Origin of the sequence: Pyruvatibacter mobilis (assembly GCF_012848855.1) — a bacterium.
GTDB lineage: Bacteria > Pseudomonadota > Alphaproteobacteria > CGMCC-115125 > CGMCC-115125 > Pyruvatibacter > Pyruvatibacter mobilis.
The window spans coordinates 2,903,288-2,959,422 of sequence record NZ_CP051630.1 but is presented as its reverse complement, the minus strand read 5'-3'; the positions used below and the strand labels follow the sequence as shown (position 1 = coordinate 2,959,422).

The following is a 56,135-nucleotide window of genomic DNA, read 5'->3' as shown; positions in this document are numbered from 1 at the left end:
CGGACATTTCGCTCAAGAAGAGCGAACGCACCCTGACCGTCACCTTTGACGACGGAGCAATGTTCACCCTGCCGGCCGAGTTGCTGCGCGTGGAAAGCCCCTCCGCCGAGGTCCAGGGCCATGGCGCCGGCCAGAAAAAAACCGTGCCCGGCAAGCGCAACGTGGCGATCACCAATGTCGAGCCAGTCGGCACCTACGCCCTGCGCATCATCTTTTCCGATGGACACGATTCAGGCCTGTTCACCTGGGACTACCTCTACGAGTTGGGCCGTGACGCTGACGCCAAGATGCACGCCTACCTGCTCGACCTGAAAGCCAAGGGCTTGAGCCGCGATTGATCGGCGCCGATAGTTTCCCGGTTGCTGCACCGCATAGGGGGACCGTCATGCTGTCACGGATCAAATGGCCGCTCATTGCCCTGGCCGCCTTCGCCATCGGGACACTTGATCCCCTGAGCTGGATCTTCTGGCGGGCCGCTGAATGGCGTCTACCAGCGATCAAGACCGAAAGCCTGTCACAGCCAAGCCCCTTCGAAACGATCCCGCGTGACAAATGGGTGGCCGAAACCGACAACGCCTTCGTCATCCAGGACATCAGCCCGCAAGGCCCGGTCCACCTTCTGGTGATCCCCAAGAAGCGCTACTTCTCGCTGGCAGATGCACCACCGGCAATCCGTGCTGAAATGATCAACCTCGCGGTCCGCATGGCGGAAGAGCACGGCGTGGCACAGTCAGGCTACCGGCTTGTCATCAACACCAACCCGCAGGGCGGCCAAACCGTCTATCACGCGCACATCCACATAATCGGCGGACGGCAAATGGGCTGGCTGGGCTGAAACGTCAGGCTGCCTTGCCGTCCGGGCCGCGGCCCTGCATCAGGCTCGGCAGCTCACCCACCGCCCCCGCCGCCTGGCGCATGAACAGCCGCCGGGCCGGGCCGAAGCGGTTGACGAGGCCGAGCCCGAGGTCACGTGCGAGCCGCAGCGGGCCGATATCATTCGAGAACAGACGATTGAGCCCGTCGGTCATCACGGCCAGCGCCGTGCTGTCGAACCGCCGCCAGCGCTGATACCGGTCCAGCACTGTCAGCGCCCCGATATCAAGGCCCACCTTGCGGGCCTCGATCAGCACATCGGCCAGCGCCGCCACATCGCGCATGCCAAGATTGTAGCCCTGCCCGGCCAGCGGGTGGATGCCATGGGCGGCGTCCCCCACCAGCGCCAGCCGCGGGCGGACATAGTCACGCGACAGCTGCAATGACAGCGGATAGGACCAGCGCGGGCCCTCAGGCGCGCAATGGCCCAGATAGGTGCCGAACCGGTTCTGCGCTTCCGCTGCAAAGCCCGCATCATCCAGCGCCATGATCGCCTTGGCGATATCGGTCTTTTCCGTCCACACCAGCGATGACCGGTTGCCGGTCATCGGCAGCACTGCAAAGGGACCGCCGGGCAGGAAATATTCCTGCGCCACACCCTCATGCGGCTTGTCGTGCACCATGGTGGTGACGATGCCCATCTGGTCGTAGGACCAGCCAATGGTCTTGATGCCGGCAGCCTCGCGCACCGGGCTGCCGCGCCCGTCCGCCGCCACACACAGGCTCGCGGTCAGCACCCGGCCATCGGCAAGCGTCACCGCCACATGGCCCGGCTCATAGGCAACACCGGACACCGCCATCGGGGCGATCAGCTCGATCGCGTCACATGCCTCAACAGCGCCCTGCAGCGCCTCGCGCAGATGGCGGTTCTCGACGAAATGGCCAAGCGGCGCGTCGCCCGTTTCGTCGGCGATCTCGGCGGCGGCGAAATGCAGGAACATCGGCGACGCGCCTTCGCGCACCTTGCCGTCCGTCACCAGGATATCGTTGATCGGCTGCTCGCGTCCCTCAAGCCGCGTCGCTATGCCCAGCGCCTCGAACATCCGCCAGGACGCATAGGCAATCGACGAGTTGCGCCCGTCATAGGCGACACCCACGACCTTCGCCGGGTCCAGCGCGTCGACGACGATCACCTTGAACGGTGTCCCCGCCGCACCGCTGGCCAGCGCCAGCGCCGCCGTAAGCCCCACAAGACCGCCCCCGGCGATCACCACATCTGCATCAAGCCTGCTCATGGGGGGAAAGGTGGCGGAGAGACCCGCATCCGGCAAGCCCAAAGCACCGGCGGCGCGCAATCCCGTGGCGAAATGTCCCGCCAGCCCCTAGGCTGCGCGCCATGAGTGACCCCATCCCCCTATCCGCCCTCGACCTTGCCCGCGCCATCGCCTCAGGCAGGACCGACGCGCGCGATGCCACCGAAGCCTTCATTGCCGAAATCGAGGCCGGCGACCCGGACGCGCATGTCTTCTATGTGCGCACCTTCGCCCGCGCCCGCGCCGAAGCGGCCGCTGCCCATGACCGCGCCACACGCGGGCTGCCCCGCTCGCCCCTTGATGGGGTTCCGCTCTCATGGAAGGACCTGTTCGACAGCGCCGGTGATGAGTGCCGCGCCGGCTCCGCCATGCTGGCGGGCCGCACACCGACCCGCGATGCCCTGGCCCTGCGGCGGCTGGGGGCCGGCGGCACGGTCTGCCTGGGCAAGACCGCGATGACCGAACTGGCCTTTTCGGGCCTCGGCATCAATCCGGTGCTCGGCACCCCGGCCAACCCGCATGATAGGGCGACCGCGCGCGTACCCGGCGGCTCGTCATCCGGCGCAGGCGCAAGCCTCGCCCGCGGCATGTGCGCTGCGGCGATGGGGACCGATACCGGCGGCTCCGTCCGCATTCCCGCGGCATGGAACGGCGTCGTCGGCTTCAAACCGAGCCATGGCACAACACCCCTCGACGGCGTTGTCCCCCTGTGCCCGAGCCTCGATACCATCGGCCCGCTGACCCGCAGCGTCGCCGATGCTGCCGCCATCTGGAGCCTCCTCACAGGCCACGCAGATCCGCTGGCATCTCAGCTGCGACTGTCGGACAGCAGGCTCCTCGTTCCCGACGCGATCGTCTTCGATGAGTGCGACCCCGGCATTGCCGAAACCGTGCAGGCGGCCCTTGCCGCCATCGCCCGTGCAGGCGCCGAAATTACCCACGCAGACCTGCCGGCCCTTGCGCGCATGAACGCCCTCACCTGGGAGCGCGGCCTGTCCCTGCCCGCCGTCGAGGCATGGTCCATCTGGCAGGAGAAGATAACCGCCAGGGGCGAGCTCATGTACCCGCCGGTACGCAAGCGCTTTGAGGGCGGGGCGGCACCCACCGCAGCGGAGGCCTGGACACTCGTCCGTGAACGGAAAATCATCCGCGGGGAGTTCATCGAGGCCATGGCCGGCTTTGATGCCGTTGCCCTGCCCGCCATCCCCATCGACCCGCCGCCAATTGACGCCCTCGCCGACGGCGGCCCCGCCTATGACCGTGCCAACCGGCTTGCCCTGCGCAACACCACCCTCGGCAACCAGCTTGATCTGTGCGCCATCACCCTGCCCTGCGGCACCAGCAGGGCAGGCCTGCCGGTCGGCCTCATGCTGATGGCCCCGAAGGGCCACGATGCCCGCCTGCTGCAGCTGGCCCGGGCCGTCGAGGCAGTCCTGTCCTGAAACGAAAACGGGCGCCGGATTGCTCCGGCGCCCGCTTCTTTTTCCGTGAATGGACGATTATCCGCCGTTCTGGCCTTCCTGTGCGGCCAGCGCTGCCTTCCGGTCCTCGCGGGCCCGGGCAACGATGTAGCCATACATCAGGTCAAACTCTTCGTCCGTGTGCAGGTCCGAGAACTTGGCCATGCCCGAATGGGCAAGAATGCCGTTGGCGACGATGTCCTTGAAATTGGCATGCACGCCTTCGGACATGTAGCGCAGATCCGGTGCCACACCCGGCGACACGGCGAGCGCGCCGTGGCACAGGGCGCAGGTGCCCATAAACAGCTGGCCGCCCTTGCGGATCTCCATGGCCGAGAGCTGCACATCGGTCGGCGGCTCGGGAATGTCGAGATTCTTCTCGATCACTTCCGGGTACTCCGCCTCGCCGCCAAGCTTGAAAACCAGCAGACGGCCCTCATTGCCATAACGCGCCGCCGACGCCGTGCGGGCGTCACCGGCCGTGATGGCCGCGCCACCCCAGCCCAGCAGCACCGCCACAAATTGCTCCCCATCCACCGCATAGGTGATGGGCGGCGCAATGATGCCGGTCTTGGTTTCGATCTCCAGCAGCTGCTCGCCATTGTCAGCGCGATAGGCGCGGAACTTGCCGTCGCCCGTGCCCTGGAACACGAGATTGCCCGCCGTGGTCAGCACGCCGCCGTTCCAGTGATCCGTATGGACCACCGCCCAGGCTTCCTTCTGCTTCACCGGGTCCCAGGCTTTCAGCACGCCGCGGTTATACGGCAGGTCACCTTCCGCCTCGAGCGTCCGGATGATCTCGTCGTAATAGGCATCCCACTTCATGCCGGTGTTCCACCACCGCTCCTGGATCTCATAGCTCTCATACGCGTCCGCGTAGATGCCGAAGGTCTCCATGGCGGGGATGTACACAAGGCCCGTGTCCGGGTTGTAGGCCATCGGGTGCCAGTTGTGCCCGCCGATGGCGCCCGGCAACACGACCTGCGTCTGGTCCTTGTAGTTGGATTCAGGCGTTTCCACCGGACGGCCCGTTTCCATGTCCACATGGGATGCCCAGGTCACCAGCGTATACTTCTCCGCGGAGATGAGTTCGCCCGTCACCCGGTCCAGCACATAGAAGAACCCGTTCTTCGGGGCCTGCATCGCCACCTTGCGCATATCGCCGTCGATTTCCATGTCGGCGAGAATGATGTGCTGCGTGGCCGTGTAGTCCCATGTGTCGCCCGGCGTGGTCTGGTAATGCCACTTGAGCTCACCCGTATCCGGGTTCACAGCCAGGATCGACGACAGGTAGAGATTGTCACCGCCGCCCGGCGAGCGCACATAGCGCGCCCAGGGCGAGCCGTTGCCGACGCCCACATAAAGCGTGTTGAGTTCGGCGTCATAGACCATGGAATCCCAGGTCGTGCCGCCGCCGCCGACTTCCCACCACGGCGGGCCGTCATAGCCTTCGCCCATCGACCAGGTGTCCATCGCGGCTTCCAGGTGCGGGTTCTCAACCGGCTCGTCCGGGTTGCCCGGCACCGTGTAGAAGCGCCACAGCTCTTCGCCGGTATTGGCGTCATAGGCAGTGAAGTAGCCGCGCACGCCCAGCTCCGCGCCGCCATTGCCGATAATGACCTTGCCGTTGATCACGCGCGGTGCGCCGGTGATCGTGTAGGGCGGCGTGTTGTTGACCGTGTCCACCTGCCAGATCGGCGTGCCTGTCTTGGCGTCCAGCGCATGCAGGCGGCCGTCGAAGGAGGCCACATAGACCTTGCCTTCCCACACGGCCACGCCGCGGTTGACCACGTCACAGCAGCCATAGCGGCCCCACTCGCCCGGCACTTTCGGGTCGAACATCCACAGCTCTTCGCCGGTGCGCGCGTCAATCGCATGGGTCACGCCCCAATTGCCGGTCACGAACATGTAGCCGTCCACGACGATCGGCGAGGCCTCAAGACCACGCGTCGTATACATCTCGTAGGACCATGCGAGCCCCAGCTCATCCACATTGTCCGCATTGACCTGGGTGAGCGGCGAGTAGCGCTGCTCGGAGTAGGTGCGGCCGTGCGACAGCCAGTTCTGTGGCTCGCTATCGGCGGCAACGATCCGCGCCTTGGTGATCTGTGTTGCCTCCTCAATTGAGGGAACAGCAGCAGCGGCGGCTGCGTCGGCCCCAGCCTCTTGGGCCCCGGCCTCTTCGGAAGCGGGTGTGTCAGCCGTCTGATCCATCTCGGCCGGCGCGGGCGCTGTCCCCGTCGACCCGCCGGGACCCAGCGCAAGTGCTGACACGATGAAGACCGCGCCAATGGCAAGACCGGCCATGGCTGGGGTCACCGACCCCGGGCCCTTCCAGTAACTCATTCGTTTCCCCTCCCTGGGGTTTTCTTGCGGCGGTCCCGTTGCCCGGGCCTGCCGTTTGGCGTCGCCACCGGCGGCCCGGCGGCGCTTTTCTAGGAAATCAAGACGAAACCTAGCGCGATGATTAGGCCGGGAAAAGCTGAAGCAGACCGCAGTCTAGCCAGTACGCATAAAAAATAGGCATTGAAGCATCAATGCCCAAATAATGTGCATAAACAGGCATCATCTGCCGCTCTTTGAGTCATCGGCGATTCAAAACTGCCCTACGAATCAACAGCTTAGGCATTTTCTGCCGGTTTGGCACGCTTCATGAGTCCTTAACCGCACCTGGGGGGCTGGGACGTGCCTCGAAGCGCGTTTTCTCCGGGACACAAACCACCGGCCAAACAGAAAACGGCCAAACGATGCGAAGGAGGCCCAAGTGAAACTCGTAATGGCAGTCATCAAGCCGTTCAAACTGGACGAAGTCCGCGAGGCACTGACCTCGCTCGGCGTCCAGGGTCTGACGGTGACGGAAGTAAAGGGCTTCGGGCGGCAAAAGGGCCACACCGAAGTCTATCGCGGCGCGGAATACGCCGTGAGCTTCCTGCCGAAACTCAAAGTCGAAGTCGTCATCAAGGACGAGCAGGTCGACCAGGTCGTGGACTCGATCGCGTCCAACGCCAAGACCGGCCAGATCGGCGACGGCAAGATCTTCGTTTACCCGATCGATCAAGTCATGCGCATCCGCACCGGCGAGACCGACGGCGACGCCCTCTAGAAGATTTCGTGTGAGAGGAGAAATCTGAATGGACAACCTGAAGAAATACTGGGGCATCGCCGTTGCGGCAGCCCTGACAGGCGTGATGCTGGTGGACCCGGCACTCGCGCAGGAAGAGGCTCCGCCGTCGACCTCGCCGGAAGAAGCCTATTTCGTATTCAACACGCTGCTGTTCCTGATCGGCGGCTTCCTGGTCATGTGGATGGCGGCCGGTTTCGCCATGCTGGAAGCGGGTCTCGTCCGCTCCAAGAACGTGGCCATGCAGTGCACTAAGAACATTGCCCTCTTCTCCATTGCCGGTCTGATGTACTGGCTGGTGGGCTACAACCTCATGTATGACGGCGTCGACGGTGGCTATCTCGGCTCCTTCACATGGTTCTCGCACCCGGCTCACGATGCCGAGGATCTCACCTACGCAGCAGGCACGTCCGACTGGTTCTTCCAGATGGTGTTCTGCGCAACCACCGCGTCCATCGTGTCCGGTACGGTTGCCGAGCGCATCAAGCTGTGGCCGTTCCTGATCTTCGTGGCGATCCTTACCGGCTTCATCTACCCGATCCAGGCGTCCTGGCAGTGGGGCGGTGGCTGGCTCTCCGAGATGGGTTTCTCGGACTTCGCGGGTTCCACCCTCGTGCACTCCACCGGCGGCTGGGCCGCTCTGGTTGGTGCCATCATCCTCGGCGCCCGCACCGGCAAGTACGGTCCGGACGGCCAGATCAACGCGATCCCGGGTTCGTCCCTGCCGCTCGCCACGCTGGGTACTTTCATCCTGTGGCTCGGCTGGTTCGGCTTCAACGGCGGTTCGCAGCTTGCCCTCGGCACGCTGGGTGACGCCTCTGACGTGAGCCGCATCTTCGCCAACACCAACATCGCCGCTGCTGCAGGCTGTGTTGTGGCGATGATCCTTACCCAGGTCGTCTACAAGAAGGTTGACCTGACCATGGCGCTGAACGGTGCCCTGGCCGGTCTGGTGTCCATCACCGCCGAACCGCTGGCCCCGACCTTCGCCATGGCTGCCATCATCGGCGGCATCGGCGGCGTGATCGTGGTCTTCACGGTGCCGCTCCTTGATCGCCTGCACATCGATGATGTGGTCGGCGCCATCCCGGTCCACCTGCTGGCCGGTATCTGGGGCACCATGGCCGTGCCGCTGACGAACACGGACACGAACTTCGTGACCCAGTTCATCGGTGTGGCCTCCATCGGCGCCTTCGTGGTGGTGGCAAGCCTGGTCTTCTGGCTGGTGCTCCGCTTCACCATCGGCATCCGGGCCACCTCCGAGGAAGAGTTCGACGGTCTCGACCGCGCCGAGCTTGGCCTCGAGGCCTACCCGGAATTCGGCCGCGGGTCTCAGACCATCTAACGCTCTCGCACCGGGCAGCCTTCGGGCCGCCCGGTGCTCCTGTTGTTTTCCCTCGCCCGCTTCTGGCCTGTCTCCCTTGGACGGCCGCGTGAACGGGCAACCTCCCACCTTCAGGGCCTGGCGGATCACCGCCGGGCCCTTTTTTTATTGCCTAAGGAACAGGCGCTCTGCCTAGATTTGCTGCCTCAAAAATAGGCGCACAGCCATTGGGCAGCCTGCCGCCCGCATGGGCGCTCTGGCGTTAACCTGTTGTTAGCCCTAGGCTTTCGCTGCCTGTCATTTGGGCTGGCACAGCACTTGAGTGCGCAAGCCATCTTCAACACCCACGACCTGCCGCAAAACCGGCCATCCAAGGCCCGTATGGCAGCACCCGCCTGGAGGGGAAAGACCCATGGGAGACCTTGATCCGGCCACCGTGTCCACGGTGATGACCGGCGCAGACGTATTCTTTGTGCTGATTGGCGCCATCCTCGTGTTCGCCATGCATGGCGGCTTCGCATTCCTCGAAGTCGGCACCGTGCGCCGCAAGAACCAGGTGAACGCCCTGGTGAAGATCCTGGTGGATTTCTCCATCTCCACCATCGCCTACTTCTTCGTCGGCTTCGCCGTCGCCTATGGCACCACTTTCTTCTTCTCCGCCGCCGTGCTGTCCGGCAATGCGCCGGGTCCGGACGGTGTCGCCTTCGCAGCCTCCGGCCTCGACCTTGTGAAGTTCTTCTTCCTGGCGACCTTCGCCGCCGCCATCCCGGCGATCATCTCCGGCGGCATCGCCGAGCGCGCCAAATTCTGGCCGCAGGCCATGGCCACCGCCATCATCGTCGGCCTCCTTTACCCCTTCTTCGAAGGTCTGATCTGGGGCGGCAATTATGGTCTCCAGGCCTTCTTTGAAAACAATCTCGGCGCCCCCTTCCACGACTTCGCGGGCTCCGTCGTGGTGCATGCGGTCGGCGGCTGGATCGCCCTGGGCGCCATTCTGGTGCTTGGGCCGCGCATCGGCCGCTACCGCCCGGGCCACCCCAACGCACAGGGCATTCCGCCGTCCAACATTCCCTGGCTCGCCATGGGCTCCTGGATGCTGTGCATCGGCTGGTTCGGCTTCAATGTCATGACCGCGGGCTCGCTCGAAGGCGTGTCCGGGCTTGTCGCCCTCAACTCGCTGATGGCCATGGTCGGCGGCGTCGTGGCGGCCCTAATCGCCGGCCGCAATGACCCGGGCTTCGTGCATAACGGTGCGCTGGCCGGTCTCGTCGCTGTCTGCGCCGGATCAGACGTCATGCATCCCATCGGCTCGCTGGTCACCGGCGGTGTCGCAGGCGCTCTCTTCGTCATCACCTTCCAGCTGGCCCAGAACCGCTGGAAGATCGACGACGTGCTGGGTGTCTGGCCGCTGCACGGCCTGTGCGGCGCCTGGGGCGGCATCGCCTGCGGCATCTTCGGGCTCGAGGCCCTCGGCGGCCTTGGCGGTGTCACCTTCGGCGCCCAGCTCGTCGGCACGGCCCTGGGCGCCGCCTATGCGCTCATCGTCGGCTACGCGGTCTATTTGCTGCTCAACGCGGTGATGGGCATCCGCCTCACCGAAGAGGACGAAGCCCGCGGTGCCGACCTCGCAATCCACCAGATCTCCGCCTATCCGGAAGAAGATCTGTCGGCCCGCTAGGCAACCGGCAGGATCGTCCTGCCCCCACACACATCAAGGCTCGGGCGCGCAATCGCCCGGGCCTTTTTCATGGGCCGCTCCCGGCGCACCGGCACGGCAGCCACATCCTTGCGGGCAAAAACACCCGCCCGCCGGTGACAGGCAACAGCCCGCCGCTCAGCCACCGCGCGCTGGAGCCGCAGACCACCGCCCAGCACGCTCCCAGCCGCAAACAGCCCGCCATCCACCGCCAGCGCTTCGGCGATGGTCAGCCCGGCCGCCACGCAGCCGCTGAGGATGAAGATCGACCCGAAAGCTGAGACAAAGACGAGGAGCCCCGCAACATGCATCAGCCAGTCAGCCGGCCCATGCCCCGCGCGCGGGGAAAAAGAGATCGGTGTTGCAGACGGTCGCATGGTCGTGCCTCCCGGATCTGCGGACCCTGCTCCTCACGGAAAGCGAGAGATGCAGCGTGCCCATGCCAGAAGCCTAGAGGTCACCGCCTGCCAGACCGCTGAACACGCCTCCGGCAATTCATTCAAACTGGCGCAAAACCCCTAACGCTGACCGTGCTTCCGGCGTTAACAATGCATTAAGCCTAAGCGCCGAAGCTGCCGGAGACTGCGGGTTTTCAGGAGAGAACCATAGCCGCCGCGCGCGCCGTCATCCGTTAACACCACCCCGCCTTGTACCCGGCAGAAGCCAGAAAGGATTTCATGCAGGCCCAGTATCTTGACCGGTTTGAGGGCCTGCCCGAATCCCCCTTCGCGCGCCTGCGGGCGCTGCTCGATGGCGTGGAGCCCGGCCTTGCGCCCGGCGATGCCCCCATCAATCTATCGCTCGGCGAGCCGCGCCACCCCCAGCCAAGCTTCGTGATGAAGGCCATCACCGAGGCTGCAGCGGGCTTCGGCAAATACCCCCCCGCCCTCGGCACGCCGGACTTCCGCGCAGCCTGCGCAGGCTGGCTGGAGCGCCGCTACGGCCTTGCCGGCGCGATCGACGCCGATGCCATGATCCTGCCCGCCAACGGCACCCGCGAGGCACTCTTCGCCATAGCCCAGGTCGTTGCCCCCCGGCATGACGGCACACGCCCGCTGATCCTGCTGCCCAATCCGTTCTATCAGTGCTATGCCGCAGCCGCCCTCGGCGCCGGCGCCGAGCCTGTCTATCTCAACGCCACCGCCGCCACGCGCCACCTGCCGGACCTCGACGCGCTGACCGAGGAGACACTCGCCCGCGCCTGCGCAATCTATATCTGCTCACCCGCCAACCCCCAGGGCGCCGCCGCTGATGATGCCTACTGGGTCAAGCTCATCACGCTTGCCCGCGCGCACGGCATCACCATCGTGGCCGATGAATGCTACGCGGACATCTACACCGCCACGCCGCCCACCGGCATCCTCGAAGCTGCACACAGGGCGGGCCTGGGCTTCGACGGCATCATCACCTTCCACTCCCTGTCCAAGCGCAACAATCTGCCCGGCCTGCGCTCCGGCTTTTCGGCAGGTGATCCGGCAATAACATCTGCCTACGGACAATTCCGTAATCTCGCGGCTCCCCAGGTACCCCTGCCCGTCATGGCGGCCAGCATCGCTGCCTGGAACGACGACGACGATGCCGCGAAGAACCGCGCGCTCTACAATGCCAAGTTCGACACCGCCGCCCGCATTCTCGGCAACCGCTTTGCTTTCGCCCGGCCTGATGGCGGATTCTTCCTCTGGCTGGACATGAGCGAAGCCGGCGGCGGCGAACAGGCCGCCCTCACCCTGTGGCGTGAGGCCGGTATCCGTGTTCTGCCCGGCGGCTACCTGTCGCGCGATACTGCGGAGGGCAATCCGGGTACGGATTATATCCGCGTGGCCCTCGTGGGTGACGAGGAGGAAACAGCCCGCGCCCTCACCCGGATGACGGAGATATTCTGACCATGCGCCTCGCCGTCACCATCTCGTCTGCCGTCACCACCGCCATCGGCATGATCCCGCCCGCGGTCCGCGACTTCCTGCGCGACCGCACCAACGAAGCGATGGGCATCGCCGCCCTGTTTGCCGCCGGATGGGCCGCCCTGGCCCTGGCTTCCTGGAACCCGGCCGATCCAAGCCTCAACCACGCCACCACCGTTGAGCCGCAAAATTGGCTCGGCACCGATGGCGCACTCGCGGCTGACCTGATGCTGCAGGCGGTGGGCCTCGCAGCCGCTGTTCCCGTAATCATCCTCGCGGTCTGGGGCACCCGCCTGCTGATCCATCTGGAGATCGAGCGCATCGGCCTCAGGCTTCTGGCCGTCATCGGTGCAACCCTCGGCCTGGCCTTCGCCACGTCCCTGTTTGACCTCTCCATCCTATCCGGCGCGGGCGGCGCGGCGGGTGCGCTGCTGCTCTCGGCCACCAATGCCGTCGCCGGGGATGTTGTCGCACCCGTCATCGCGCTGCTTGCCGGTGCCGCCGGGCTGGTACTCGCCGGCTGGGCCATGCCCGTGACCGTGGAGCAGGTGGCCCAGGCAGCGCCCTGGGCCGTGGCCTTGACCCGCGAAGCCGCCTGGCGTGCCCGCCCTCTGACCCATGCTGCCGCAGGTGCCGCCCTCACCGCCGGTGACTGGATCACCAGCCCCTTCCGCCGCCGCGAGGTGGACGACGACGACTATTACGAAGAGCGCCGGCGCGAACCCGTCTTCGGCCAGCGTCAGCGCGAGGACGACACGCCGGTCACTCGGGCCCCCGTGGGCATCGCCGGACCGGATGCGTCAGGCACGGCGCCAAAACGGGTGACCCGCATCACCAAGCCGAAGCGCGAAAGCAAACGCGCCGCAGCCGAACGCCAGCCGACCCTGGACCTCGTCCCCAGCGAAGACTACGAGCTGCCGCCGCTGGGGCTGCTTACCCCGCCCAAGGAAGGCCAGACCGAACTCATCTCCGACGAGGCCCTGCAACAGAATGCGCGCATCCTTGAAGGGGTGCTGGAGGATTTCGGCATTCGTGGCGAGATCATCGAGGTGCGCCCCGGACCCGTCGTCACCATGTATGAGCTGCAGCCCGCGCCGGGCATCAAGTCCAGCCGCGTGATCGGCCTTGCAGACGACATTGCCCGCTCCATGAGCGCCGTGTCCGCTCGCGTAGCCGTTGTGCCGGGCCGCAACGTCATCGGCATCGAGCTGCCCAACGCCAAGCGCGAGACCGTGTTCCTGCGCGAACTCCTGTCCTCCGCTGACTACGAAGCCACGTCCACCAATCTGGGTCTTGCCCTGGGCAAGGACATCTCCGGCGAAGCCGTGATCAGCGACCTCGCCCGCATGCCCCATCTTCTGATTGCCGGTACCACCGGCTCGGGCAAGTCGGTGGGCATCAACACCATGATCCTGTCGCTGCTCTACCGGCTGCCGCCGGACAAGTGCAAGCTGATCCTGATCGATCCGAAGATGCTGGAATTGTCCGTATACGACGGTATTCCGCACCTCCTCTCCCCCGTCGTGACCGATCCGAAGAAGGCCGTGGTGGCGCTCAAATGGGTCGTCCGCGAAATGGAGGACCGCTACAAGACCATGGCCAAGCTCGGTGTGCGCAACATCGAGGGCTACAACAACCGGGTCGCCGAAGCGCTGGAAGACGGCGAGATGCTGACCCGCACCGTGCAGACGGGCTTCGACCCCGAGACCGGCTCCCCCGTCTATGAGGACGAGGAGATGGAGCCCACCCCCATGCCCTTCATCGTGGTGGTGGTCGACGAAATGGCCGACCTGATGATGGTCGCCGGCAAGGAGATCGAAGGCGCCGTCCAGCGCCTGGCACAAATGGCGCGCGCGGCAGGCATCCACATGATCACCGCCACCCAGCGCCCCTCGGTGGATGTCATCACCGGCACCATCAAGGCCAACTTCCCCACCCGCATCTCCTTCCAGGTCACCTCCAAGATCGACAGCCGCACCATTCTGGGCGAACAGGGCGCCGAACAGCTCCTCGGTCAGGGCGACATGCTGTTCATGGCCGGCGGCGGCCGCATCCGCCGCGTGCACGGCCCCTTCGTGTCGGACGACGAGGTCGAACAGGTGGTGCGCTTCCTCAAGGAACAGGGCGCACCGCAATATCTGGAGCAGATCACCGCCGAGCCGGAAGATGGCGGCGACAGCCTGTTCGGCACAGGTGTGGAAGATGGATCAGGCGACGAGCTCTACGACAAGGCCATCGCCGTTGTTGCCTCCGACAAGCGGGCCTCGACCAGCTACATTCAGCGAAAGCTGCAGATCGGCTATAACCGCGCTGCCCGGATCATCGAGCGCATGGAAGAGGAAGGCATCGTCTCCGCCCCCAACCATGCGGGCAAACGCGAAGTGCTGATTGGCGAAATCGGCTCGGGCGATCACGCTTACTGATCCACACCGGCCCGGGTTTCGGCCTTTCGCGGCGCATCCCGTAAGCGAACCGTCATTTTGCCTGAATTGCTGTTCAGGCTAGGTTCAATCCGCCCGCGCGACAGTGGGCCCCCATGAGACCGAGGGGGAGCAGGACCGGGCGGAATGTCCGGCACGCGAGCCGCCAATGGCAGGCGCCATGAAACCACCCCGGTGCCCGCGTGTTGTTCCCGCTCGACCAATCTGACCAAAGAGCCGCTTATGTATCGCTCCCTGTTTGCCGCCGTGACCATCTGCCTTGGCCTTGCCGCGGCGCCGGCGCTGATCGCCCCTGCCGTAGCCCAGATCGTCAGCCGCGAGCCCCTGGTACTCGATGCCGCGCAGAAGGCCGAGGTGGCCCGGGTCAATTCCTATCTCAACAAGCTGCGCTACATGTCCGGCCGCTTCCTGCAGATCAACCCGGACGGCGTGCTGAGCGAGGGGTCGTTCTATCTGGCGCGTCCCGGCCGGGCCCGCTTCGACTATGACGAAGAAGAGCTGGTGGTCGTGGCCCGCGGCCAGAAGCTGATGATCAAGGAAGGCAGCTTCGTCACCAACGAGCTGCCCCTGGACGGGACGCCCCTCAAGGTGCTGCTGGGCCGCGAGGTAGACATCACCCGCGATGCGCGGGTCATCGGCGTCGACAGCCGGGCCGGCACGCTGGCCCTCACCATCGAGGACCCCGAGGCGCCTGAACTCGGCCATGTGACCATGATCTTCACAGGCGCTGATCCGGAATTGCAGCGCTGGATCGTCACCGACAGCCAGGGCCTCCGGACCACGGTGTCACTGACCGAGATCGGCTATCCGGCCACCCTGGACGGCGAGCTATTCGAACTGCACTCGGAAAGCTCAACCCTGCGCGGCCGCCAGAACTAGGGCTGAACAGCGCTCCTGTTAACCACTGAAATGCGCAGAAGTGCTGGATTATCCGGCTGAAACAATCGTGAATGATCATTCATCCACACTTATCCGCGTGCGGAATCCATGAGCGTTTAGCCCAAAATGGGGCAAACAATTCATCTTTGCTTCACGAAATTGAATGAATGGCGTTGAACGGCATGAATTCTGGTCCTACTTCTTGACCATCAGCGGGCACGAGCCACAAGTCCCGGTTGAGCGTTGCCCCCCCGCTCGTTCACCGGAAGGTTCGCTAAGCCCCGCTTAGGCGCTGGTGATCCCCCTCTCGGCGCCAAAAGAGCGCGACACGCGCGGCCCCCGGTTGTCCCCGCAACCGGGGGCTTCTCTTTTGCGCGCTCCACAACACTGCCCTGCCACCCGTCCGCACAAGACCCGCTTGATCAGCCCTCCGGACGATCGGCAAACACCGCTGGACCCGCACCGCCCCCATCTGGCCTTTGCCCTTGCCCCGCGCTAAGAACCGGCCATGATGCCTTCCCTTCCCCACGCGGCACCCCGGCGGACATGACAGCAGATTTCGACGAAGAGGACCTGCCCTCCGGCACCGAGCTGGAAGAGCTGGAAAGCGAATTGCCGGCTCTGGCGCGCATCCGCCGCTTCGCCACGGCCGCCACCCGCGTCGACTGGTTTGCCCATGTGGGAGAGCATCCCGGCCCGCGCACCATGGACATGGCCGAGCACTACGCAGATGCCCTCGGCTTCCCCGATGCACGCGTGGCACTCGTAACCGACTGGGCGGAGGCTGCCGCCGCCGCCGAGACGCTCGATTTCGACGCCGCCGCCTGGGAAATGGAAGAGCAGCTCCGCGCCGCCCTCACCATGGACGCGCTCGACCGTCTCAGCGAGGACGCCTTGCAGGTGGCCCTCACCCATGTCGCCGCCACGGTGCATGAGCCCATCACCACCTCGGTGGACGAAGCCCTGGCCATCTGGGACGAGCGGCCCGATGAACTCCGCGACCTCGCCGTGGGCAGCGCCATCCAGGCCTGCCACCAGGCAGCCCTCGTGCTCGCCGCCGAGGCCGAGGAAGATCACCCCTTCGCCCTTCGGTTCCGGCTGTTTGAAGGCGGCCGCTGGCCGATCGGCATCGCCGGCCTCAGTTTCAACCTGTTTTAGTCTCCGGGACACAGCCCCATGCCCAAATCCGCCACCCTCAAGGTTGCCACCTGGAACATCAATTCCGTCCGCCTGCGGATCAATCACGTGACGCGGCTGCTGGACGAGCACGCACCCGACGTGCTGTGCCTGCAGGAAACCAAGTGCCCGGACGATCTCTTTCCCGAAAAGGCAATCAAGGCTGCGGGGTATGAGCACATCGTCAAGAGTGGCCAGAAGGGCTATCACGGCGTCGCCATCCTCTCCCGCGTGCCGCTGGAAAATGCCTCGGTGAAACGCTTCTGCGGCAAGGAGGATTGCCGCCACATCCAGGCAACAGCCAAGGGCGTGGAGATCCACAATTTCTACGTCCCCGCAGGCGGCGACGAGCCGGACCCTGAGGTGAACGAGAAGTTCGCCCACAAGCTCCAGTTCCTCGACGAGATGGCCGACTGGTTCGGCAAGGCGAAGCAGAAGACGACAACACCCCGCGTGGTGGTCGGCGATCTCAATGTCGCCCCGCTCGAGCACGATGTCTGGTCCCACAAGCAGCTGCTGAAGGTCGTCAGCCATACCCCGGTAGAAGTCGAGCGCTTTGAACAGGTGCTGGCCGCCCATGACTGGATCGACGTGCCCCGGCTCTTCACCCCGGCCGACGAGAAACTCTTCTCCTGGTGGAGCTACCGCTCGAAGGACTGGGCCGCCTCCAATCGCGGCCGCAGGCTGGACCATATCTGGGCAAGCCAGGCCCTGGACGGGGCGGCGAAGAGCGTTCAGACACTGACGGATGCGCGCAGCTGGGAAAAACCCTCTGACCACGCACCCGTCATTGCCGAATTCGCGCTGTAGAGAAAATCAGGCGGCGGTCTCCGCCGCACCATCCTTCTTGCCCGCCTTGTTGCCCGCCTTCTTGTCAGCCGCCCGGTCGTCTTTCTTCTTAAGCGTCACCAGCGTGCAGGTGCTGGAGCCCTTGGCGAGCAGCGTGCCCTCCGCGTCCAGCAATTCGCCCTCGACAAAAACGACGGACTTGCCCCGCCGCAGCACACGCCCGCGGCCCGTAAGCCGCCCCGGCTTGGCGACCGACAGCATCGACACTTTCATTTCCAGCGTCGGGGAAATCTGCCCCCATTCGAGCGTCAGGCCGACAGCGATGGCGAGGATGTCGTCCATCATCGCCGCCACCATGCCGCCATGAATGCCGCCCCACAGATTGCAGAGCTGGTCGGACGCATTGAACGCAAGCTCGACCGTGCCGGCCTCCACATCGCAGTCCACCACCTCAAGCCCCAGATAGGCACTCGCCGGTGCTGGCCGCTTGAAGATCGCCTTGATGTTGGGAGGCCACTCTCCCGTCTCACGCGCGCTTGCCATGGTCGTCTCCTTGATTGATCTCGTTGGTTTCAAAAGCGTGGGCGCAGGCTACCGGCTGCCTGCGCCGGGCTGCGGATTGGACGCCGCGCCCAAAGCTGTGCCCGCTGCCGCAGACGTCGCAGAAGCTGTCTCAGCCCGCAACTGCCGCGCAAGACCGCGCAGATCCTGTCCGAGGGAGCGCAGCATGGCGCGGCCCATTTCCGGGTATTCGCCGATCAGCCGGGCAACCAGCTGCGGGGTGATCAGCAACAGCCGGACGTCTACATGGGCGGTGATCGTGTAGGTGAGCGGCGCGTGGCTCATCGCCCCGGCCGCATTGATCAGAGCCCCGGGCCCGGCTTCCTGCCGCCCGTCCCGGGCCGGGTCGAACCGCACGCGGCCCGCGCTGATGAGAAAGGCCGGCGCATCCACAGCATCAGGCCCGGCAATTCGTACGCCCGCCTCGTAGCGGCGTTCTTCTGCCGAGAAGGCCAGGAGCCGCAATTGCGGCAATTCAACCGCCGCGAAAAGGGGCGAACGGGCCAGCGCCGCCACCAGCTCTTCGAGCGGCAGCGCGGCAGGCCTTCCGTTGGCGGAGATGCTGTCTGTCATGGCCTCATTTTGTGACAAACCGGCCCCGCTGTGGCAAGCAGGAGCCGCCACAGGGCGACCGCCGGAAAGGAATACGACATGGCCGAGCATGAGTGGGATCACCCGGACCCCTTCGTGACCCCCTTCAAGGTGACAGACGCGGACATCGATGATTTCGGCCATGTGAACAACGCCGTCTATGTCCGTTGGATCAATGACGGTGCCTGGGCGCATTCAAAATCCCTCGGCCTTGATTTCGACAGCTACCGCAGGCTCGATGCCGGCGTGGTCGTGGTCCGCCACGAGATCGATTACATCAGCTCCGCCATGCCGGGCGAAACCGCCCTTGTGGCAACCTGGGTATCATCCAATGACCGGCGGCTGCGCCTGAGCCGCCGCTTCCAGATCCGCGACGAGGCGTCAGGCCGCACCCTCGCCCGCGCCCGGACAGGCTTTGCAATCATCAAGCTGTCGACCGGCCGGGCCTGCCGCATGCCGCAGGAATTCGCCGACGGCTATCCCATCATGTGGCCGTGCGACTGAGGTCAGTCCCGCGGCGTCTTGTCCAGCATGATGGCCACCCCCATGGCCAGGCTGCCGAAGGTGACAGACAGGCCCATGAAGAACAGGATGGCAAACAGCCATCCGTCCCTTGAAGCGAAAAGAAGGTCTTTCAGTCCGGCCACATTGGTGGCGATGAGAGCCCCGCCAAAGACCAGCCCGGCGGCGATCCCGGCTGCCATGTGACCCAGCATGAAGCGGATCAGCCGTTCCTCAGGTGACATGCCTTCGCCCATTCCCTGCCTTCCGCAAACCCTGCACCCCTATTGAGTATTAACGCCGGAGAGACCCGCCTCAGTGGTGCGCAAAAGCGCGCATGCGGCGCCATGTCACTACCGGTGCGGAGCCTGGAGGGGCATATACACTCCGCGTTGTGGGGGAGCACACGCAGTGAAGAGTAGCAGCCAGGAGCTCACCTCATGACCAATCCAAATACCCTTCTTCTCATCATGATCAATGCCGTGCTGATGCTGGCGCTCGCCGCCCTGCTCATCAGCCCGATGGTGTTCTTCTTCGCCGCCCTTGCCGGCGCACCGCTGATGCTGTCGATCCTGATCATTATTACACTGACGACCCGCGCCAAGGCGCCCGCAGAGATCAAGGCCTGACACCACAGGCCGCTCGGCATCGCAAAAAGGCGGCACCCCCAAGGGGCGCCGCCTTTTTCATTGCAGAAGGGACATGTGCCTGCTTCGCTGCCTCACGGCACCAGGCGATACCCGCCGGTCTCGGTCACGAGGATTTCCGCGTTGGACGGGTCGGCCTCGATCTTCTGACGCAGGCGATAGATATGGGTCTCAAGCGTGTGGGTGGTGACACCCGCATTGTAACCCCAGACTTCGTGCAGCAACACGTCGCGGCCCACCACCCGGTCACCTGAGCGGTAGAGATATTTGAGGATCGAGGTTTCCTTCTCGGTCAGCCGCACCTTCTTGTTGGCCTCCTCCTCCAGCAGCAGCTTGGCTGCGGGCTTGAAGGTATAGGGACCGATCTTGAAGACGGCGTCCTCGCTCTGCTCATGCTGCCGCAACTGGGCGCGGATCCGCGCCAGCAACACACCAAAGCGGAACGGCTTGGTGACATAGTCATTGGCGCCGGAGTCGAGGCCCAGAATCGTATCGGCATCGGAATCATGCCCGGTAAGCATGACGATCGGGCACTTCACGCCCTGGCTACGCAGCAGACGACAGACTTCACGCCCGTCCATATCCGGCAAGCCCACATCCAGCAGGATGAGGTCCACGTGCGCGTCCTTGGCCAGCTTCACCGCGTCCGCGCCCTTGTCGCAGCTGGTGACTTCGAATTCCTGATGCAGATCGAGCTGCTCGGCCAGCGAGTCGCGCAGGGCGTCGTCATCATCGACCAGCAGGATCTTTCGGATATTGCTCATAAGTGGCCCCCGCCGCTTATCAGGCCGTATACGGACAGTCTCCGTCCCGGCCGGGTGATCACCTGAAAGCCACCCCAACACATCCACGGGGAGGAGCGGCCCTTTCCGTGTGGGTTATGTAGAGGTTGGCCCTGCAACTCCGCCACACACAGTCCTTCACCTACACGTCAACGATGCGTGAGCGAAGCCCTGTGTCCGATCATGCCGCCCACCCGGCAGATTTTGCCTGCCGACGTGCCATGGCGCAACGCTAAGTGGTTGAAATATATGAGATTGCCGGTGGCCCCGGCCTTGCAGACATCTGTCCAAAGGAGAATTAGATGTCCGCAGCCGTCCTCACAGCCGCCTCACCGGAACCAATTGCCGCACCGCTGCCGGAGCGCACCCACCGCTTCGGGCGCGCACTGGATGACCGCATGGCAGCCCAGGGTGACTTCGCCCGTCATGTTGCTGAGCAGACCCGGACGGCATCCGCGGACGGCTCAGGCCCTGACACACCCATAACCACCGCCAGCCTGTCTGACGACGAGGGTGATGGCTTGTCCTTTGATGACTTTCTTGACGTCATCAACCCGCTGCACCACTTGCCTGTCGTCTCCAACATTTATCGTCACCTGACAGATGACGAAATCAGCGCCCCCGCCAAGGTCGCCGGTGGCGCCCTGTTCGGCGGCGTGCTCGGCCTTGCAGGCTCACTTCTTGATGTGGCCATCGAGGAGTTTTCCGGCGACGACATCGGTGGCCATGTCATGACCGCTTTGTTCGGCGACGATGATCCGGCAAAGGGCACAGACACCCTGCTCGCGGAGTCCGGCGATGCACCGCCGCAGGATGAGCCTGCCGCACAGGCCAATGGCGCCTCTGCCCGCGTGGCCGATGAAGTGGCCGCCGTGCAGGCCGCCGCCGCGCGCCAGGCAGCCCTTCAGTCCAAGGCACAGGCATCCAGTGCCGGACCCGCCCGGCCGCCCCAGGCATCAGCGTTGGGCGGGGCACCTGTCCCCAACCTGTCCCCCGCAGCTTTTGACGCCCTGATGGAAAGCTTCGGCACAGCGGCTGAGAGCACCGGGCAGGATCATGCTGCCCGGGACACGTCCTTGCGGCCGGATGCCTGAGGGCTGTGAGGCCAGTGGCACTGCTGCGCGGCCCCCATGCTAGATTGGTCCCATGAGAATTGACGTTCGCCAGCGTGGCCCAAAGCCGCATCATGGTGTCCTGACCATCGGGCAGCTTGTGCTGCCCTGTGCGCTGGGACGCAACGGCATCGTCGTCAACGGCGTGGAAGGAGACGGGGCGACACCCGCAGGCAGCTACCCGCTGCGCCGCATCCTCTACCGCCCCGACAGGCGCGATCATCCGGATACGGAGTTATCCTGCGTCCCCATAGGCCCCCGCGATGGATGGTGCGATGCACCCGGTGATCCAGCCTATAATCGCCCGGTCCGGCTGCCCTATCCGGCAAGCTGCGAAAAGCTGCGCCGCAAGGACCGCCTTTATGACACCATCGTGGTGCTGGGTCACAATGATGACCCGGTCACCCCCGGTCTCGGCAGCGCAATTTTCATGCATGTGGCGCGCGAAGACTTCCGGCCGACGCTCGGCTGCGTGGCACTCAGCCCGGATGACCTCAATCGGGTTCTGGCCCTGGCAGATCGACGGAGCACCATCACCATTCACCCGCCGAAGGGGTAAGAGAGGCGTACTCAGCCGCGGGAACCAAAGATGGCACTGCCGACGCGCACATGGGTCGCGCCCTGCTCGATGGCTGTCTCGAAGTCTCCGCTCATGCCCATGCTCAGGCCGTTCAGCCCGTTCCGGGCCGCGATCTTTGCCAGAAGCGCGAAATGTAGCGCCGGATTCTCATCCGCAGGTGGAATGCACATGAGGCCCCGCACCGGGAGCCCATGCTCCTCGACACAGGACTGGATGAAATCATCCGCGTCCGCCGGAAGCATGCCGGCCTTCTGTGGCTCTTCACCGGTATTGATCTGCAGGAAGACATCCGGGCGCCGGTCCTGCCGGTCCATCTCTTCGGCAAGAACGCGCGCGATCTTGGGCCGGTCCACCGAATGAATGGCGTCAAACAGCGCCACCGCGTCCTTGGCCTTGTTGCTTTGAAGCGGTCCGATCAGATGAACGTGGGCATCAGGACAGTCGTTGCGGAGCGTCGGCCATTTCTGCTGCGCGTCCTGAACCCGGTTCTCGCCGAACACACGCTGGCCTGCTTCCAGAACCGGACGAATGTGCTCTACCGGGAAGGTTTTGCTGACAGCCACAAGCGTAATATCGTTCGCAGACCGCCCGGCACGCAATGCGGCCTTGGCGATTTGTGTACGGACAATGTCCAGCCCGCCTGCGGCGGACGTCTTGGGATCGGTGCTCATGGGGCGAAACACTAAAGCTGCTCTCCATGCGGTGGCAAGCATCGCCGCCCGGCATCGCGCGCACACAGCCGTCAGCCGGAATTGGCCGCCGCTATGGGTGATGACCGACGAGATGGCCCAGGGACTGGCAGCAGATCTGGCCCATCTTATCCCCGCAGGATCGATCCTATGCCTGAGGGACTACGATCATCCGGACCGGGCCGCACTGGCCAAGGATCTGGCCAGGATCTGCCGCAAGCAATCCCTGCGACTACTGATCGGTGGGGACGTCGACCTGGCCCTTGAGGTCAACGCCTTCGGTGTCCATGTGCCCGAAGGCCTATGGCGAGGGCGGAGGGGGCAGATACGGAAGGCACGCGCCGGAGGCTTGCGGGTCACGACGGCTGTCCATTCTTCGGCGGCAGCCCGTGCAGTCATGTCCGGCCCTCTGGTTGCGGACGCTGTGACCCTGTCACCCGTTTTTGAGACGAAAAGCCATCCCGGCGCACACACGCTGGGGCCCCTCGGTCTGTCGAAACTCCTGCAAGAAGTCGCACCGCTGCCCGCCTATGCTCTTGGTGGCATTCACACAGGCAATGCCCGGCACGCCATGGCCTGCGCAGGCAGCTGGCCGAACCTTGTTGGGGTGGCCGGGATCAGATTTCAGCCCTGATCAGGCCTCAGCCGGACATCCCGTCTGGGGTCCGGTCAGGCAAAAGAAAAGGGCGGGTCCGAAGACCCGCCCTTCCCGTAACCAAATGGTGTGAAGCTTAGAACTTCACGCCGAATTCGGTGAAGAGAGCCGAACCTTCGCGGTTGTTGGCATCGCCTTCGCCGTACTTGTAACCGAGAGACACGTTGGCACCACCGCCGAGGGAGTAGGCCACGCCACCGATGATGGCGGTGTCGTCGATTTCCTGCACACCGAGGAGAGCGTTGTTCTCGTCACGGTCGGCAGCGGCGTATTCAACACCGAAGGTCCACGGACCGGTGCCGTAGGTGACGCCGATGTCCCAGGCCTTGTACTCTTCGTTACCGGAGGAAGCGGATTCCTTCTCGCCGTAGGCACCGCCCACGGTGAAGCCGGCGAAGCCGACAGACGCACCAACGGCCCAGTCGTCAACGTCGTTTACGCCAATGCCATTGTCTTCGGCGGTCACGTAAACGAAGGAGGCACCGAGGTCCACACCGTTGAAGCCGTATTCCCAGGTCAGGCCGGCTTCGAAGATGTTTTCGTAGGTGTCGTCGCCAGAGATGGCGTCGGAGTAGGTCTCGTCACCCGACAGCTCGGAACGCTCCGGAGCGAACGACAGGCCGGCCTGGAAGCCAGCGAGACGCGGGGTGAAGTAGATGATCTTCGTCGAGTCGCCGGAGAAATCCGGAACGGTGTTGATGCCACCGTCGAACACGCCGCCGATCGGGTCGAGATCGGTGTCGTTGGCAAAGTGCTCCAGGAACGGAGACGGAGCAACGATCGGCATCTGGTCGCCGACACCGTCCTGGTCACCGAACTGGAATTCACCGAACGCACCTTCAACCCAGATATAGGCTTCGTCGAGGTTATCGAACGTGGCAGCGGCATTGGGTGAACCAGCACCTGACTGGTCGTCGCCACCTTCGAGCTCGAACTTCACACCCACTTCAACGCCATTGTCGAGGGTCGTGGAACCCTTGAAGTGGATTTCCGCTTCGCGGGCGAAGCGGATGGTGCGCTCATCAGTGGCGCCACCGGCACCCAGATCAGCATCGAAAACAGCGGCGATGGCGCCGACGAAGTAACCGCCGACCTTCATCTTGATCTTATCAGCAGCCATGGCAGGCGCGGTCGCGAAAGCGGCGGCCACCAGGGCGGTAGTTCCAAGAAGCTTCTTCATCTGTCCCTCACATTCAAAAAGAGGTGTGCTTACAGAGCACAAGAACATGCCCAAACGGGACGAAGCTCGCCCCCCATGCTCGACTGGGAAACTCTGACATTGCGGGCCCACCGTCAAGCTGTCCGGACGCCTGTTGCGCGCGGAAACGGCCTCCTGTGGCAGAGCCGCCACATTTCCCTAACGGTCCGTTACCAAAATTGGGTCCGGAGGCGTGAAATTCCCGCAAACCCGCCCCTGGACCGATGATCCCACTGTCCCATCAAGTACCACCCAGCACGTTGCAGAAGCACGATCCGACACATCCGCCACCCGGTGTGTTGCACAAAAACCGCAATGGGTGGGCACCCCGCCGTGGCTCCGTCTGAACCTGGCCGACGGGCGGAGACCAAGTAGCCTCAAAGGCCGGGCATGCTTAATGCGCCCGGGCCAACCGGCGCGCCTCTTGCCCCCGCGGTATGCGGCTCGCTATAAGCAAGACACGGGTTTTCCGGTGCCCGCCGGCCCGCCCCTTCACTTAATGTCGGATAGGCAGTCCCTTGAAAAAGCTAGTCTCACTTGCCGTCACCTGTGTCCTGACGCTCGGCATCGCCGCCTGCGCCGGCTCCGAGGGCGAACAGCGCTATCCGACCGAAAAGCCCGGCGGCAAGAGCGACCCCTTTGGCAACAGCCGCGCGGTGACCGAGCCCGGCATTTTCGGCGAAGGCGGCCTGTTCTCGCTGGGCTCCGGCGGTGACGGCGGCAATGGCAACGGCATCGGCGTCAACAGCTTCCTGTGGCGCGCCTCGCTCGACACCACCTCCTTCATGCCGCTCGCCTCAGCGGATCCTTTCGGCGGCGTCATTATCACTGACTGGTACACGGCGCCTGAAGCCCCCGCCGAACGGTTTAAGATGACGATCTACATTCTCGATACGCGGCTACGGGCTGACGGCGTGAAAGTGTCGGTCTTCAAGCAGCAGCAAACCCCGGACGGTACCGGCTGGGCAGATGCGGCCGTGACCCCGGGCACCTCCGCACAGCTTGAGAACGCCATTCTCATCCGCGCCCGCCAATTGCGCATTGATACACTGGCTGCCGAGGAATAAGCCTGCACAGCGTGCGTGCGGCACCTCGAGACATCAGAATTCAGGGCACGGGCGTTTCACTCCCGTGCCCTTTTCGTTTATGCAGCGGGAAACCCCGCCCGCGGACATCCGTGCCGCGGCCCATCGCCCGATGATCGACATCATGACGACCGACACAGACAACCAGCCGATCCCTGACCGCTACAATCCGAAGACCGCCGAGCCGAAATGGCAGAAGGCCTGGGAAGAGCTCAACGTCTTCCGCACGCCGGGCGCCGACGACCCGCGCGAGAAATATTACGTCCTTGAGATGTTCCCCTACCCCTCAGGCCGCATCCACATGGGCCATGTGCGGAACTACGCGATGGGTGATGTGGTCGCGCGGTACAAGCGTGCCCGCGGATACGCCGTACTGCACCCGATGGGCTGGGACGCCTTCGGCATGCCGGCCGAAAACGCCGCCATGGAAAAAGGCGTGCATCCCAAGGGCTGGACCTACGACAACATTGCCACCATGCGCGGGCAGCTGAAGGTGATGGGCCTGTCCCTCGACTGGGAGCGGGAATTCGCCACCTGCGACGCTGATTACTACAAGCACGAGCAGGCCCTGTTCCTCGACTTTCTTGAGGCAGGCATCGTCGAACGCCGCCAATCCACCGTGAACTGGGATCCCGTGGACAACACTGTCCTGGCCAATGAGCAGGTGATTGACGGCAAGGGCTGGCGCTCGGGCGCGCCGGTCGAACGGCGCGAGCTGACCCAGTGGTTCCTCAAGATTTCCGATGTCGCCGACGAGCTGCTGGAAGGTCTCGAGACCCTCGAGCGCTGGCCCGAAAAAGTGCGGCTGATGCAGAAGAACTGGATCGGCAAGTCTCAGGGCGCGCGTGTGTTCTTCCCGCTCTCCGGCGAGGCTGCCGAGGCCGGGGAAACCCTTGAAGTCTTCACCACCCGCCCGGACACGCTGTTCGGCGCTTCCTTCTGCGCGATCTCACCGCAGCACCCGCTGGCCAAGCGGCTGGCGAAAACCTCGTCGGAGGTCGCCGACTTCATAGCGGAATGCGAGAGCCTCGGCACCAGCGAGGAAGCGATCGAGAAGGCCGAAAAGCGCGGGCTGGCCACGGGCCTGACGGCAAAACATCCGTTTGCTGACGATTGGGAGCTGCCTGTCTACATTGCGAATTTCGTGCTGATGGATTACGGCACCGGTGCCATCTTCGCCTGCCCGGCGCACGACCAGCGCGACATGGACTTCGCGCGCAAATACGGTCTACCGGTCAAGGCCGTGGTCGCCCCCAAGGAGAAGGCAGACGATCCAAGCTTCGCAGCGGAGATCGAAGCGGGACAGGACGCCTTCACCGGAGACGGTGTGGCGATCAACTCTGATTTCCTGAACGGCTTGCCGGTGGCGGACGCGAAAGCGCGGGCGATCTCGCGGCTGGAGGATCTGGACCGGGGCGAAGGCACCGTGAATTACCGGCTGCGTGACTGGGGCATCTCCCGTCAGCGCTATTGGGGCTGCCCGATCCCCATCATCCACTGCGATAGCTGTGGCGTGGTGCCGGTGCCCAAGGCTGACCTGCCGGTGGAACTCCCCGAAGACGTGACCTTCGACGTGCCCGGCAATCCGCTGGACAGGCACCCGACCTGGAAAAACGTGCCCTGCCCCAAATGCGGGGCCGATGCCCGGCGCGAGACCGACACTTTCGACACCTTTGTGGATTCGTCCTGGTACTTCGCCCGCTTCACGGCGCCTGACGCTGCAACCCCCACCGACCGCACAGCAGTCGATGAGTGGCTGCCGGTGGACCAGTATATCGGCGGCATCGAGCACGCGATCCTGCACCTGCTCTATTCGCGCTTCTTCACCCGCGCAATGAAGAAGACAGGCCATGTGGGGATCGACGAGCCGTTCGCCGGCCTGTTCACCCAGGGCATGGTGACCCATGAGACGTACAAGTCCGAAGCAGGCGCGTGGCTGTCCCCGGCAGACGTGACGCTTGAAACCGTCGATGGCCGGACAGTGGCCCGCAGCCGGGAAACCGGCACAGCGGTGACCATAGGCAGCGTCGAGAAGATGTCCAAGTCGAAGAAGAACGTCATCGACCCGACCGACATCATTTCCGAATACGGGGCGGACACTGCGCGTTTCTTCATGCTGTCCGACAGCCCGCCCGAGCGCGATGTCGAATGGACTGAATCCGGCGTTGAAGGTGCCTGGCGGTTCACCCAGCGTCTGTGGCGTGCGGTGACCGGCAACAGCGCCCATATGTGTGCGCCCGAAGCCGATGTCCCTGATACCTTTTCCGATCAGGCTCTTAGCCTGCGTAAGGAAACACACAAGACAATCAAGGGTGTGACCGAAGGGATCGAGGCGTTCCGCTTCAACAGCTCCGTGGCCCGGCTTTATGAGTTGGTCAACGCGCTCTCCGGCTTCAAGCCCGCCGAGGGCGACCCCGGCGATGCATTTGCCGTGCGCGAAGCAGCCGAGGCGCTGGTGAAGCTGAGTGCGCCGATGATCCCGCATCTGGCCGAAGAAGCATGGGCGGCAATCGGCAATGACAGCCTGATCGTCAACGAGGCCTGGCCGCAGGCAGACGACAGCCTGCTGGTTGAAGACACCATGACCCTGCCGGTGCAGGTAAACGGCAAGAAGCGCGACGAACTGACCATCGCACGGGACGCCGACAAGACGGCCATCGAACAGGCAGCGCTGGCGCTGGACAAGGTGACCAAGGCCCTTGATGGCAAGCCGGTGCGCAAGGTCATTGTGGTTCCCGGCCGTATCGTCAACATTGTCGGGTAAGGTGAGTTGGGGTCCTTGAGGCCCTGCCCAATCCCGCGCGACAGGAGTGGATGACGCATGAACAAGGCCGTGAAGCTGTTGGCGAGGAGCCTGCTGGCCCTTGGTCTGGTGGCCGGGGTTGCCGCCTGTTCATTCCGCCCGCTTTACGGCAATTCCGCCGAGGGAGCAGCCGCGCGCACGGGCATCCAGTCGGTTGAGGTCGGGCAAATCGATTTCGGCCGTGTCGGCCAGCATGTCCGCAATGAGCTGATTAGCCAGATGACCCCGCGCGGCACGCCGGCGCGTCCGGAGTTCACTCTCAGCGTCGCCCTACAGGATATGGTCGCGGATCTCCTGGTGCAGGAAAACTCGACCGTCCTGCGTCGTAACTACACGCTGACCGCGACATACCAGCTGATCGACAACGAGACCGGGGCTCCGGTCTTCAGCTCCTCGGTGCAACGCAACGCGGCGCTCAACCGCCTTGATTCCGAATATGCGAATGTCATCGCGCTGCGTGATGCCGAGGAACGCGCTGCTGCGGCTGTGGCGACCGTGATCACACAGCGTCTCTCCATCGCCCTGTCGGAACTTGCATCTCCCGAAAAGCGCCGCAAGGCAGCACTCGAGGAGGCCAACCGTATCAAGGCAGCCCCGGCACGCAGCGCCACACCGCCGGAGCCGGTGGATCAGCCGCTGGTCTCTCCGGCGCCTGACGGCACCACGCTCATTGGCGCCGGTGATGATCGTGCAGCTTCCAGCGCCCGGTTCCCGGAGCCCGTTGCCATCGACAGCGCCGACTGACCCGCTGCCATGGCCCGGTTCCGTCCGTGAAACTCAAACCCGCTGAAATAGACCGGTTCATCAAACAGCCGCCGGACACGGTCAGGGCCGCGCTCATTTACGGGCCCGACCTGGGTCTCGTCCGCGAGCGTGGCGGCAAGTTGCTCCGTGCACTGACGGATACGCCTGACGACCCCTTCTCTGTTGCCGATCTGGAGGAAAGTGTCCTCAAGGGGGATCCGGCCCGGCTGGCTGATGAAGCCGGCGCCGTTGCCATGTTCGGCGGCCGGCGCGTTGTCCGCGTGCGGGATGCAGGCGAGGCGGCTGCAAAGGCGCTGAAATCCTATCTTGAGCAACCGGGCGACGGCTTCGTGATCCTCGAAGCAGGTGATCTCACCCCGCGGTCAGCCCTGCGCAAGCTCGTCGAAAGCGCCAAAGATGCTGCCTGCCTGCCCTGCTATGCGGACACTGCCGAGAGCCTGGAAAAGCTTGCCGCCGGGATGTTGCGGGACGCAGGGCTGGACGCGGATCACCCGGTCATTCTCGCCCTTGTGGAGCAGCTAGGCGCCGACCGGCAATTGTCGCGTAACGAGATCGAAAAGCTCATTCTCTACAAGAATGGCGAAAGCCCCGTAACGCTGGATGACATTGCCGCCAGCGTTGGTGGTGCGGATGCGCGCGGCGTCGATGATGCCATCGACAGTGCGGCCGGCGGCGACATGCAGAAGCTGGATGTGAGCTTTGCCAAACTCGTGGAGAGCGGGGTGGCGCCAGAAAGAATGATCCGTGCACTGACGATGCATCTTGAGAGGCTGCACCTGGTTCTCGGTCGTGTCGAGCGCGGCGGGCGGCTGGACGAGATCCTGCGCAGCCTCAGGCCGCCGCTCCACTTTTCTCGTCAGCCGGCCATGCGTCGCCAATGTGCCGTATGGTCACGGCGGCGGCTGGATGGCGCGCTCGCCATGCTGGCCGACGCCGAGGCTCAGTGCCGGGGTGCCGGGCCGCTGTCGGAGGCCATTGTGGCCCGGGCCATGATGAGCATTGCCCGTGCGGCAGCAGCAGGCCGCCGAAGCTGAGAGCAACGGCGGCCTGAATAATGACAGATTGATTGTCGGTTAGACGCTGTCCGGCTAGATTTTGCCGTTTGCAAGGCGCCGGCAGATCTCATCGAGCTGATCGAGCGTCTTGTAAGTGACGACCAGCTTGCCGCCCTTGTCACCCTTGTGCTCGATCGACACGGCAAGGCCGAGCGCGTCGGTAATGTTCCGTTCAAGCGAGCGCGTATCCGCGTCCTTTTCAAGGGCTGTCACCTTGCCGCCCTTCGCCTTGCCGGATGGCTGCTCTTCAAGGCCGGTCTTGCCCAGGGCCTCGGCCTCGCGGACAGACAGCCCCTCGTCGATGATTTTGCGGGCAAGAGCGACCGCATCTTCATGGCCCATGATCGCGCGGGCATGGCCGGCTGTCAGATCACCGGCGGCAACGAACCCGCGCACCTTCTTCGGCAGGCCGAGCAGGCGGAGCGTGTTCGCCACATGCGAGCGGCTCTTGCCGATGAGCTTGGAGACGTCCGCCTGGGTGTATTTGAATTCATCCATCAGGCGCTGATAGCCGTCCGCCTCTTCGATCGCATTGAGATCGGCGCGCTGCACGTTCTCGATGATCGCGATCTCGAGCGTCTCGGCATCGGTCAGGTCACGCACCGTGACCGGCACCCGGTCGAGCTTGGCGGCCTGGGCCGCGCGCCAGCGGCGTTCACCGGCGACAATCTCGAAGGCGTTGGTCGCACCGGACACGGGCCGCACCACGATGGGCTGCAGAATGCCCTTCTCCTTCACCGACTGGGTGAGATCCGCAAGATCCTCCTCGGTGAAGTCCCGGCGCGGCTGGTAGGGGTTGGCGCGGAGGAACTCGATGGGAACCGTGTTCGGGCTGATGGTCGCCGCGGGTCCTGAAGCCGCACCGGCCGGAGTCTCGTCTCCGATCAGCGCTGCAAGTCCGCGTCCCAATCCGCGCCGCTTTCCGTCTTCTGCCGCCATATTCGTATTCCTTTTTGCCTCCGGAGAGGGGTCAATGTGCTTGAACTGTGCCGGGCCGGATCAGGGCTGGCCCTACCCGGCCCTACTTTTCAAGAAGTGTTAGCTGTCCCGGTCAGGGGTCTTAGCGTCATCGGCAGGGCCCGCGCCGGGCTGTCCCTTTCAGGCCGCAGCCTGGCGGATTGTCCGTTCACGCTGGATCAGCTCCGAGGCCAGCTTCATATAGGCCTTCGACCCGGCGCACTTGTAGTCATAGACCAGCGCCGGCTTGCCGAAACTCGGCGCCTCGGAAATGCGCACATTGCGCGGGATCACCGTGCGGTAGACCTTGTCGCCCATATAGTCGCGCACATCCGCCGCCACCTGGTCCGACAGATTGTTCCGCTTATCAAACATTGTCAGGACAATGCCCTGGATTTCCAGGTCGGGGTTCAGGCTGGTCTTCACCCGCTCCACCGTGCGCAGCAGCTGGCTGAGACCTTCAAGAGCGAAGAACTCGCACTGCAACGGCACCAGGATGGCATCGGCTGCAACCATCGCATTGATGGTCAGCAGGTTGAGCGATGGCGGGCAGTCCACCAGCACGTAGGAAAAGGCCCCGCCCGCGTCCGACGAGGTGAAGGCCGCCAGCGCATCCGAGAGCCGGTGCGAGCGGTGGTCGAAATCGGCCAGCTCAAGCTCAGCCCCCAGAAGATCCATGGAGGATGCGACCAGCGACAGTCCCGGCACGGCCGTGTCAATCAGCGCCTCTTCGATGCTGGCCTCGCCGACAAGCACATCATAGGCGGAGACCGGGCGGCTGGTCCGGTCAACCCCGAGACCCGTGGAGGCATTACCCTGCGGATCAAGGTCGACGACCAGCACGCGCTCGCCAACCGCGGCAAGCGCCGTACCCAGATTAATTGCCGTGGTCGTTTTGCCGACGCCGCCCTTCTGATTGGCCAGCACCAGCACGCGCGGCTGACCTTCACGGCCGCCACCGGCACGCAGGGAGGACAGATCGACGGAGTCAGGCTTCGTCATGGACGCATCAATGGGGGTGTTCGGGGCGGACACGGGCAAGCTCCTCCAGCTTGAGTATGACCCCATCCCCCGGGGTGCTACTGGGGATGTGGGAGGTCCTGATCGTCCAATATTTTGCGGCTTCGGTCAATTCCGACGCTACATCTCGTCCCTTTAAAAATAATCCGATGCAGCCCTGTGACCAATAAGGCGCAATCATTTCCATCAGCCGGGGCATCGGTGCTACCGCCCGCGCGGAGATGACATCGGCGGTGTGGCCGAGCGCGGCGACAGCCGCCTCCGCCTTTTCGACCCGCATGGGTATGACCTTTACCGGCGCACCTGTCTCAGCCACCACACTCTGCAGGAAGGCGCATTTCCGCGTATCGCTTTCGATCAGGCATACCTGCGAATCCGGATGAGTTTCCATCAGCATGATGCCCGCCACGAGCCCAGGAAAGCCCGCCCCGCTGCCCACATCCAGCCACAGCCGGACCCTGTCGGGCGCATGAGCTATCAGCTGCGCTGAGTCAGCGAAGTGTCTGACCCACGCATCCTCGAGTGTTGAGGGGGCCACCAGATTTATCCGCGCCTGCCACTTCACCAAAAGATCGCGATAGGTCTCGAGCCGTCCACGTGTTTCACGTGAAACACCGGCTAGACCGGAAACGGATTCAATCTCAGACACTTGCAGACCTTTATCCACAGACAGGCCGGACCAACCGGACGCGCGGCCCCTATTCCGCGGCACTGACCGCGCCCCCGCGACCGCTGCGCAGATACATGAGCAGCGCCGTCACGGCAGATGCGGTCACGCCCTCAACCCTGGCTGCCTGGCCAAGGGTTGCCGGCCGCACCCGGGACAGCCTTTGTCTGCACTCGATCGACAGGCCGGGCACACCCTCATAATCCAGGTCCCGAGGCAGCCTCACATTCTCATCGCGCTCAAAAGCTCGGATGTCATTTGCCTGACGCTCAAGATAAACGGCGTAGCCACCTTCAATCTCCATCTGTTGCGCCACCGCGGGATCCAGGGACCCGAGTTCCGGGAAGACTCCGGCCAGCCAGGCCATATCCACGTCCCTATACCGCAGCATTTCGAATGCCGACCGCCGTACCCCATCCTGATTGACCTTGAGACCCCACTCTGCCGCTTCTCTGGGAAGCATGGACAAGTTCTCCAGAAGCGCCCGTGCCTTGCCGAGATCGGCCTCCTTGCGGGCGAAATGGTCGCGCCGTTCCGGCCCAATGCACCCCAAAGCAAGGCCCAGAGGGGTCAACCGCTGGTCCGCATTGTCGGCGCGAAGGCTCAGGCGGTATTCCGCCCGGCTGGTGAACATCCTGTAGGGTTCACTCACCCCCCGCGTGATCAGGTCATCCACCATAACACCGAGATAGCTCGAGGCCCGGTCAAACGACATCTCAGTCGCACCACCAGCGCGCGATGCTGCATTAAGCCCGGCCAGCAAGCCCTGGGCTGCGGCTTCCTCATATCCGGTCGTGCCATTGATCTGACCCGCCAGATAGAGACCCGGAACAGACTTGACCGCCAGCCCCGCCGACAACTCCCGCGGGTCTACATAATCATACTCGATCGCATAACCCGGCCGGATCATCCGGGCCTCTTCCAGCCCCGGAATGGTCTTCAGGAACGCAAGCTGCACGTCTTCCGGCAGCGACGTTGAAATACCATTCGGATAGACGGTTGGATCATCCAGACCCTCGGGTTCCAGGAAGATCTGATGCCGGTCTTTCTCAGCAAACCGGACCACCTTGTCTTCAATGGACGGGCAGTAGCGCGGGCCTGTACCCTCAATCTGACCGGAATACATCGGCGCCCGGTCAAGATTGCCCCGAATGATCTCATGGGAGGCCTCTGTCGTCCCGGTCACAAAGCAGCTCACCTGCGGCTGGCTAATCACCGAGGTCAGAGACGAGAAAGGCTCGGGAGGATCATCCCCCTTCTGCTCAGGCAGCACATCCCAGCGGATCGTACGTCCATCAAGGCGCGGCGGTGTCCCGGTCTTCAGACGGCCGAGCGCAAGACCGAAACGGTCAAGGGTTTCCGCCAAACCTATCGCGGGTACGTCACCAATGCGCCCGCCGGCGCTTTTGGCCTCACCCATATGGATGACACCTCGGAGGAAGGTCCCCGTCGTCAGCACCACCGATGCGGCATGGAGCTTCCGGCCGTCCCCCAGAACCACCCCTGATACTTCCCGGCCCTGGCAGATCAGGTCCTCTACCGGTGCCTCAACGATGCGGAGATTATCTTGCGCCCCTAACGCTGCCTGCATCGCTTCGCGATACAGTTTCCGGTCCGCCTGGGCACGGGGCCCACGGACCGCCGGCCCCTTCCGCCGGTTCAGGACACGAAACTGAATACCGCCCTGATCCGCCACCCGGCCCATGAGGCCATCCAGCGCGTCGATTTCGCGAACCAGATGTCCCTTGCCGATCCCGCCGATAGCCGGGTTGCAGGACATTTCCCCGATCCGGTCCGCCCGATGTGTCACCAGGAGCGTATCAGCCCCCATGCGCGCCGACGCCGACGCAGCCTCACAGCCGGCGTGGCCGCCGCCAATCACGATGACATCGCAGCGCAATCCATCCGCCGGGTCGATGATATTGAACATGGAGATCATGGACCGGGTGCATATCCCATCTGCAACACAGAGAGAAGGGGTCGCCATGGAGATTATCCACAGCTTTGGACTCCATTTGTTTCACGTGAAACACCGGCAGCCGAAGACCCGTGAATCACGGACGCCGCAGGCAGTCCTCACATGGCCTCAGGAACGGTTAACCGGGTGTTAACACCGCTACTTGCCCAGATCGCAGCTACTTCCCGATACAGAAATCCCGGAAGATGACGTCCAGAATATCGTCGACATCCACCCGGCCCACAAGACGACCAAGCGCCCGCAGCCCCAGCCGTATTTCCTCGCCCGCCAAGGCCGCCTCTCCCCAGGCCTCCTCGCAGGCCCGGTCAAGGCATGCAAGACAGTCGGCCAGAGCCTCCCGCTGCCTGACGCGGCTCACCAGTGTTGACCCATCAGCCCCGCCGGCCAGATCCTGTGCCGCATCTGCCAAAAACCGCTCCAGGTCCTCCATCCCACTGCCCGAGGTCGCCGAGACCACGAGGCCGCAGGGAAAGGACGTGTCGCCCACATCGCCCTTGTTCCCCACCACCACCCGCCGCGCAGCCTGAAGCTCCTCAGGCCAGACCGGTGGTGTTGGATAGGCAAGGTCGACGACCCACACGGCAATGTCTGACGCAGACGCCCGGGCCCGCGCCCGGGATATCCCTTCCCGCTCCACCGGATCATCCGTCTCCCGCAAGCCAGCCGTATCGGCCAGCACCACCGGCACACCACCAAGATCAAGGGTAACTTCCACAATGTCCCGCGTGGTCCCGGATATGTCGGACACGATCGCGGCGTCACGACCCGCCAGCCTATTGAGAAGGCTCGACTTCCCCACATTGGGCGGCCCGAGGATTGCCACCTGCACACCATCGCGCATGAGTTCACCGCGGGACCCGGAGGCGACCACCTCCCGGATTTCCTTGGCGACACCCATCACCATGGACAGCGCCTGATCATCCAGCCCGTCGGGCAGCTCCTCATCACTGAAGTCAATTTCCGCCTCAACCAGCGCTAAAGCGCGCACAAGCCGGTTGCGCCACTCACTGCACCGCGCAGCCAGTGCCCCTTGCGCCTGGGCCAGCGCCAGCCGCCGCTGCCCGGCTGTTTCTGCATCAATAAGGTCCGCCAGCCCTTCCACCTGGGTCAGGTCCATGCGGCCATTGGCAAAAGCCCGGCGGGTGAACTCTCCTGGCTCGGCAAGGCGCAGACCTTCAAGAGTCCCCAGTGCATCGAGAACCCCACCCACCACAGCCCGGCTTCCATGCACATGCAGCTCGGCCATGTCTTCACCGGTCACTGTCGCGGGACCCGGAAGCCACAGCACCAGAGCTTCATCCAGCTGCTCACCATTGCCCGGATCAGCCAGACGCCGCACACTGGCACGCCGCGATGGAGGAACAGCGCGGCCGCTCAGCGTCTCAAGCGCCAACCGCGCCCGATCCCCACTGACGCGGATAACCGCAATACCCGCCCGCCCTTGACCGCTGGACAAGGCAAAAACTGTTTCTTCCATGAGATCGTCGGCGCCGATTAGCTGCGGCGGCTCCGGGACTTGGCAGCCTTCTTTGGCGCCGGTGAATCGCCTTTTGTCGCCCCGGCGCCGTCACCGACCGCCGACTTGGCAACGGACCACAGCACTTTCTGAAGCCGGTCCACACCCTCAAGCCCCACTGGCAAAGCGGTCTTCACCAGCAGCTCAGGATCGATATAGGCCACATTGCGTTTGATCTGGTCGCTGATCTGCGCAACCAGCTCTTCCTGCATCGGCGCAAGATCCGGCAGGCCCAGCATGCGCCGCGCCTCGTCCGGGGTGAGATCGACCTCGATATTGATCTTCATGCCATGCTCCTGCATGCCTAGATGGGGTCCATGCCGCCCCGTTTATCTCAAGGGACACCATGTCACAAAACCTGCTTTGCGAAGAGACCAGCCCCTATCTTCTTCAGCACAAGGACAATCCGGTCCACTGGCGTCCCTGGGGCCCCGACGCCCTCATGGAAGCAAAGGTCGCCAACAAGCCGATCCTGCTGTCCGTCGGCTATGCCGCCTGCCACTGGTGCCACGTCATGGCCCATGAGAGCTTCGAGGATGACGAGGTGGCCGCCGTGATGAACGAGCTCTTCGTCAACATCAAGGTGGACCGGGAAGAGCGGCCAGACATCGACACGATATATATGTCAGCCCTTCACGCCCTAGGAGAACAGGGTGGCTGGCCCCTCACCATGTTTCTTACGCCTGAGGGAGAGCCTTTCTGGGGTGGCACCTATTTCCCGAAGACAGCCACCTATGGACGGCCGGGCTTCGCTGATGTCTGCCGCGAAATCGCGCGCATCTACCATGACGAGGGCGACAAGGTCGCCACCAACAAGAATGCAATCAGGAACGCCCTGCAGGACCAGGCCAAAGCCGGTGCTCAGGGTGAACCTGCTCCGGACGTCCTCGATACAGTCGCTGATCGCCTCGCCGGCCATATCGACCCGGAGCATGGCGGCGTGGGCGGCGCGCCTAAGTTCCCCCAGCCTTTCCTGCTCGAACTTCTCTGGCGCGCCTGGCTGCGTACCGGTGACGACCGCCATCGCGATGCGGTCACCCATACCCTCGCCCGCATGGTCCAGGGCGGTATTTACGATCATCTCGGCGGCGGCATCGCCCGCTACTCGGTGGATGAGCGCTGGCTCGTCCCCCATTTCGAGAAGATGCTCTACGACAACGCCCGTCTCATTGAGCTGCTGAACCTGGTGACCCTCGGCACCGACGACCCCCTGTTTCCGGAACGCCTGCACGAAACAGTCAACTGGGTGCTGCGCGAGATGGTCACCCCAGAAGGCGCGTTCGGAGCAAGCCTTGACGCGGACAGCGAAGGGGAGGAAGGCAAGTTCTATGTGTGGACCGAAGCCGAGATCGACACGAGCCTGAGCGCCTTTTCGTCAGCGGATGTCGCCCGCTTCAAGCAGGCCTACGACGTCACCGCCGCCGGGAACTTCGAAGGCCACACCATTCTCAACAGGCTCGACCAGCCCGACCAACTCGACAGGGACACCGAAGCCCTGTTTGCGCGCATGCGTGAAGTGTTGTTCGAAACCCGCGCGCCCCGCATCCGCCCTGCCTGGGACGACAAGGTTCTGACTGACTGGAACGGCCAGATGATTGCGGCCCTCGCCCGCGCCGGCGCCGCTCAGAACGAACCGACCTGGGTTGAAGCTGCCACACGCGCGTTCTGTTTCATCCGTACACGAATGATCATCAATGGCAGGCTGCACCACGCTTTCCGCGCCGGGCGGGTGCAACACCTGGCCATGGCCGACGGCTATGCCAACATGATCCGGGCCGCACTTGCCCTGCATGAAACGACATCCGACCGGACATTCCTGTCGCAGGCAGAAGCCTGGGCCGAAGAGGTGCATGCCCATTACTGGGACGTGGAAGGCGCCGGATACTTCTTCACGGCTGACGATGCAGAAGCCCTCGTTGTGCGCACCCGCTCCGTCACCGACGACGCAACCCCCTCAGCCAACGGGACGATGATTGAGAACCTCGCCCGTCTCTGGTTTCTCACCGGCAAGGAAACATATCGCGGCCGGGCCAACGAGATTATCCGCACTTTCGCCGGTGAACTGTCGCGCAACTTCTTCCCCATGTGCACCTATCTCAACGGGCTTGATACCCTCCTCAATGCGGTCCAGGTGGTGATCGCCGGCGAGGGACACCCGGCCGATGAACTCCGGAGGATTGCCCTCACATCGCCCCTGCCCTCACTCGTGCTCAACATGGCCAGCGCGCACCTGCCTCTCAGCCACCCGGCCCACGGCAAGACCGTGCCTGACGATGCCCGGGCGGCGGCCTATGTCTGCCAGGGCACCACTTGCTCGCTGCCGCTGACGGATCCCGACGCCCTCCACTCCATGCTGGCGCGGCCCCTCTGAGCACACAGGCCCAGGACCCGCACTGCGGACCCCACGGCGCGCATGTCAACCGCTTGAACGCGCCCCCCAGCACGCTAAGGTGCGCGGCAGCAAACGTGCCCATCTCAAGACATCTTCAAGGGAGGTCCACCCCGTGAGCGGACAGGACATCGAAATCAACGGCCCGGACGGTGCATTCAGCGGCTATCTCGCCACCCCCGCTTCGGGCACCGGCCCAGGTATCGTGGTCATCCAGGAGATTTTTGGCGTCAACAAGGTCATGCGCGACATCTGCGACGACCTCGCCGCCAAGGGGTTCATCGCCCTGTGCCCGGACCTCTTCTGGCGCCTCGAGCCGGGCATCCAGCTCACCGACAAAACCGATGAAGAATGGCAGAAGGCCTTCGACCTGTTCGGCAAGTTCGACGTGGACGCCGGCATCGTCGATATCGACGCCACCATCGAGTATCTCCGCGGCATGGACGGGTGCACCGGCAAGGTCGGTGCCGTGGGCTACTGCCTGGGTGGGCTCCTTGCCTACCTCACAGCCACCCGCACTGACGCAGACGCCTCGGTCGGCTTCTACGGCGTCAACATCCACGAAAAGCTCGATGAGATGGAGCAGATCAAGAAGCCGCTGATGCTTCACATCGCCCGGGAAGACGAGTTCGTGCCGTTGGAAGCCCAGTCGCAGATCGAGACCGTGCTGTCGCGCAACGAAAACGTAGTGCTGCACATTTACGAAGGCCGCGACCACGCCTTCGCCCGTGAAGGCGGCGCCCACTACCATGCCGAAGACGCAACCACTGCGAATGCCCGGACGCTGGAATTCTTCCAGGCCAATCTGGGCTGACACCTGTCAGGCCACAGAATGACACATGCCCGGCCGGGATCCTGAATCCCGCCGGGCATTGTTCCGTATACGAATCAAAACAAGCCCCGCGAGGAACCGCATCATGGTCAAGGCAATCCGCATCACCCGGACCGGCGGTCCGGATGTCATGTCCTACGAAGACGTGGACCTCGCAGCCCCGGCAGCGGGCGAAGTGCGGGTGCGCCACACGGCCATCGGGCTCAATTACATCGATACCTATTTCCGCTCCGGCCTCTACCCCGCCCCGCTTCCCTGCGGCCTGGGTCTTGAAGCAGCCGGCGTGGTCGACGCGGTGGGCGACGGCGTCACAACCCTTAAGACGGGTGATCGGGTCGCCTATGGTACCGGTCCGCTCGGAGCCTATTCCGAGGCCCAGAATGCCCCCGCCAACCGCCTGGTGAAAATCCCGGACGGCGTCAGCGACAAGGACGCCGCGGCCATGATGCTCAAGGGCATGACCGTTCAGTACCTGCTGCGCCGCACCTATGAAGTTCAGCCGGGCGACACGATCCTTTTCCATGCGGCCGCAGGCGGTGTCGGCCTCATTGCCTGCCAGTGGGCCAAGCATCTGGGCGCCACGGTCATCGGCACCGCGGGCAGTAAGGAAAAGGCCGACCTTGCCCGCAAGGCCGGCGCCGACCATGTGATCCTGTACCGTGAGGAAGACGTGCCTGCCCGTGTCCGGGAGATCACCGGCGGCGCCATGGTGCCCGTGGTCTATGACGGTGTCGGCAAGGACACATTCGAGATGTCACTGGACTGCCTCGCGCCGCGTGGCCTGATGGTGTCCTTCGGCAATGCCTCAGGTGCTGTGCCGCCGGTGGATATCGGAGTGCTCAACCTCAAGGGATCCCTGTTCCTCACCCGCCCGTCACTCGCCGGCTACACCGCGACAGACGAGGATCTCGCCATGACCGCAGCAGACCTGTTTGACGTAATGGCCAAGGGCGTGGTGACAGCTGACGTGCGTCAGGAATATGCGCTGGCGGACGCAGCTCAGGCCCATCGCGACCTGGAAGCCCGCAAGACCACCGGCGCTACAGTTCTCATTCCGTAGACGGAACCTGTTTACTGCAGGAACGCACGTGCCTAGAGCCCTGCAAGCAGGTCCTGATCCGGAAGCCCCGCACCCAAATCCAAAAAGAGAATAGCCTCAAGATTGAGCTCCTGAGGCTTGCCGGATTCGATGGGCAGAACGACTGAAGCCCCCTCGGCGCGCCGCCATTGCATGGTGCCGATCAGTCGCTGCGGTTTGCCGGGCCCTGTGGCGACCGGCAGAAAGGTCAGCTCCGCCATCAAGCCTTCGGACCGGCTGTCATTCCGAACCAGCACCACAAGTCCACATTGGTGGGTGTGCAGGGACCGGAACAGGTTGCGATTGGCATCCCGCCGCTCCTCGGGGATATAGGCAAGGGCATCGTGACCCGTCAGATCCAGCCCGATCCCCTCAGTCAGCGCACTGCCCCAAAGCCGGTGAATCAGCTTATCCCCGTCCCAGTGCATGTAGCGCACATAAGGTGCCAGGGTGCGCAGTTGCGGGATCACGATATCCGTAGCATCCGGCATGATCTTGTCGCCCCGCACATGCCACCAATAGGCAAGGAAAGCGTGCGCCACATGGGTGAGTTTGACGGGTCCATGCTGCCGCGGCACCTGATCCAGAGGCGCACTCACGGCAGCAGCTGCGGCATTGGCCACCTCCGGCTGCATGGCCTCATAGACCCAGCCTGAAATCAGTCTTTGACTGTCGTCGGTGCTCACCGAGGCGTATCCCCTGAACGGCAGATCAGCCGCACACGTCATGCAGCTGAATATGCCGCCAACTATGCACCTCGATAGTCAAATATTTGGTTATCTCAACCAAATAACAACTTTTCCGGGCACAAGAACAATTAAACACGTAAAGCGTGTGTCGCTTTGGGGGCCAGCCTATTCAGCGGGAACCCCGAACCCGATGTCGATATAGCGAAACGAGCGCTGCACGGTTCGCTGATCAGGATCCGCATCAGCCCGACCGAGCGGGGCATCACTGCAGAACGCGCCGGTGCCGATCATTCTTGGCGCGCCATCTGCCCCCGCCGCCACCGGCAAGGTCAGGAACTCGAAGAGAAAAGTCGTGCCCCGCACATCAGTGACCGATCGCTGCTGAACGAAGGCACACGGATAGCGGTGAAGGTTCTCCAGCCTTACCTTCTCCCGGCTTCTTTCCGCTTTAGGAATGAGATCGAAGACATTCTGCCCGGTCGGATCGACCTTGAGCCATTCCCCTAGGCCTGTGCCCCAGAGCGTGAACACCACCCGCTCTGGCCCGTCCCAACGCATGCATCTCACATGCGGCAGCAGATGCCGGAAACCAGCCGGATTGATGTCGCCGGCAGCAGGCATCGCCCGGTCGCCGCGCAGCTCGAGCCAAAATTCCCAGAACGCCTGGTTCACCGCCGCGAGTGGCGGCGCAGATGGCATGCCGGCACACGTTTCAGGCGCATACTCGTTCACAGATCCGATCATCAGCCGGACCATAGGGAACAAAACTGCCGGAAATATTAATCAAATGCCGAATTATTCGCACCGCGCCCACAACCAGCCCGCGAGACGCGAAAAATGCGAGACCCATAAGGCGTCAGGTGTTCATGGAGTCGAAGAACTCGTCATTGCTCTTGGTCTGCTTGAGCTTGTCGAGCAGGAACTCGATGGCGTCCGTCGTGCCCATCGGATTGAGGATCCGGCGCAGCACATACATTTTCTGCAGCACTTTCTTGTCGACCAGAAGCTCTTCCTTGCGGGTACCGGATTTGAGGATATCCATCGCCGGGAAGGTGCGCTTGTCAGCCACCTTCCGATCAAGGACGATTTCTGAGTTACCGGTGCCCTTGAACTCTTCGAAGATCACTTCGTCCATCCGGCTGCCGGTGTCGATCAGCGCCGTGGAGATGATGGTCAGCGATCCGCCCTCTTCGATGTTGCGGGCAGCACCGAAGAAACGCTTCGGCCGCTGCAGCGCATTGGCATCCACACCACCGGTCAGCACCTTGCCCGAAGACGGCACCACCGTGTTGTAGGCGCGGCCCAGGCGGGTGATGGAGTCGAGCAGGATCACCACGTCGCGGCCATGTTCGACCAGGCGCTTGGCCTTTTCGATGACCATTTCCGCCACCTGGACGTGACGCACCGCCGGTTCGTCAAAGGTCGAGGACACGACTTCGCCCTTCACCGAGCGCTGCATGTCCGTCACTTCTTCCGGCCGCTCATCAATCAGCAGCACGATCAGATAGCATTCCGGATGATTGGCCGAGATCGAGTGCGCGATATTCTGCAGCAGCACGGTCTTACCGGTGCGCGGCGGCGCCACGATCAGGGCGCGCTGGCCCTTACCCAGCGGGGCGACGATATCGATGATCCGCGCCGACTTGTCCTTGATGGTCGGGTCTTCGATTTCCATCTTCAGCCGCTCTTCCGGATAGAGCGGGGTCAGATTGTCGAAATGCACCTTGTGTTTGGCAGCTTCCCGGTCCTCGAAATTGATCTTGTTGACCTTGAGCAGCGCAAAATAGCGCTCGCCATCCTTCGGGCTGCGGATATCGCCTTCCACAGTGTCGCCGGTGCGCAGAGAGAACCGGCGGATCTGTGACGGCGACACATAGATGTCGTCCGGCCCGGGCAGGTAATTGGCATCCGGCGACCGCAGAAAGCCAAAGCCGTCCTGCAAAACTTCCAGGACACCCTCACCGATGATGTCCACATCCTTTTCCGCCAGCTCCTTGAGGATGGCGAACATCAGCTCCTGCTTGCGCAAGGCCGAGGCATTCTCGACCTCATGCTCTTCCGCAATGGTCAGCAGCTCGGTGGGACTTTTGGCTTTCAGGTCAGCGAGTTTGACGGGTTCCATCGGACCTTCTTCGGACTCTCAACAGGTGTCCCCCTTCGGCAGGATGCCTCCGGAAGACGGAATTCAGGCAGGGGTTCAGCGCGGCAGGAAAGGGCGCCAAACCCGGCGGGGGGGAAATCCTCGGGCCGGGAAACCGGCCGTCCGGCAGCAAGTCTGGTTCTGTCTGGTCACACCGGGAAGGCATGACGGAAACGACGCTACGGCGTGGATTTATGAAAGGCGGGTCATTACCGGCATGCCAGCAGCAGGGCATGCGCCCGGAATGATGGCCTACAGATAATGGAGATTTTGCTTATGTCTAGCGGTCTTTGCGTGCCGCTGATCCCTTGTTCACTGGCGTTCCAGCACCGGGATAGCCGCAGGACGTCCGGATGACGTTCAACAATATCTTTGAAGACGGAAAAAAACCTTACCCCATTCACCGCCGCACCGGAAGCGGAAATCAGGCGGTGGTCGGCGGCACTCAGAACGGCTTCACAATCACCAGAATGACGATGAAGATGGTCGCCACCGGCGCCACCTCATTGATCATCCGGAAGAATTTCTCCGACTTCGGCCGCTCGTCCTTCTCGAACTTGCGCCGCCAGCCGGACAGCATGCCGTGCAGCGCGCTGAGGAGCACCACCAGGGTCAGCTTGCCATGCAGCCAGCCCGCCTGGCCGAAGCCCTCAAGTCCCGGGTAGAGCGTGAAGATCAGCGCGATACCGAAAATCCACGCGGCAATCATCGCCGGATTGATGATGATCCGCATCAGCCGCCGTTCGGCATTCTTCATGGTCTCGGACATCTCCGAGCCCACCGCCGCGGGATAGTGATAAACGAACAGGCGCGGCAGCATGTACATGCCCGCCATCCAGAAGATCACCGAGATGACGTGGAACGCCTTGATCCAAAGGTAATATTCCGCCACCGGTCACATCTCCCCAAACGGTGTCAGGCCGCACGCTCACCTTGGCGGTCGCACGGGCACTGGCTGAAGCCCTTGGGACATATCCGCTTGCCCGTGTTCGGCGCAACCCCGCCAACAGCACCCAACACAGCCGACGTCAGCGCTACCACATAGGACGGGTGCGTCCCCAGCGCCGGCACACGCTTGTAGTCAGGCACGCCGGCCTTCTCGGCAAGCTCGCCATATTCGATATCAAGCTCGACCAGCGTTTCGGAATGCTCCGACACAAACGCAATGGGCACCACAACAAGGGGCTTGCCCTCACGGCCCGCCCTCTCAATCTCGTCCTCCGTCGACGGGCCGATCCATTCAAGCGGCCCCACCCGGCTCTGGTAGCAGGTCACATAATCAAGGCCCGGCACATCCAGCGCCTGCACCGTGGCGGCCACCGTCTGCTCCACCTGCCATTGATAGGGATCGCCGCGCTCCACCACCCGCTTGGGCAGACCATGGGCGGAAAACAGGACGCGTGCCGCACCATCTGCCACGTAAGGCTTCAGCATCTCCGCATGCGCGGTGATGAAATCATCCTGCATGGGATAGCAGCACACCGTCCGCGTCGGGGCGCTGAGGCCCGCGTCCTTGGCAGCCTTCGCCCACTCAAGCGCCGAGGAGCCGGTGGTGGTTGTCGAAAACTGCGGGTAAAGCGGCAGCAGCGTGATCTCGTCCGGCCCGAACGCCTTGAGCTGAGCCGCCGCCTCGCCTGAGAACGGGTGCCAATAGCGCATGGCGATCACAACCTTGAAGTCGTCGCCCGGCGATGCCGCGGACAGGGAGACTTCCAGATCCCGCGCCTGTGCCTGGGTCAGCTCAAGCAACGGCGATTTGCCGCCAAGATTTTCGTAGATTTCCCGCGCCACCGGCGCCCGGCGCGTGGAAATCAGCTTGGCCACCAGCCAGCGCAAGGGCTGCGGCAGACCGATAATGGCCTTGTCGTTGAACAGGTTGAACAGGAAAGGCTGCACCGACTGCGGCGCATCCGGCCCGCCGAGATTGAACAGGACAACCGCGCGCTTCATCGGTTCCTCACCCTTTCCACCAGCTGCGCCACATGCTCCGGCGGCGTCTGCGGCACGATGCCATGGCCCAGATTGAACACAAACGGCTTGCCGTCGAAGGCGTCCAGAATGCCGTCGATTGCTTTCAGCATCCGGTCACCGCCCGCCACCAGCAGCAGCGGATCAAGATTGCCCTGGCAGACAATATCGTCCGCCAGCGTCGGCACCGCCCAGGACAGCGGCACAGCCGGATCAAGCCCCACCGCATCCACACCGGTCTCCGCCACATAGCGCGGCAGCAGCGGACCCGCACCCTTCGGGAAACCGATGATCGGCACCGTGACCCCCAGCGCCCGCAGCCGCTCAACCAGCGCCTTTGTCGGCGCGATGGACCATTCGGCGAATTCCGCCTCCGGCAGCACGCCCGCCCATGTATCGAAGATCTGCAGGAGGTCAGCCCCGGCATCCACCTGACGCTTCATGTACTGCGCGGTGGCTTCCACCAGCACATCCATCAGCGCTGTGAAATCCTGCCGGTGCTGATAGGCAAACAGCCGCGCCGGGGCCTGGTCCGGCGTCCCGCGCCCGGCAATCATATAGGTCGCCACTGTCCACGGCGCGCCGGCAAAGCCGATGAGGTCTGTTTCCGCCGGCAGCCCTGTCCGCAGCCGGTCGACCGTCTCATAGATCGGCGAGAGAAAGTCTTCAGACGCTGTCACATTGAGCGCCGCGATGGCCTTGCCATCCTCAAGCGGTTCAAGCCGCGGGCCTTCGCCCGGCTCAAACCACAGCTTCTGACCCAGCGCCTGCGGTATCAGCAGAATATCCGCAAACAGAATGGCCGCATCAAAGCCATAGCGCCTGATCGGCTGGAAGGTGACTTCGGCGGCAAGCTCCGGCGAATAACACAGATCCAGAAACCCGCCGGCCTGTTCGCGCGTTGCCCTGTACTCAGGCAGATACCGTCCTGCCTGGCGCATGAGCCAGATGGGAGGCACCGCCTGGATGTCCCGCTTGATCGCCTTAAGGAGACGTCCGTCAGGCCTTGCACCTTGGGAGGACGGAAGAGAGGTTTGTTTGACGTCCGGCACGCAGAACTTCCGATCTAGGATTCTTTAATAATAGATGAAGATGTAAGAGGCAGGGATAACGGGGACTATGTCCTGATCCCCAGTATGGCCGAAGATATAAACCGGTTTTGGCCCCGGCCCATAGGGCACGACGCCTCATCTTGTGGGCAGTCATGTATGGGCATGGTTTGGCTGGCGGGGGAAAACGGGGATAGCGAGGATAGATCCATCCGATGACGCAGACTTGTCCCCCTGTTCCCCAAGCCCTACCGGGTAGTGCCTTTTGCCCATCAACAGACTCACAAACCGGCCGTTAACACTTCGTTAACACCTGTGATTCACAGGCTGGTCTGAAAGCACCATTTTTATCCCCAGATAGGGGCACTTCATCCCCGTGCTTTTCCCATAAGGGTTTGCTGCTGCAAGACACCTTGCGGCGCGGCATTCGCACCGCCCATTGCCTTCGGGGCGCGAGCGGCGTAACCACAAAACACCGGACCATCCGGCCCGGTTCCCACAGGCCCTACTTTCGGGGGCTGATGCTCCCCTTATCCCCCGCCCGATCACGTCACTGGACATCATGAGCGACGACCTCACCAGCAAGTCCTTCTTCCATCTGCATCTGGTGTCGGATTCCACCGGCGAGACCCTCAATGCGGTGGCCAAGGCAGCGGTGGCGCAGTTCGAGATGGTGCATCCCATCGAACACATCTATGCGCTGGTGCGCGGGCCGCGTCAGCTTGACCGGGTGCTGCGCCAGATTGAGGCATCGCCGGGCATCGTCATGTTCACGATGGTCAGCGACAAGCTGCGGCGCGAACTGGAAACCCGGTGCCGTGAATTGCAGGTCCCCTGCATCGCCGTGCTCGATCCGGTGATGCAGGTCCTCGGCGCCTATCTGGGCACCGAGCGCACCGAGAAGCCCGGCTCGCAACACACGCTGGACGCGGAATATTTCGCCCGCATCGACGCGCTCAACTACACGATCGCCCACGACGACGGCCAAAACCTCGACAATCTCGAGGAAGCCGACATTGTGCTTGTTGGCGTCAGCCGGACATCAAAGACACCTACCTGCATGTATCTCGCCCATCGCGGGGTGAAGGCGGCGAACTATCCGCTGGTGCCGGAAATCCCTGTGCCGCACCAGATCGAGCAATTATCGTCCCCCCTCGTCGTCGGCCTCATCGCCTCGCCTGAGCGCTTGCTGCAGATCCGCAAGCAGCGGCTGTTGTCGCTGAAGGAAGACGCTGAAACCAATTATGTCGACCTCGACCAGATCCGCGCCGAGGTGACAGCCGCGCGCAGGCTCTATGCGCGCCATGGCTGGCCGATCATTGATGTGAGCCGCCGCTCCATCGAGGAAACCGCCGCCTCGATCCTCAATCTCTATACGGAGTCCAAGGCACCCGCCGTCTGACCCGAGCCCCTTCCGCATCGAAACGAAACGCACGCCATGTCCGATACGCCGACCCTCATTCTTGCTTCCGGTTCTGCTGTGCGCGCCAATCTGCTCAACGGCGCGCGTATTCCGTTTGAAAAAAAGCCGGCTGATCTCGATGAAAGCATCCTGAAGCGCGAACTGGAAAACGATCCCACCGCCCAGGGCGAACACGGCGCAGGCCCCGCTATCGCCGTGGCGCTGGCCAAGGCCAAGGCAGAGCTCGTGTCGCGGGAAAGTCCCGACGCGCTGGTGATCGGCGCTGACCAGGTGATGACGCTTGGCACCACCTGCTACGACAAGCCGAAGGACATGGCCGAAGCAAAGGCCCGGCTGCGGGACTTCCGTGGCAAGCCCCATGTGCTGCATGGCGGCGTAGCGCTCGCCCGCGGCGGCGAGACGATCTGGCATCACTACCAGCCGTCGCACCTCACCATGCGTGAATTCTCGGACGCCTTCCTTGATCACTATCTGGAAGAAGCCGGTGAGGCCGTGCTGTCGAGTGTCGGCGCCTACCAGCTCGAAAGCATCGGCGCACAGCTGTTCGACCGGATCGACGGTGATTATTTCGCGATCCTCGGCCTGCCGCTGCTGCCGCTGATGGCAGAGCTCCGCCGCCTCGGCGCCCTGCGGGACTGACAGCGCCCATGGCCGAAACACACAGCATCATCTCCGTCGGGCCGCGCAAGGTCTGCGTCATCGGCTGGCCGGTGGACCATTCCCGCTCGCCGATGATCCACAACACCTGGCTCAAGCGCCACGGGCTCGAGGGCGAGTACACCAAGCTACCCGTCGAACCCGCCGAGCTGGCCGACACGCTGCGCTTCCTGCCCAATCTTGGATTTCGCGGCGCCAATGTGACGGTCCCGCACAAGGAAGCAGCTTTCGAAGCGCTCGCGCCTTTTGTTGATCCGCCTGCGGAGCGCCTTCAGGCTGTCAACACCATCTACCGCGACCCCGACACCGGCGAGATCCGTGGCACCAATACCGACGGCATCGGGTTCTGGACCCATCTCAAAAAATCCGTGCCGGACTTTTCCGGCAAGACGGCGGTGGTGATCGGCGCCGGCGGGGCTGCCCGTGCCATTGTCGATGTGCTGGAAACCGAAGGCCGCATGAAAGTGCGCCTCGTCAACCGCACCATGGCCCGCGCCGCCAGCCTCGTGGCCGACATCGAGGCCAAGGCGATGGTCTATGACTGGCAGCAGATGCCCAAGGCGCTGGAGGGTGCAGACCTTGTGGTCAACACCACATCGCTCGGCATGAAGGGCCAGGCTGATCTCGACATCGACCTCTCTCCATTGCCTGCAACAGCTGTGGTCTATGACATTGTCTATGTGCCGCTGGAGACGCCCCTGCTGCGTCAGGCCCGTGATCGCGGCCTTGCGACGGTGGACGGGCTTGGGATGCTGCTGTGGCAGGCGGCCCCCGGCTTTGCCAGATGGTTCGGCGTCGAGGTGACCGAAGACGATGTGGCTACCGCCCGCGCGCTCATTGAAGATGATCTGAAAAAGGAACAGGGCTGATGCTGCTCGTTGGTCTCACCGGCTCCATCGGCATGGGGAAATCCGAAACCGCCAAGATGTTCGCCCGCCTCGGCGTGCCGGTCTATGACGCCGATGCTGCCGTGCACGCGATCTACGAAAAAGGCGGCGCGGCGGTGGAGCCCCTGCGTGCCAACTTTCCTGATGCCATCGTCGATGACGCGGTGGACCGGGCGCGCCTGTCGAAGCGCGTGCTCGATGACAAGGACGCGCTCAAGAAACTCGAAGGCATCGTCCATCCGCTGGTCGGCCAGACGCAGCTTCAGTTCCTCAAGGATGCGCAAGCCTCCGGCGCCAAAATCGCCGTGCTTGATATCCCGCTTCTTTATGAAACCGGCGGTGAGACGCGCGTTGACGCGGTGGTTGTCGTCTCCGCTCCCGCCGATGTGCAACGCGCCCGCGTGCTGGAGCGGCCGGGCATGACGACGGAAAAATTCGAACAGATCCTCTCAAAGCAGGTGCCGGATGCTGACAAGCGCGCCCGGGCCGACTTCGTGGTCGAGACCGACAAGGGCCTCGAGCATGCATTTGAACAGGTGAAACGAATCACCGAGAATTTGCAGTCTTGGGAGCCGAAGGTGCTGACACAGCGCCTCGGCTGAGCCCCCGCGCCTTTGGGCAGGCGCAAGGGTGTGAACGACAACTTGATTGGGACCCGGCACGACCCTCCCGTGGGGGCCGGCTGCCGGAACACAGCATGCGCGAAATCGTCTTCGATACGGAAACGACCGGCTTCAAGCCGTCCGAAGGACACCGGCTGGTGGAAATCGGCTGCGTCGAATTGATGAACCACGTGCCTACCGGCCGCACCTATCATCAATACATCAACCCCCAGCGCGACATGCCCCAGGGTGCCTTCGAGGTGCATGGCCTCTCCGAGCAGTTCCTGTCCGACAAGCCGCTCTTCGCCGACATCGCCGATGCATTCCTGGAGTTCGTCGGCGACGCACCGCTGGTCGCCCACAATGCCAGCTTCGACATGACCTTCATCAATGCCGAGCTGGGCTGGGCCAACAAGCCGACGATCCCTGACGCGCAGTCGGTCGACACACTGGCCATTGCCAAGCGCCGCTTCCCGGGCGCGGCAGCGTCGCTCGATGCCCTGTGCCGCCGCTTCAACGTCGACAATTCCGCGCGTGAAAAGCACGGCGCGCTCTTGGATGCCGAGCTTTTGGCGGAAGTCTATCTGGAGCTGATCGGCGGCCGCGAACCGGGCCTTGTGCTCGAAGAAAAAGCAGCGGCTCAGCCGCTTGCGACCAATGTGCCCACCACCGCGCGCCGCAGCCGGGGCAAGGTACTGCCGTCTCTCCTCACCGAGGAAGAACGGCACGCGCACGAGGCCTTCATCGCCGAAATCGGCGACAAGGCCCTGTGGCTCAAATCAGCCTGATCTGAAAAACAGCCTGACGGTTTAGGCGTCGCCGGCGGGTGCATCACCCTGCTGGGCTGCCTGCTGCTGGTCCAGGCGCTGCCGGTACAGTGCTGCGAAATCGATGGGATCGATCATCAGCGGCGGGAAGCCGCCGTCGCGTGTCATGTCCGCGATGATGCGGCGTGCAAACGGGAAGATGATGCGCGGGCACTCGATCAGCAGCACCGGCTGCAGGCCCTGGGCGGGAATGTTTTCCAGCCGGAACACCGCGCCATACACCAGCTCGACCAGGAAAACCTGCTTGTCCTCGACCTTGGCGTCCGCCGTCAGCCGCAACTCGATTTCATAATCGTTGTCCTGGTTGCCCGGCACGCGGACATCTACCGACACGTTGATCTGCGGGGCCTGGTTGGTGAAGCCACCGGGCGCATTCGGGTTCTCGAAGGACAGGTCCTTGATGTATTGGCCGAGAATGCGGATCTGCGGCGGCATCGCCTGTCCCTCGCCGCCATTGCCGTTGGCGGCACCATTGGCGGAACCGTTTGCGTCTGCTGCCGGAGTATCAGTCATGAGGAAAATGTCCTGACGGGTTGCGGTCGGAATTCGAAGTGATGGCGGTGGCTATCATGCCGGCCCAGCCGCTGCAACCGCGCCTAGCTGCGCCAGGGGCTGTCGTCCCGCGGCGGGCCGTCCTCGCCGATATCGACCGCGTCGCCGTCAATGACAGGCGGGCTGCCGTTGCCGCCCTTGCCACTTGGCCCGCGATGACGGCCGGGTCCGGCAGACGAGCTGTCATTGGCCGGTCGCTGCGGGCCGCGCCGCTGCCACATGGCATCTTCATCGGCAAAGCCGGTTCCGCCCATGCCGCTGGTCCCGTAAACGCGGAAAGATGATCCCCGCCGCGCCGCCATGGCGGTCACCCGCTGGCGCAGAAAGGCGCGCACCTGCGGAATGAACAGCGAAAAGCCAATCGCGTCCGTGAGGAAGCCGGGCGTGAGCAGCAGCCCGCCGGCAAAAACCAGAAACATACCGTCAAAGGCTTGCTCGACGGGGATCTCGCCGCGCTGAAGGCTCGCTTGGGCCCGCTGGGCGGTGGAAATGCCCTGTGCCCGCAGCATCCAGGCCCCCAGAAAAGCCGTCCCGATCACGATCGCGATGGTGGCCGCCGTGCCGATCGCGCCGCCCACCTGGATGAACAGGGCGATTTCGATCAGTGGTATGCCGATGAACACGAGCAGGAGGTAAAAAAACATCTGGTCTCCGGACTGTAGGGGCCAATGGCACCCGGTTGCGGGTTTGGACCCGCGCTGTCGCAATACTACCTTTTATACACCTAGGAATGCGGCCCTTGCTGGACCAGAGCAAGGCGCAAAAGCTATGGTGACCAAAAGCGCCGCATCTCGAGATGCCCGGCCCTTGCAACAGTCCCGACCAACGGAAAGCCCGCGCCCGCCATGACCGGTTATGACCTGATCAATCTCATCTTTCTTGCCATCGCGGTCTTCGTGTTCTTCCGGCTGCGCTCGGTACTTGGCAAGCGCACCGGCAATGAGCGCCCGCCCCACGATCCCTATTCCCGCAATCCGCTTGAGCGCCGCAAGGACGACGAGGAGGGTGCGCGGCAGGCCGACAGCCGGGATGACAACGTGATCCGCCTGCCCGGATCGGACCGTCAGGATGAGCCGCACGAAGATGCACCGCGGCCCGCCTATGCGCCGGAAGGCTCGCCGCTGGCCAACGGCCTTGCCCAGGTCGAACTCGCCGACCGCACTTTCACGCCCGAAAGCTTCCTCGATGGAGCCGGTAAGGCGCATGAGATGATCGTCACGGCGTTTGCCTCCGCTGACCGCACCACCCTGCGCCAGCTCCTGGATGACGACGTCTTCAAGGATTTCGAAGCCGCCATCGAGGACCGTGAAATGGAAGGCCGATCGCTGGAACAGAGCTATGTGGGCCTCTCCTCCGCGGATATCACGGCCGCTGAACTGGACGGCTCCCGTGCCCGGGTGACCGTGCGCTTTGTCAGCCAGATGATTTCCGCCCTGCGCGCGGCCAATGGCGACGTGGTGGAAGGCAGCCCCGAGGCCGTGCGGCAGGTCGTCGATGTCTGGACCTTCGAGCGCGACACCAAGAGCCGCGACCCCAACTGGAAGCTGGTCGCCACCGGCGGCAATTGAGCAGCCCGGAGGTGACGGCCCATGCCGGCAGACAGTCATCGGCCGACAGGTGCCGGCTCTGCTATCTCCCGGTGGGTCACCCGCCATCGGGTAGCATCCGGGTTCGTCGCATTGGCCGTGGCCGCGGGTATGACTTTCCTGCTTCTGCGGGTAGGGCCGATGACTGACCACGCCCCAACCGAGCGCCTTGTTCTCGAAGAAACGACCTTCAATGCTCTGCCCGGCTGGCAGGCGGATGACCATGCCGCAGCCTTGGCTTCCTTGCGGGAATCCTGCCGGATTATCAGCCGTCTGCCGGGCGAAAGGGGCCTGCGTGGCGACCCGCGCCTCGCCTTGACCGCCGGTGATCTGCACCCTGTATGCGATTTGGTGGCGGAACTGGGTGAAACGCTGTCGAGCGATCAGGCGCGGAATTTTTTCGAGTCCGGCTTCATTCCGTTCCGTGTTCGGAATGATAACGATGATACAGGGTTGGTCACCGGATATTACGAACCCGAAATAAAGGGATCGCGCCAGAAATCCGACCAATTCCCGGCACCTGTCCTGGCGCGGCCGCCGGACCTTGTGTCGGTGGAACTGGGCGATTTTCGCGACAGCCTGCGCGGTCAGCGCATTGCGGGGCGGGTGATTGACGGCCAATTGGTGCCCTTCGAGGATCGCGCGGCCATTGCCCGCGGTGCGCTGGCCGATCAGGACCTCGAACTCATCTGGCTGGAGAGTGCCATCGACGCCTTTTTCCTCGAAATCCAGGGGTCGGGCCGGGTGATACTTGCCGCGGACGGCGAGATTGACCAGGTCATACGCCTGTCCTATGCGGGGCAGAACGGCCACCCCTATACGGCCATCGGAGGGCCCCTCATCGAGGCCGGGCACATCCCCCGCGAGAAGATGTCGATGGCCGCGATCCGGGATTGGCTTGAGAGCAATCCGGACGACGCCCAGGACATGATGAACCGCAACGCGTCCTACGTCTTTTTCACCGAGCTGCCCGTCGAGCATCCCGAACTCGGCCCGCCCGGCGCGCAATCCGCCCTGCTGACCCCCCATCGCAGCATCGCCGTGGACCGCAAGCATCATGTGCTTGGCCTGCCCTTCTGGCTCGAGCTGCCGGAGGCCTCTCCTGTTGACCCTGACGGCCCGGTCAATCGCCTGATGGTGGCGCAGGACACCGGCGGTGCCATTCGAGGGCCTGTCCGCGCCGATTATTTCGCGGGCTCTGGTGCTGCGGCCGGCGACATGGCCGGGGCCATGGCCGAGCAGGGCCGACTGACCGTGCTGATACCTGCCCACCTGGCCGACCGGGTCCGGGACATCCCATGGTAACCGGCTTTTTCACCTGGATTCGCCCGTTGCCGAAACAATGTGCAGGTGCGGGATTCGCCCGCGGCAAATACAGCCCATCCGGCACCTCTTGCAGGGCGCAGTGAGATGGCACGCAGGCGCGGCAAGCGCGGCCTCGAGCCCAACGAGCAGGAGCTCTGGCAGAAGGTAACCGAGGCGGTGAAACCCCTGGATGACCGCGCTGCCATGGCCGACCTGCTCAAGGCGGAAACCCCCAAATCCCCCGCCGCCACATCGAAACTGGCCCGCAGCAAAGCCAAGGCGGCGAAGGCAGCCCTTCATCCCACGGGCCACCCGGCCCACTCACCGACACAGGCACGGCGCCCCAAACCGCCTCCCGCGCCCCATGATGCAGGCACACTGGATGGCGGCTTGCAGCGGAAACTGCGCCGTGGCCGTATTGATCCGGACGCCAAAATTGACCTGCATGGCCTCAACCAGGCCCAGGCCCATATCCGCCTGAGGCAGGATCTGCCGCGCCTCCGCACCCAGGGGGTCCGCTGCCTGCTGGTGGTGACCGGCAAGGGGTCAGCCTCGACGCTCGCCCGTCACACCTTGCATGGCGACCGGATTTCAGAGACCCCGGAGCGCCGCGGCGTCCTGCGGGATAACCTGCCCCGCTGGCTGGCGGAGGCGGAATTCAGGCCGCATGTGGCGGCCATCCGCCCCGCCCATCCGCGTCATGGCGGTGGCGGTGCGTTCTATGTGTGGCTCAGGCGGCAGCGCTGACAGCGGCCGGATTCGCGGTCAGCGAAAATCTGTCCGGCCCCGAATCGAGCCATATTTTCAGGAAGATTCGCGGCCAGACCCAGAAGCGCGTCGAGGCGGATTCGCTGAGAGCCTGATTACAGGATGAATTTCTGCAGGTCGGCGTTCTGGGCCAGGTCGCCGATACGGCTTTCCACATAGGCCCGGTCGACGGTGATCGTCGCCCCGCCCGCATCCGTCGCCTCGAAGCTGATCTCATCAAGCACGCGCTCCATCACCGTGTGCAGGCGGCGCGCACCGATATTCTCGACCGTGCCGTTCACCTCCGCGGCAATGTCGGCGATGGCGTCGATGCCTTCCTCCGTGAAATCGAGCGTCACTTCTTCCGTGCCCATCAGCGCCACATATTGCTTCACGAGGCTCGCTTCCGGCTCGGTCAGGATGCGCTTCAGGTCATCGCGGGTCAGCGCCGTCATCTCGACACGGATCGGCAGCCGACCTTGAAGCTCCGGCAGCAGGTCGGACGGCTTGGCAATGTGGAAGGCGCCGGACGCGATGAACAGAACATGGTCGGTCTTCACCGATCCGTATTTGGTGGACACCGTGGTGCCCTCGATCAGCGGCAGCAGGTCCCGCTGCACGCCTTCGCGGCTCACATCGGCCCCCTGACGCTCCGACTTGGCGCACACCTTGTCGATCTCGTCGAGGAAGACAATGCCCGCGTTCTCCACCCGGTCGATGGCCTCGCGGGTGATCTGCTCGTCGTCAAGCAGCTTGTCACTTTCATCCTGCACCAGCACATCATGGCTGTCGCGCACCTTCATGCGGCGGGTGCGCGTGCGCTGGCCGAACGCCTTTCCGAACATGTCCGACAGATTGATCATGCCCATGCCGGAGCCCTGGGGCATGCCCGGCAGCTCCATCATCGGCATGCCGCCGCCGCTATCGCGGACTTCGAGGTCAACTTCCTTGTCGTCGAGCAACCCGTCGCGCAGCTTCTTGCGGAAACTGTCCCGCGTGGCCTCGCCGGCATTGGGGCCAACAAGCGCATCAAGCACCCGGTTTTCCGCTGCCGCATGGGCCTGCGGCTTCACTTCCTCGCGCTTGGCCTCGCGCACCATGGAGATGGCGGCCTCCACCAGGTCGCGGACGATCTGCTCCACGTCGCGGCCCACATAGCCCACCTCGGTGAACTTGGTGGCCTCCACCTTGATGAAGGGGGCCTGGGCCAGCTTGGCCAGCCGGCGGGAAATCTCCGTCTTGCCGACGCCGGTCGGGCCGATCATCAGGATGTTCTTCGGCAACACTTCCTCGCGCATCCCCGTCTCAAGCTGCTGCCGCCGCCAGCGG

The 56,135-nt window shown here is 63.7% G+C and carries 55 protein-coding genes (2 of these 55 running past the window's edge); 31 read left to right on the top strand and 24 right to left on the bottom strand.

The window, feature by feature from the left end:
- Both HG718_RS13735 and HG718_RS13730 read left to right on the top strand, forming a co-directional pair.
- On the top strand, positions 1-338 hold the 3' portion of the coding sequence (locus HG718_RS13735) for a gamma-butyrobetaine hydroxylase family protein (RefSeq protein ID WP_160587169.1). The gene continues 40 nt to the left of window position 1, outside the view; the window shows 338 of its 378 coding nt (coding positions 41-378); the start codon falls outside the window, past its left edge; it ends in the stop codon at positions 336-338.
- Positions 339-385: 47 nt separating this feature from the next.
- Positions 386-835 carry an HIT domain-containing protein gene (locus HG718_RS13730; RefSeq protein WP_160587168.1) on the top strand — a complete coding sequence of 150 codons (450 nt, stop codon included), beginning with the start codon at positions 386-388 and terminating at the stop codon, positions 833-835.
- A gap of 4 nt (positions 836-839) precedes the next feature.
- On the opposite strand, the gene HG718_RS13725 is transcribed toward HG718_RS13730, so the two are convergent.
- Positions 840-2,108, bottom strand: coding sequence for an FAD-dependent monooxygenase (locus HG718_RS13725; protein WP_160587167.1), 1,269 nt, complete (start codon positions 2,106-2,108; stop codon positions 840-842).
- A gap of 101 nt (positions 2,109-2,209) precedes the next feature.
- Between HG718_RS13725 and HG718_RS13720 the strand changes: the two genes are divergently transcribed.
- A complete protein-coding gene (locus tag HG718_RS13720) occupies positions 2,210-3,568 on the top strand; it encodes an amidase (protein WP_160587166.1) in 1,359 nt (452 codons plus the stop codon).
- 57 nt (positions 3,569-3,625) lie between these two features.
- Here HG718_RS13720 and HG718_RS13715 read toward each other — a convergent pair whose 3' ends face one another.
- Positions 3,626-5,932, bottom strand: a complete 2,307-nt coding sequence (locus HG718_RS13715; protein WP_205345646.1) for a PQQ-dependent dehydrogenase, methanol/ethanol family — start codon at positions 5,930-5,932, stop codon at positions 3,626-3,628.
- A 418-nt stretch (positions 5,933-6,350) separates the two neighbouring features.
- Here HG718_RS13715 and HG718_RS13710 point away from each other — a divergent pair, with 418 nt between their 5' ends.
- The 3 genes from HG718_RS13710 to HG718_RS13700 all read left to right on the top strand — a co-directional run bounded on the left by HG718_RS13710 (position 6,351) and on the right by HG718_RS13700 (position 9,709).
- Positions 6,351-6,689 carry a P-II family nitrogen regulator gene (locus tag HG718_RS13710; RefSeq protein WP_027845714.1) on the top strand — a complete coding sequence of 113 codons (339 nt, stop codon included), beginning with the start codon at positions 6,351-6,353 and terminating at the stop codon, positions 6,687-6,689.
- A gap of 28 nt (positions 6,690-6,717) precedes the next feature.
- A complete protein-coding gene (locus tag HG718_RS13705; protein ID WP_027845715.1) occupies positions 6,718-8,052 on the top strand; it encodes an ammonium transporter in 1,335 nt (444 codons plus the stop codon).
- A 391-nt stretch (positions 8,053-8,443) separates the two neighbouring features.
- Complete coding sequence (locus HG718_RS13700) at positions 8,444-9,709, top strand: ammonium transporter (protein WP_244617636.1); 1,266 nt, start codon at positions 8,444-8,446, stop codon at positions 9,707-9,709.
- Here HG718_RS13700 and HG718_RS13695 read toward each other — a convergent pair.
- Positions 9,706-10,104 (bottom strand): hypothetical protein, encoded by a 399-nt coding sequence (locus HG718_RS13695; RefSeq protein WP_160587165.1) that lies wholly within the window; start codon positions 10,102-10,104, stop codon positions 9,706-9,708. The genes HG718_RS13700 and HG718_RS13695 overlap by 4 nt on opposite strands.
- Before the next feature lie 300 nt (positions 10,105-10,404).
- Here HG718_RS13695 and HG718_RS13690 point away from each other — a divergent pair, with 300 nt between their 5' ends.
- The 5 genes from HG718_RS13690 (at position 10,405) to xth (ending at position 16,934) form a co-directional block, all read left to right on the top strand.
- Positions 10,405-11,610 (top strand): aminotransferase class I/II-fold pyridoxal phosphate-dependent enzyme, encoded by a 1,206-nt coding sequence (locus HG718_RS13690; protein WP_160587164.1) that lies wholly within the window; start codon positions 10,405-10,407, stop codon positions 11,608-11,610.
- Positions 11,611-11,612: 2 nt separating this feature from the next.
- Positions 11,613-14,051 carry an FtsK/SpoIIIE family DNA translocase gene (locus HG718_RS13685; protein WP_160587163.1) on the top strand — a complete coding sequence of 813 codons (2,439 nt, stop codon included), beginning with the start codon at positions 11,613-11,615 and terminating at the stop codon, positions 14,049-14,051.
- A gap of 144 nt (positions 14,052-14,195) precedes the next feature.
- Entirely contained in the window at positions 14,196-14,948 is a 753-nt protein-coding gene (locus tag HG718_RS13680) for a LolA family protein (protein ID WP_160587162.1), read from the top strand.
- Positions 14,949-15,494: 546 nt separating this feature from the next.
- Positions 15,495-16,106, top strand: a complete 612-nt coding sequence (locus HG718_RS13675; protein WP_160587161.1) for a hypothetical protein — start codon at positions 15,495-15,497, stop codon at positions 16,104-16,106.
- Between the two features lie 18 nt (positions 16,107-16,124).
- Positions 16,125-16,934, top strand: coding sequence for an exodeoxyribonuclease III (xth, locus tag HG718_RS13670; RefSeq protein WP_160587160.1), 810 nt, complete (start codon positions 16,125-16,127; stop codon positions 16,932-16,934).
- Positions 16,935-16,940: 6 nt separating this feature from the next.
- On the opposite strand, the gene HG718_RS13665 is transcribed toward xth, so the two are convergent.
- Both HG718_RS13665 and HG718_RS13660 read right to left on the bottom strand, forming a co-directional pair.
- Positions 16,941-17,456, bottom strand: a complete 516-nt coding sequence (locus HG718_RS13665) for a PaaI family thioesterase (protein ID WP_160587159.1) — start codon at positions 17,454-17,456, stop codon at positions 16,941-16,943.
- A 48-nt stretch (positions 17,457-17,504) separates the two neighbouring features.
- Positions 17,505-18,047, bottom strand: coding sequence for a Crp/Fnr family transcriptional regulator (locus HG718_RS13660; RefSeq protein ID WP_160587158.1), 543 nt, complete (start codon positions 18,045-18,047; stop codon positions 17,505-17,507).
- A 78-nt stretch (positions 18,048-18,125) separates the two neighbouring features.
- On the opposite strand from HG718_RS13660, the gene HG718_RS13655 reads away from it, so the two are divergent.
- On the top strand, positions 18,126-18,569 hold the full coding sequence (locus HG718_RS13655; protein WP_160587157.1) for an acyl-CoA thioesterase: 444 nt from the start codon (positions 18,126-18,128) through the stop codon (positions 18,567-18,569).
- A gap of 2 nt (positions 18,570-18,571) precedes the next feature.
- Here HG718_RS13655 and HG718_RS13650 read toward each other — a convergent pair whose 3' ends face one another.
- Positions 18,572-18,823, bottom strand: coding sequence for a hypothetical protein (locus HG718_RS13650; RefSeq protein WP_205345645.1), 252 nt, complete (start codon positions 18,821-18,823; stop codon positions 18,572-18,574).
- Between the two features lie 183 nt (positions 18,824-19,006).
- On the opposite strand from HG718_RS13650, the gene HG718_RS13645 reads away from it, so the two are divergent.
- A complete protein-coding gene (locus HG718_RS13645; protein WP_160587156.1) occupies positions 19,007-19,195 on the top strand; it encodes a hypothetical protein in 189 nt (62 codons plus the stop codon).
- A gap of 92 nt (positions 19,196-19,287) precedes the next feature.
- Here the strand turns inward: HG718_RS13645 and HG718_RS13640 are convergent, their stop codons facing one another.
- Positions 19,288-19,977, bottom strand: coding sequence for a response regulator transcription factor (locus HG718_RS13640; RefSeq protein WP_027840410.1), 690 nt, complete (start codon positions 19,975-19,977; stop codon positions 19,288-19,290).
- Between the two features lie 320 nt (positions 19,978-20,297).
- On the opposite strand from HG718_RS13640, the gene HG718_RS13635 reads away from it, so the two are divergent.
- Together HG718_RS13635 and HG718_RS13630 are read left to right on the top strand one after the other, a co-directional pair.
- Positions 20,298-21,089, top strand: a complete 792-nt coding sequence (locus tag HG718_RS13635) for a hypothetical protein (protein ID WP_160587155.1) — start codon at positions 20,298-20,300, stop codon at positions 21,087-21,089.
- Positions 21,090-21,141: 52 nt separating this feature from the next.
- Positions 21,142-21,666: a L,D-transpeptidase family protein gene (locus HG718_RS13630; protein ID WP_160587154.1), complete on the top strand. Its 525-nt coding sequence runs from the start codon at positions 21,142-21,144 to the stop codon at positions 21,664-21,666.
- An 11-nt stretch (positions 21,667-21,677) separates the two neighbouring features.
- On the opposite strand, the gene HG718_RS13625 is transcribed toward HG718_RS13630, so the two are convergent.
- Positions 21,678-22,358 (bottom strand): YggS family pyridoxal phosphate-dependent enzyme, encoded by a 681-nt coding sequence (locus tag HG718_RS13625; protein WP_160587153.1) that lies wholly within the window; start codon positions 22,356-22,358, stop codon positions 21,678-21,680.
- A 100-nt stretch (positions 22,359-22,458) separates the two neighbouring features.
- Here HG718_RS13625 and HG718_RS13620 point away from each other — a divergent pair, with 100 nt between their 5' ends.
- A complete protein-coding gene (locus tag HG718_RS13620; protein ID WP_160587152.1) occupies positions 22,459-23,010 on the top strand; it encodes a thiamine phosphate synthase in 552 nt (183 codons plus the stop codon).
- A 97-nt stretch (positions 23,011-23,107) separates the two neighbouring features.
- On the opposite strand, the gene HG718_RS13615 is transcribed toward HG718_RS13620, so the two are convergent.
- Complete coding sequence (locus tag HG718_RS13615) at positions 23,108-24,211, bottom strand: porin (protein ID WP_160587151.1); 1,104 nt, start codon at positions 24,209-24,211, stop codon at positions 23,108-23,110.
- Positions 24,212-24,747: 536 nt separating this feature from the next.
- Between HG718_RS13615 and HG718_RS13610 the strand changes: the two genes are divergently transcribed.
- The 4 genes from HG718_RS13610 (at position 24,748) to holA (ending at position 29,916) form a co-directional block, all read left to right on the top strand.
- Complete coding sequence (locus tag HG718_RS13610; RefSeq protein ID WP_205345644.1) at positions 24,748-25,296, top strand: DUF3576 domain-containing protein; 549 nt, start codon at positions 24,748-24,750, stop codon at positions 25,294-25,296.
- A 142-nt stretch (positions 25,297-25,438) separates the two neighbouring features.
- The gene (leuS, locus tag HG718_RS13605) at positions 25,439-28,078 is read left to right on the top strand and encodes a leucine--tRNA ligase (RefSeq protein WP_160587150.1); all 2,640 of its coding nucleotides are present in this window, start codon (positions 25,439-25,441) and stop codon (positions 28,076-28,078) included.
- Positions 28,079-28,135: 57 nt separating this feature from the next.
- Entirely contained in the window at positions 28,136-28,861 is a 726-nt protein-coding gene (locus HG718_RS13600; RefSeq protein WP_160587149.1) for an LPS assembly lipoprotein LptE, read from the top strand.
- A 26-nt stretch (positions 28,862-28,887) separates the two neighbouring features.
- The gene (holA, locus tag HG718_RS13595) at positions 28,888-29,916 is read left to right on the top strand and encodes a DNA polymerase III subunit delta (protein WP_160587148.1); all 1,029 of its coding nucleotides are present in this window, start codon (positions 28,888-28,890) and stop codon (positions 29,914-29,916) included.
- A gap of 54 nt (positions 29,917-29,970) precedes the next feature.
- Here holA and HG718_RS13590 read toward each other — a convergent pair whose 3' ends face one another.
- The 6 genes from HG718_RS13590 to HG718_RS13565 all read right to left on the bottom strand — a co-directional run bounded on the left by HG718_RS13590 (position 29,971) and on the right by HG718_RS13565 (position 36,362).
- Positions 29,971-30,876 (bottom strand): ParB/RepB/Spo0J family partition protein, encoded by a 906-nt coding sequence (locus HG718_RS13590; RefSeq protein WP_160587147.1) that lies wholly within the window; start codon positions 30,874-30,876, stop codon positions 29,971-29,973.
- A gap of 159 nt (positions 30,877-31,035) precedes the next feature.
- Positions 31,036-31,896 carry a ParA family protein gene (locus tag HG718_RS13585; protein WP_160587146.1) on the bottom strand — a complete coding sequence of 287 codons (861 nt, stop codon included), beginning with the start codon at positions 31,894-31,896 and terminating at the stop codon, positions 31,036-31,038.
- Positions 31,897-31,903: 7 nt separating this feature from the next.
- Positions 31,904-32,581, bottom strand: a complete 678-nt coding sequence (gene rsmG, locus HG718_RS13580) for a 16S rRNA (guanine(527)-N(7))-methyltransferase RsmG (protein WP_205345643.1) — start codon at positions 32,579-32,581, stop codon at positions 31,904-31,906.
- Positions 32,582-32,612: 31 nt separating this feature from the next.
- Positions 32,613-34,520: a tRNA uridine-5-carboxymethylaminomethyl(34) synthesis enzyme MnmG gene (gene mnmG, locus HG718_RS13575; protein WP_244617635.1), complete on the bottom strand. Its 1,908-nt coding sequence runs from the start codon at positions 34,518-34,520 to the stop codon at positions 32,613-32,615.
- 196 nt (positions 34,521-34,716) lie between these two features.
- Positions 34,717-36,036: a tRNA uridine-5-carboxymethylaminomethyl(34) synthesis GTPase MnmE gene (gene mnmE / locus HG718_RS13570; RefSeq protein ID WP_160587145.1), complete on the bottom strand. Its 1,320-nt coding sequence runs from the start codon at positions 36,034-36,036 to the stop codon at positions 34,717-34,719.
- A 17-nt stretch (positions 36,037-36,053) separates the two neighbouring features.
- A complete protein-coding gene (locus HG718_RS13565) occupies positions 36,054-36,362 on the bottom strand; it encodes a DUF6489 family protein (protein WP_188658428.1) in 309 nt (102 codons plus the stop codon).
- 59 nt (positions 36,363-36,421) lie between these two features.
- Here HG718_RS13565 and HG718_RS13560 point away from each other — a divergent pair, with 59 nt between their 5' ends.
- From HG718_RS13560 to HG718_RS13550, 3 genes are all read left to right on the top strand, one after another.
- Positions 36,422-38,446 carry a thioredoxin domain-containing protein gene (locus HG718_RS13560; protein ID WP_160587144.1) on the top strand — a complete coding sequence of 675 codons (2,025 nt, stop codon included), beginning with the start codon at positions 36,422-36,424 and terminating at the stop codon, positions 38,444-38,446.
- Between the two features lie 133 nt (positions 38,447-38,579).
- Positions 38,580-39,278: a dienelactone hydrolase family protein gene (locus HG718_RS13555; RefSeq protein ID WP_160587143.1), complete on the top strand. Its 699-nt coding sequence runs from the start codon at positions 38,580-38,582 to the stop codon at positions 39,276-39,278.
- A gap of 103 nt (positions 39,279-39,381) precedes the next feature.
- A complete protein-coding gene (locus HG718_RS13550) occupies positions 39,382-40,356 on the top strand; it encodes a quinone oxidoreductase family protein (RefSeq protein WP_027840396.1) in 975 nt (324 codons plus the stop codon).
- A gap of 32 nt (positions 40,357-40,388) precedes the next feature.
- Here HG718_RS13550 and HG718_RS13545 read toward each other — a convergent pair whose 3' ends face one another.
- From HG718_RS13545 to hemE, 6 genes are all read right to left on the bottom strand, one after another.
- Positions 40,389-41,060, bottom strand: a complete 672-nt coding sequence (locus tag HG718_RS13545) for a PAS domain-containing protein (RefSeq protein WP_160587142.1) — start codon at positions 41,058-41,060, stop codon at positions 40,389-40,391.
- A gap of 168 nt (positions 41,061-41,228) precedes the next feature.
- Entirely contained in the window at positions 41,229-41,819 is a 591-nt protein-coding gene (locus tag HG718_RS13540; RefSeq protein WP_027840394.1) for a PAS domain-containing protein, read from the bottom strand.
- A 100-nt stretch (positions 41,820-41,919) separates the two neighbouring features.
- Positions 41,920-43,185: a transcription termination factor Rho gene (rho, locus tag HG718_RS13535; protein WP_027840393.1), complete on the bottom strand. Its 1,266-nt coding sequence runs from the start codon at positions 43,183-43,185 to the stop codon at positions 41,920-41,922.
- Positions 43,186-43,648: 463 nt separating this feature from the next.
- Positions 43,649-44,095 (bottom strand): protoporphyrinogen oxidase HemJ, encoded by a 447-nt coding sequence (gene hemJ, locus HG718_RS13530; RefSeq protein WP_160587140.1) that lies wholly within the window; start codon positions 44,093-44,095, stop codon positions 43,649-43,651.
- A gap of 23 nt (positions 44,096-44,118) precedes the next feature.
- Positions 44,119-45,153, bottom strand: coding sequence for a ferrochelatase (hemH, locus tag HG718_RS13525; RefSeq protein WP_160587139.1), 1,035 nt, complete (start codon positions 45,151-45,153; stop codon positions 44,119-44,121).
- Complete coding sequence (hemE, locus tag HG718_RS13520) at positions 45,150-46,223, bottom strand: uroporphyrinogen decarboxylase (RefSeq protein ID WP_160587138.1); 1,074 nt, start codon at positions 46,221-46,223, stop codon at positions 45,150-45,152. The genes hemH and hemE overlap by 4 nt, the downstream gene beginning before the upstream one ends.
- A gap of 559 nt (positions 46,224-46,782) precedes the next feature.
- Here hemE and HG718_RS13515 point away from each other — a divergent pair.
- The 5 genes from HG718_RS13515 (at position 46,783) to dnaQ (ending at position 50,577) form a co-directional block, all read left to right on the top strand.
- Positions 46,783-47,622, top strand: coding sequence for a pyruvate, water dikinase regulatory protein (locus tag HG718_RS13515; RefSeq protein ID WP_036263888.1), 840 nt, complete (start codon positions 46,783-46,785; stop codon positions 47,620-47,622).
- Between the two features lie 36 nt (positions 47,623-47,658).
- Positions 47,659-48,282, top strand: coding sequence for a Maf family nucleotide pyrophosphatase (locus HG718_RS13510; protein WP_160587137.1), 624 nt, complete (start codon positions 47,659-47,661; stop codon positions 48,280-48,282).
- Positions 48,283-48,290: 8 nt separating this feature from the next.
- On the top strand, positions 48,291-49,169 hold the full coding sequence (locus tag HG718_RS13505; RefSeq protein ID WP_160587136.1) for a shikimate dehydrogenase: 879 nt from the start codon (positions 48,291-48,293) through the stop codon (positions 49,167-49,169).
- Positions 49,169-49,789 (top strand): dephospho-CoA kinase, encoded by a 621-nt coding sequence (gene coaE / locus HG718_RS13500; protein WP_160587135.1) that lies wholly within the window; start codon positions 49,169-49,171, stop codon positions 49,787-49,789. Before HG718_RS13505 ends, coaE begins: the two co-directional genes overlap by 1 nt.
- Positions 49,790-49,884: 95 nt before the next feature.
- Positions 49,885-50,577, top strand: coding sequence for a DNA polymerase III subunit epsilon (gene dnaQ / locus HG718_RS13495; RefSeq protein WP_160587134.1), 693 nt, complete (start codon positions 49,885-49,887; stop codon positions 50,575-50,577).
- Between the two features lie 21 nt (positions 50,578-50,598).
- Here the strand turns inward: dnaQ and secB are convergent, their stop codons facing one another.
- Together secB and HG718_RS13485 are read right to left on the bottom strand one after the other, a co-directional pair.
- Positions 50,599-51,129: a protein-export chaperone SecB gene (secB, locus tag HG718_RS13490; RefSeq protein ID WP_027840384.1), complete on the bottom strand. Its 531-nt coding sequence runs from the start codon at positions 51,127-51,129 to the stop codon at positions 50,599-50,601.
- Positions 51,130-51,212: 83 nt separating this feature from the next.
- Entirely contained in the window at positions 51,213-51,812 is a 600-nt protein-coding gene (locus HG718_RS13485; RefSeq protein WP_160587133.1) for an FxsA family protein, read from the bottom strand.
- Positions 51,813-52,013: 201 nt separating this feature from the next.
- Here HG718_RS13485 and HG718_RS13480 point away from each other — a divergent pair, with 201 nt between their 5' ends.
- From HG718_RS13480 to HG718_RS13470, 3 genes are all read left to right on the top strand, one after another.
- Positions 52,014-52,736 carry a Tim44/TimA family putative adaptor protein gene (locus HG718_RS13480; RefSeq protein ID WP_160587132.1) on the top strand — a complete coding sequence of 241 codons (723 nt, stop codon included), beginning with the start codon at positions 52,014-52,016 and terminating at the stop codon, positions 52,734-52,736.
- 159 nt (positions 52,737-52,895) lie between these two features.
- Complete coding sequence (gene mltA / locus HG718_RS13475; protein ID WP_205345642.1) at positions 52,896-54,059, top strand: murein transglycosylase A; 1,164 nt, start codon at positions 52,896-52,898, stop codon at positions 54,057-54,059.
- A 105-nt stretch (positions 54,060-54,164) separates the two neighbouring features.
- A complete protein-coding gene (locus tag HG718_RS13470; RefSeq protein WP_160587130.1) occupies positions 54,165-54,806 on the top strand; it encodes a Smr/MutS family protein in 642 nt (213 codons plus the stop codon).
- A 116-nt stretch (positions 54,807-54,922) separates the two neighbouring features.
- On the opposite strand, the gene hslU is transcribed toward HG718_RS13470, so the two are convergent.
- Positions 54,923-56,135, bottom strand: the 3' portion of a protein-coding gene (hslU, locus tag HG718_RS13465) for an ATP-dependent protease ATPase subunit HslU (protein WP_027840381.1). 98 nt of this gene lie beyond the right edge of the window; 1,213 of the gene's 1,311 nt are visible here — the last part of the coding sequence; the start codon falls outside the window, past its right edge — the gene reads right to left on this strand; its stop codon occupies positions 54,923-54,925.

Excerpts from the sequence above, each read along its gene's own strand:
- HG718_RS13615 (WP_160587151.1), bottom strand. The coding sequence starts at position 24,211 with ATGAAGAAGCTTCTTGGAACTACCGCCCTGGTGGCCGCCGCTTTCGCG.
- leuS (WP_160587150.1), top strand. The coding sequence starts at position 25,439 with ATGACGACCGACACAGACAACCAGCCGATCCCTGACCGCTACAATCCG.
- hemH (WP_160587139.1), bottom strand. The coding sequence starts at position 45,153 with ATGAAGCGCGCGGTTGTCCTGTTCAATCTCGGCGGGCCGGATGCGCCG.
- HG718_RS13630 (WP_160587154.1), top strand. The coding sequence starts at position 21,142 with ATGAGAATTGACGTTCGCCAGCGTGGCCCAAAGCCGCATCATGGTGTC.
- HG718_RS13470 (WP_160587130.1), top strand. The coding sequence starts at position 54,165 with ATGGCACGCAGGCGCGGCAAGCGCGGCCTCGAGCCCAACGAGCAGGAG.
- HG718_RS13505 (WP_160587136.1), top strand. The coding sequence starts at position 48,291 with ATGGCCGAAACACACAGCATCATCTCCGTCGGGCCGCGCAAGGTCTGC.
- HG718_RS13585 (WP_160587146.1), bottom strand. The coding sequence starts at position 31,896 with ATGACGAAGCCTGACTCCGTCGATCTGTCCTCCCTGCGTGCCGGTGGC.
- HG718_RS13725 (WP_160587167.1), bottom strand. The coding sequence starts at position 2,108 with ATGAGCAGGCTTGATGCAGATGTGGTGATCGCCGGGGGCGGTCTTGTG.
- HG718_RS13640 (WP_027840410.1), bottom strand. The coding sequence starts at position 19,977 with ATGAGCAATATCCGAAAGATCCTGCTGGTCGATGATGACGACGCCCTG.
- HG718_RS13510 (WP_160587137.1), top strand. The coding sequence starts at position 47,659 with ATGTCCGATACGCCGACCCTCATTCTTGCTTCCGGTTCTGCTGTGCGC.
- HG718_RS13675 (WP_160587161.1), top strand. The coding sequence starts at position 15,495 with ATGACAGCAGATTTCGACGAAGAGGACCTGCCCTCCGGCACCGAGCTG.
- HG718_RS13485 (WP_160587133.1), bottom strand. The coding sequence starts at position 51,812 with ATGTTTTTTTACCTCCTGCTCGTGTTCATCGGCATACCACTGATCGAA.
- mltA (WP_205345642.1), top strand. The coding sequence starts at position 52,896 with ATGACTGACCACGCCCCAACCGAGCGCCTTGTTCTCGAAGAAACGACC.
- dnaQ (WP_160587134.1), top strand. The coding sequence starts at position 49,885 with ATGCGCGAAATCGTCTTCGATACGGAAACGACCGGCTTCAAGCCGTCC.
- mnmG (WP_244617635.1), bottom strand. The coding sequence starts at position 34,520 with ATGATCTCCATGTTCAATATCATCGACCCGGCGGATGGATTGCGCTGC.
- coaE (WP_160587135.1), top strand. The coding sequence starts at position 49,169 with ATGCTGCTCGTTGGTCTCACCGGCTCCATCGGCATGGGGAAATCCGAA.
- HG718_RS13550 (WP_027840396.1), top strand. The coding sequence starts at position 39,382 with ATGGTCAAGGCAATCCGCATCACCCGGACCGGCGGTCCGGATGTCATG.
- HG718_RS13730 (WP_160587168.1), top strand. The coding sequence starts at position 386 with ATGCTGTCACGGATCAAATGGCCGCTCATTGCCCTGGCCGCCTTCGCC.
- HG718_RS13600 (WP_160587149.1), top strand. The coding sequence starts at position 28,136 with ATGAACAAGGCCGTGAAGCTGTTGGCGAGGAGCCTGCTGGCCCTTGGT.
- HG718_RS13700 (WP_244617636.1), top strand. The coding sequence starts at position 8,444 with ATGGGAGACCTTGATCCGGCCACCGTGTCCACGGTGATGACCGGCGCA.
- HG718_RS13635 (WP_160587155.1), top strand. The coding sequence starts at position 20,298 with ATGTCCGCAGCCGTCCTCACAGCCGCCTCACCGGAACCAATTGCCGCA.
- HG718_RS13480 (WP_160587132.1), top strand. The coding sequence starts at position 52,014 with ATGACCGGTTATGACCTGATCAATCTCATCTTTCTTGCCATCGCGGTC.
- HG718_RS13705 (WP_027845715.1), top strand. The coding sequence starts at position 6,718 with ATGGACAACCTGAAGAAATACTGGGGCATCGCCGTTGCGGCAGCCCTG.
- HG718_RS13660 (WP_160587158.1), bottom strand. The coding sequence starts at position 18,047 with ATGACAGACAGCATCTCCGCCAACGGAAGGCCTGCCGCGCTGCCGCTC.
- secB (WP_027840384.1), bottom strand. The coding sequence starts at position 51,129 with ATGACTGATACTCCGGCAGCAGACGCAAACGGTTCCGCCAATGGTGCC.
- HG718_RS13515 (WP_036263888.1), top strand. The coding sequence starts at position 46,783 with ATGAGCGACGACCTCACCAGCAAGTCCTTCTTCCATCTGCATCTGGTG.
- HG718_RS13695 (WP_160587165.1), bottom strand. The coding sequence starts at position 10,104 with ATGCGACCGTCTGCAACACCGATCTCTTTTTCCCCGCGCGCGGGGCAT.
- HG718_RS13620 (WP_160587152.1), top strand. The coding sequence starts at position 22,459 with ATGACCGACGAGATGGCCCAGGGACTGGCAGCAGATCTGGCCCATCTT.
- HG718_RS13720 (WP_160587166.1), top strand. The coding sequence starts at position 2,210 with ATGAGTGACCCCATCCCCCTATCCGCCCTCGACCTTGCCCGCGCCATC.
- HG718_RS13690 (WP_160587164.1), top strand. The coding sequence starts at position 10,405 with ATGCAGGCCCAGTATCTTGACCGGTTTGAGGGCCTGCCCGAATCCCCC.
- HG718_RS13650 (WP_205345645.1), bottom strand. The coding sequence starts at position 18,823 with ATGGGCGAAGGCATGTCACCTGAGGAACGGCTGATCCGCTTCATGCTG.
- HG718_RS13655 (WP_160587157.1), top strand. The coding sequence starts at position 18,126 with ATGGCCGAGCATGAGTGGGATCACCCGGACCCCTTCGTGACCCCCTTC.
- rho (WP_027840393.1), bottom strand. The coding sequence starts at position 43,185 with ATGGAACCCGTCAAACTCGCTGACCTGAAAGCCAAAAGTCCCACCGAG.
- HG718_RS13625 (WP_160587153.1), bottom strand. The coding sequence starts at position 22,358 with ATGAGCACCGATCCCAAGACGTCCGCCGCAGGCGGGCTGGACATTGTC.
- HG718_RS13665 (WP_160587159.1), bottom strand. The coding sequence starts at position 17,456 with ATGGCAAGCGCGCGTGAGACGGGAGAGTGGCCTCCCAACATCAAGGCG.
- HG718_RS13715 (WP_205345646.1), bottom strand. The coding sequence starts at position 5,932 with ATGAGTTACTGGAAGGGCCCGGGGTCGGTGACCCCAGCCATGGCCGGT.
- HG718_RS13645 (WP_160587156.1), top strand. The coding sequence starts at position 19,007 with ATGACCAATCCAAATACCCTTCTTCTCATCATGATCAATGCCGTGCTG.
- HG718_RS13565 (WP_188658428.1), bottom strand. The coding sequence starts at position 36,362 with ATGAAGATCAATATCGAGGTCGATCTCACCCCGGACGAGGCGCGGCGC.
- mnmE (WP_160587145.1), bottom strand. The coding sequence starts at position 36,036 with ATGGAAGAAACAGTTTTTGCCTTGTCCAGCGGTCAAGGGCGGGCGGGT.
- HG718_RS13540 (WP_027840394.1), bottom strand. The coding sequence starts at position 41,819 with ATGGTCCGGCTGATGATCGGATCTGTGAACGAGTATGCGCCTGAAACG.
- HG718_RS13560 (WP_160587144.1), top strand. The coding sequence starts at position 36,422 with ATGTCACAAAACCTGCTTTGCGAAGAGACCAGCCCCTATCTTCTTCAG.
- xth (WP_160587160.1), top strand. The coding sequence starts at position 16,125 with ATGCCCAAATCCGCCACCCTCAAGGTTGCCACCTGGAACATCAATTCC.
- HG718_RS13680 (WP_160587162.1), top strand. The coding sequence starts at position 14,196 with ATGTCCGGCACGCGAGCCGCCAATGGCAGGCGCCATGAAACCACCCCG.
- HG718_RS13685 (WP_160587163.1), top strand. The coding sequence starts at position 11,613 with ATGCGCCTCGCCGTCACCATCTCGTCTGCCGTCACCACCGCCATCGGC.
- HG718_RS13590 (WP_160587147.1), bottom strand. The coding sequence starts at position 30,876 with ATGGCGGCAGAAGACGGAAAGCGGCGCGGATTGGGACGCGGACTTGCA.